General features: G+C 36.9%; 66 protein-coding genes and 1 pseudogene (2 of these 67 only partly in view). 16 read left to right on the top strand and 51 right to left on the bottom strand.

What is annotated here, in order from left to right; translation table 11 throughout:
* The 9 genes and pseudogenes from ftsL to F7731_RS07265 all read right to left on the bottom strand — a co-directional run.
* On the bottom strand, positions 1 to 319 hold the 5' portion of the coding sequence (gene ftsL / locus F7731_RS07305; RefSeq protein WP_151534103.1) for a cell division protein FtsL. 47 nt of this gene lie to the left of the window's left edge; 319 of the gene's 366 nt are visible here — the first part of the coding sequence; its start codon is at positions 317 to 319; its stop codon lies off the left edge, out of view.
* Between the two features lie 231 nt (positions 320 to 550).
* A complete protein-coding gene (gene rsmH / locus F7731_RS07300; RefSeq protein WP_151534102.1) occupies positions 551 to 1,483 on the bottom strand; it encodes a 16S rRNA (cytosine(1402)-N(4))-methyltransferase RsmH in 933 nt (310 codons plus the stop codon).
* A 124-nt stretch (positions 1,484 to 1,607) separates the two neighbouring features.
* Entirely contained in the window at positions 1,608 to 2,039 is a 432-nt protein-coding gene (gene mraZ, locus F7731_RS07295) for a division/cell wall cluster transcriptional repressor MraZ (RefSeq protein WP_151534424.1), read from the bottom strand.
* Between the two features lie 232 nt (positions 2,040 to 2,271).
* A complete protein-coding gene (gene bshC / locus F7731_RS07290) occupies positions 2,272 to 3,897 on the bottom strand; it encodes a bacillithiol biosynthesis cysteine-adding enzyme BshC (RefSeq protein ID WP_151534101.1) in 1,626 nt (541 codons plus the stop codon).
* A 292-nt stretch (positions 3,898 to 4,189) separates the two neighbouring features.
* Positions 4,190 to 4,588: a DUF3397 domain-containing protein gene (locus F7731_RS07285; protein WP_151534100.1), complete on the bottom strand. Its 399-nt coding sequence runs from the start codon at positions 4,586 to 4,588 to the stop codon at positions 4,190 to 4,192.
* Positions 4,589 to 5,497, bottom strand: a complete 909-nt coding sequence (locus F7731_RS07280; RefSeq protein ID WP_151534099.1) for a 2-dehydropantoate 2-reductase — start codon at positions 5,495 to 5,497, stop codon at positions 4,589 to 4,591. It lies immediately after the preceding gene.
* 317 nt (positions 5,498 to 5,814) lie between these two features.
* Positions 5,815 to 7,356: an acyl-CoA carboxylase subunit beta gene (locus tag F7731_RS07275; RefSeq protein ID WP_151534098.1), complete on the bottom strand. Its 1,542-nt coding sequence runs from the start codon at positions 7,354 to 7,356 to the stop codon at positions 5,815 to 5,817.
* Between the two features lie 41 nt (positions 7,357 to 7,397).
* Positions 7,398 to 7,610: pseudogene (locus F7731_RS07270) on the bottom strand (biotin/lipoyl-containing protein).
* A 64-nt stretch (positions 7,611 to 7,674) separates the two neighbouring features.
* Complete coding sequence (locus F7731_RS07265) at positions 7,675 to 9,000, bottom strand: acetyl-CoA carboxylase biotin carboxylase subunit (RefSeq protein WP_151534097.1); 1,326 nt, start codon at positions 8,998 to 9,000, stop codon at positions 7,675 to 7,677.
* Positions 9,001 to 9,291: 291 nt separating this feature from the next.
* On the opposite strand from F7731_RS07265, the gene F7731_RS07260 reads away from it, so the two are divergent.
* Positions 9,292 to 9,765 (top strand): N-acetyltransferase, encoded by a 474-nt coding sequence (locus tag F7731_RS07260; protein ID WP_151534096.1) that lies wholly within the window; start codon positions 9,292 to 9,294, stop codon positions 9,763 to 9,765.
* Between the two features lie 37 nt (positions 9,766 to 9,802).
* Here the strand turns inward: F7731_RS07260 and F7731_RS07255 are convergent, their stop codons facing one another.
* The 4 genes from F7731_RS07255 to F7731_RS07240 all read right to left on the bottom strand — a co-directional run bounded on the left by F7731_RS07255 (position 9,803) and on the right by F7731_RS07240 (position 12,329).
* The gene (locus F7731_RS07255) at positions 9,803 to 10,393 is read right to left on the bottom strand and encodes an RsfA family transcriptional regulator (protein WP_151534095.1); all 591 of its coding nucleotides are present in this window, start codon (positions 10,391 to 10,393) and stop codon (positions 9,803 to 9,805) included.
* A gap of 318 nt (positions 10,394 to 10,711) precedes the next feature.
* Complete coding sequence (locus tag F7731_RS07250; protein ID WP_151534094.1) at positions 10,712 to 11,470, bottom strand: enoyl-CoA hydratase/isomerase family protein; 759 nt, start codon at positions 11,468 to 11,470, stop codon at positions 10,712 to 10,714.
* Between the two features lie 112 nt (positions 11,471 to 11,582).
* A complete protein-coding gene (gene rpmF / locus F7731_RS07245) occupies positions 11,583 to 11,756 on the bottom strand; it encodes a 50S ribosomal protein L32 (protein ID WP_041965520.1) in 174 nt (57 codons plus the stop codon).
* 48 nt (positions 11,757 to 11,804) lie between these two features.
* Positions 11,805 to 12,329, bottom strand: a complete 525-nt coding sequence (locus F7731_RS07240) for a YceD family protein (RefSeq protein ID WP_151534093.1) — start codon at positions 12,327 to 12,329, stop codon at positions 11,805 to 11,807.
* A 176-nt stretch (positions 12,330 to 12,505) separates the two neighbouring features.
* On the opposite strand from F7731_RS07240, the gene F7731_RS07235 reads away from it, so the two are divergent.
* On the top strand, positions 12,506 to 13,720 hold the full coding sequence (locus tag F7731_RS07235; protein WP_151534092.1) for a nucleotidyltransferase: 1,215 nt from the start codon (positions 12,506 to 12,508) through the stop codon (positions 13,718 to 13,720).
* 19 nt (positions 13,721 to 13,739) lie between these two features.
* Here F7731_RS07235 and F7731_RS07230 read toward each other — a convergent pair whose 3' ends face one another.
* Complete coding sequence (locus F7731_RS07230) at positions 13,740 to 14,756, bottom strand: SepM family pheromone-processing serine protease (RefSeq protein WP_151534091.1); 1,017 nt, start codon at positions 14,754 to 14,756, stop codon at positions 13,740 to 13,742.
* Positions 14,756 to 15,544, bottom strand: coding sequence for a patatin-like phospholipase family protein (locus F7731_RS07225; protein WP_151534090.1), 789 nt, complete (start codon positions 15,542 to 15,544; stop codon positions 14,756 to 14,758). The genes F7731_RS07230 and F7731_RS07225 overlap by 1 nt, the downstream gene beginning before the upstream one ends.
* Positions 15,545 to 15,796: 252 nt before the next feature.
* On the opposite strand from F7731_RS07225, the gene ylbJ reads away from it, so the two are divergent.
* Positions 15,797 to 17,008 carry a sporulation integral membrane protein YlbJ gene (gene ylbJ / locus F7731_RS07220; protein WP_151534089.1) on the top strand — a complete coding sequence of 404 codons (1,212 nt, stop codon included), beginning with the start codon at positions 15,797 to 15,799 and terminating at the stop codon, positions 17,006 to 17,008.
* 42 nt (positions 17,009 to 17,050) lie between these two features.
* Here ylbJ and coaD read toward each other — a convergent pair whose 3' ends face one another.
* From coaD to F7731_RS07180, 8 genes are all read right to left on the bottom strand, one after another.
* Positions 17,051 to 17,533, bottom strand: a complete 483-nt coding sequence (gene coaD, locus F7731_RS07215) for a pantetheine-phosphate adenylyltransferase (RefSeq protein WP_151534088.1) — start codon at positions 17,531 to 17,533, stop codon at positions 17,051 to 17,053.
* Between the two features lie 10 nt (positions 17,534 to 17,543).
* Positions 17,544 to 18,098 carry a 16S rRNA (guanine(966)-N(2))-methyltransferase RsmD gene (gene rsmD, locus F7731_RS07210; RefSeq protein WP_151534087.1) on the bottom strand — a complete coding sequence of 185 codons (555 nt, stop codon included), beginning with the start codon at positions 18,096 to 18,098 and terminating at the stop codon, positions 17,544 to 17,546.
* Positions 18,099 to 18,453: 355 nt separating this feature from the next.
* Positions 18,454 to 19,863 carry a stalk domain-containing protein gene (locus F7731_RS07205; RefSeq protein WP_170289651.1) on the bottom strand — a complete coding sequence of 470 codons (1,410 nt, stop codon included), beginning with the start codon at positions 19,861 to 19,863 and terminating at the stop codon, positions 18,454 to 18,456.
* Between the two features lie 110 nt (positions 19,864 to 19,973).
* A complete protein-coding gene (locus tag F7731_RS07200; protein WP_151534085.1) occupies positions 19,974 to 20,249 on the bottom strand; it encodes a YlbG family protein in 276 nt (91 codons plus the stop codon).
* Positions 20,250 to 20,388: 139 nt separating this feature from the next.
* Complete coding sequence (locus F7731_RS07195; protein WP_151534084.1) at positions 20,389 to 20,832, bottom strand: YlbF/YmcA family competence regulator; 444 nt, start codon at positions 20,830 to 20,832, stop codon at positions 20,389 to 20,391.
* A 52-nt stretch (positions 20,833 to 20,884) separates the two neighbouring features.
* Positions 20,885 to 21,307: a hypothetical protein gene (locus F7731_RS07190; protein WP_151534083.1), complete on the bottom strand. Its 423-nt coding sequence runs from the start codon at positions 21,305 to 21,307 to the stop codon at positions 20,885 to 20,887.
* 136 nt (positions 21,308 to 21,443) lie between these two features.
* Positions 21,444 to 21,683, bottom strand: a complete 240-nt coding sequence (locus F7731_RS07185; RefSeq protein WP_151534082.1) for a YlbE-like family protein — start codon at positions 21,681 to 21,683, stop codon at positions 21,444 to 21,446.
* 16 nt (positions 21,684 to 21,699) lie between these two features.
* The gene (locus tag F7731_RS07180) at positions 21,700 to 22,113 is read right to left on the bottom strand and encodes a YlbD family protein (protein ID WP_151534081.1); all 414 of its coding nucleotides are present in this window, start codon (positions 22,111 to 22,113) and stop codon (positions 21,700 to 21,702) included.
* Between the two features lie 159 nt (positions 22,114 to 22,272).
* Between F7731_RS07180 and F7731_RS07175 the strand changes: the two genes are divergently transcribed.
* Both F7731_RS07175 and F7731_RS07170 read left to right on the top strand, forming a co-directional pair.
* Positions 22,273 to 22,758, top strand: coding sequence for a PaaI family thioesterase (locus tag F7731_RS07175; protein WP_151534080.1), 486 nt, complete (start codon positions 22,273 to 22,275; stop codon positions 22,756 to 22,758).
* A 19-nt stretch (positions 22,759 to 22,777) separates the two neighbouring features.
* A complete protein-coding gene (locus tag F7731_RS07170) occupies positions 22,778 to 23,131 on the top strand; it encodes a hypothetical protein (RefSeq protein WP_246197163.1) in 354 nt (117 codons plus the stop codon).
* A 306-nt stretch (positions 23,132 to 23,437) separates the two neighbouring features.
* Here F7731_RS07170 and F7731_RS07165 read toward each other — a convergent pair whose 3' ends face one another.
* From F7731_RS07165 to F7731_RS07155, 3 genes are all read right to left on the bottom strand, one after another.
* Positions 23,438 to 24,304: a CAP domain-containing protein gene (locus F7731_RS07165; protein WP_246197152.1), complete on the bottom strand. Its 867-nt coding sequence runs from the start codon at positions 24,302 to 24,304 to the stop codon at positions 23,438 to 23,440.
* Positions 24,305 to 24,690: 386 nt separating this feature from the next.
* Positions 24,691 to 25,122 (bottom strand): CBS domain-containing protein, encoded by a 432-nt coding sequence (locus F7731_RS07160; protein WP_151534077.1) that lies wholly within the window; start codon positions 25,120 to 25,122, stop codon positions 24,691 to 24,693.
* The gene (locus F7731_RS07155; RefSeq protein WP_151534076.1) at positions 25,123 to 25,767 is read right to left on the bottom strand and encodes a CAP domain-containing protein; all 645 of its coding nucleotides are present in this window, start codon (positions 25,765 to 25,767) and stop codon (positions 25,123 to 25,125) included.
* Between the two features lie 233 nt (positions 25,768 to 26,000).
* Between F7731_RS07155 and F7731_RS07150 the strand changes: the two genes are divergently transcribed.
* Entirely contained in the window at positions 26,001 to 26,363 is a 363-nt protein-coding gene (locus tag F7731_RS07150) for a YugN family protein (RefSeq protein WP_151534075.1), read from the top strand.
* Between the two features lie 171 nt (positions 26,364 to 26,534).
* Here the strand turns inward: F7731_RS07150 and F7731_RS07145 are convergent, their stop codons facing one another.
* The 7 genes from F7731_RS07145 to cyoE form a co-directional block, all read right to left on the bottom strand.
* The gene (locus F7731_RS07145; protein ID WP_151534074.1) at positions 26,535 to 27,002 is read right to left on the bottom strand and encodes a DUF420 domain-containing protein; all 468 of its coding nucleotides are present in this window, start codon (positions 27,000 to 27,002) and stop codon (positions 26,535 to 26,537) included.
* Between the two features lie 108 nt (positions 27,003 to 27,110).
* On the bottom strand, positions 27,111 to 28,013 hold the full coding sequence (gene ctaG / locus F7731_RS07140) for a cytochrome c oxidase assembly factor CtaG (RefSeq protein ID WP_151534073.1): 903 nt from the start codon (positions 28,011 to 28,013) through the stop codon (positions 27,111 to 27,113).
* 174 nt (positions 28,014 to 28,187) lie between these two features.
* Positions 28,188 to 28,523: a cytochrome c oxidase subunit IVB gene (gene ctaF, locus F7731_RS07135; protein ID WP_151534072.1), complete on the bottom strand. Its 336-nt coding sequence runs from the start codon at positions 28,521 to 28,523 to the stop codon at positions 28,188 to 28,190.
* 4 nt (positions 28,524 to 28,527) lie between these two features.
* Positions 28,528 to 29,157, bottom strand: coding sequence for a cytochrome (ubi)quinol oxidase subunit III (locus tag F7731_RS07130; RefSeq protein ID WP_151534071.1), 630 nt, complete (start codon positions 29,155 to 29,157; stop codon positions 28,528 to 28,530).
* On the bottom strand, positions 29,157 to 31,037 hold the full coding sequence (gene ctaD / locus F7731_RS07125; protein ID WP_151534070.1) for a cytochrome c oxidase subunit I: 1,881 nt from the start codon (positions 31,035 to 31,037) through the stop codon (positions 29,157 to 29,159). The genes F7731_RS07130 and ctaD overlap by 1 nt, the downstream gene beginning before the upstream one ends.
* Before the next feature lie 26 nt (positions 31,038 to 31,063).
* Positions 31,064 to 32,143, bottom strand: coding sequence for a cytochrome c oxidase subunit II (coxB, locus tag F7731_RS07120; protein WP_151534069.1), 1,080 nt, complete (start codon positions 32,141 to 32,143; stop codon positions 31,064 to 31,066).
* A 225-nt stretch (positions 32,144 to 32,368) separates the two neighbouring features.
* A complete protein-coding gene (gene cyoE, locus F7731_RS07115) occupies positions 32,369 to 33,307 on the bottom strand; it encodes a heme o synthase (protein ID WP_151534068.1) in 939 nt (312 codons plus the stop codon).
* Between the two features lie 590 nt (positions 33,308 to 33,897).
* Here cyoE and F7731_RS07110 point away from each other — a divergent pair.
* Positions 33,898 to 34,866 (top strand): COX15/CtaA family protein, encoded by a 969-nt coding sequence (locus F7731_RS07110; protein WP_151534067.1) that lies wholly within the window; start codon positions 33,898 to 33,900, stop codon positions 34,864 to 34,866.
* Between the two features lie 48 nt (positions 34,867 to 34,914).
* Here the strand turns inward: F7731_RS07110 and pyc are convergent, their stop codons facing one another.
* From pyc to glsA, 4 genes are all read right to left on the bottom strand, one after another.
* Positions 34,915 to 38,355: a pyruvate carboxylase gene (gene pyc, locus F7731_RS07105; protein WP_151534066.1), complete on the bottom strand. Its 3,441-nt coding sequence runs from the start codon at positions 38,353 to 38,355 to the stop codon at positions 34,915 to 34,917.
* Between the two features lie 111 nt (positions 38,356 to 38,466).
* Positions 38,467 to 39,669: an FtsW/RodA/SpoVE family cell cycle protein gene (locus F7731_RS07100; RefSeq protein WP_151534065.1), complete on the bottom strand. Its 1,203-nt coding sequence runs from the start codon at positions 39,667 to 39,669 to the stop codon at positions 38,467 to 38,469.
* A gap of 370 nt (positions 39,670 to 40,039) precedes the next feature.
* Complete coding sequence (locus F7731_RS07095; RefSeq protein WP_151534064.1) at positions 40,040 to 40,321, bottom strand: Fpa/YlaN family protein; 282 nt, start codon at positions 40,319 to 40,321, stop codon at positions 40,040 to 40,042.
* 91 nt (positions 40,322 to 40,412) lie between these two features.
* On the bottom strand, positions 40,413 to 41,339 hold the full coding sequence (gene glsA / locus F7731_RS07090; protein ID WP_151534063.1) for a glutaminase A: 927 nt from the start codon (positions 41,337 to 41,339) through the stop codon (positions 40,413 to 40,415).
* Positions 41,340 to 41,484: 145 nt separating this feature from the next.
* On the opposite strand from glsA, the gene F7731_RS07085 reads away from it, so the two are divergent.
* On the top strand, positions 41,485 to 41,985 hold the full coding sequence (locus F7731_RS07085; protein ID WP_151534062.1) for a peptidyl-prolyl cis-trans isomerase: 501 nt from the start codon (positions 41,485 to 41,487) through the stop codon (positions 41,983 to 41,985).
* Positions 41,986 to 42,024: 39 nt separating this feature from the next.
* Here F7731_RS07085 and F7731_RS07080 read toward each other — a convergent pair whose 3' ends face one another.
* Positions 42,025 to 43,353 (bottom strand): PhoH family protein, encoded by a 1,329-nt coding sequence (locus F7731_RS07080; protein WP_151534061.1) that lies wholly within the window; start codon positions 43,351 to 43,353, stop codon positions 42,025 to 42,027.
* A 251-nt stretch (positions 43,354 to 43,604) separates the two neighbouring features.
* On the opposite strand from F7731_RS07080, the gene F7731_RS07075 reads away from it, so the two are divergent.
* Entirely contained in the window at positions 43,605 to 44,159 is a 555-nt protein-coding gene (locus F7731_RS07075) for a YhcN/YlaJ family sporulation lipoprotein (protein WP_425481991.1), read from the top strand.
* A gap of 26 nt (positions 44,160 to 44,185) precedes the next feature.
* On the opposite strand, the gene F7731_RS07070 is transcribed toward F7731_RS07075, so the two are convergent.
* A complete protein-coding gene (locus tag F7731_RS07070; RefSeq protein WP_151534059.1) occupies positions 44,186 to 44,641 on the bottom strand; it encodes a pyridoxamine 5'-phosphate oxidase family protein in 456 nt (151 codons plus the stop codon).
* A 159-nt stretch (positions 44,642 to 44,800) separates the two neighbouring features.
* Between F7731_RS07070 and F7731_RS07065 the strand changes: the two genes are divergently transcribed.
* Positions 44,801 to 45,001: a YlaI family protein gene (locus F7731_RS07065; protein WP_151534058.1), complete on the top strand. Its 201-nt coding sequence runs from the start codon at positions 44,801 to 44,803 to the stop codon at positions 44,999 to 45,001.
* Between the two features lie 34 nt (positions 45,002 to 45,035).
* On the opposite strand, the gene F7731_RS07060 is transcribed toward F7731_RS07065, so the two are convergent.
* Genes F7731_RS07060 through typA form a run of 3 tightly spaced genes read right to left on the bottom strand, consistent with a single transcriptional unit; the run spans position 45,036 to position 47,534 of the window.
* Positions 45,036 to 45,326, bottom strand: a complete 291-nt coding sequence (locus F7731_RS07060; RefSeq protein WP_151534057.1) for a hypothetical protein — start codon at positions 45,324 to 45,326, stop codon at positions 45,036 to 45,038.
* Positions 45,327 to 45,341: 15 nt separating this feature from the next.
* Positions 45,342 to 45,659 carry a YlaH-like family protein gene (locus F7731_RS07055; RefSeq protein WP_151534056.1) on the bottom strand — a complete coding sequence of 106 codons (318 nt, stop codon included), beginning with the start codon at positions 45,657 to 45,659 and terminating at the stop codon, positions 45,342 to 45,344.
* A gap of 36 nt (positions 45,660 to 45,695) precedes the next feature.
* Positions 45,696 to 47,534, bottom strand: a complete 1,839-nt coding sequence (gene typA / locus F7731_RS07050) for a translational GTPase TypA (protein ID WP_151534055.1) — start codon at positions 47,532 to 47,534, stop codon at positions 45,696 to 45,698.
* A 183-nt stretch (positions 47,535 to 47,717) separates the two neighbouring features.
* On the opposite strand from typA, the gene F7731_RS07045 reads away from it, so the two are divergent.
* Positions 47,718 to 47,903, top strand: a complete 186-nt coding sequence (locus F7731_RS07045) for a YlaF family protein (RefSeq protein ID WP_151534054.1) — start codon at positions 47,718 to 47,720, stop codon at positions 47,901 to 47,903.
* A gap of 41 nt (positions 47,904 to 47,944) precedes the next feature.
* Here F7731_RS07045 and F7731_RS07040 read toward each other — a convergent pair whose 3' ends face one another.
* Together F7731_RS07040 and F7731_RS07035 are read right to left on the bottom strand one after the other, a co-directional pair.
* Positions 47,945 to 48,742: an inositol monophosphatase family protein gene (locus F7731_RS07040; RefSeq protein ID WP_281352234.1), complete on the bottom strand. Its 798-nt coding sequence runs from the start codon at positions 48,740 to 48,742 to the stop codon at positions 47,945 to 47,947.
* Positions 48,743 to 49,163: 421 nt separating this feature from the next.
* Positions 49,164 to 49,358 (bottom strand): hypothetical protein, encoded by a 195-nt coding sequence (locus tag F7731_RS07035; protein ID WP_151534053.1) that lies wholly within the window; start codon positions 49,356 to 49,358, stop codon positions 49,164 to 49,166.
* Between the two features lie 192 nt (positions 49,359 to 49,550).
* Here F7731_RS07035 and F7731_RS07030 point away from each other — a divergent pair, with 192 nt between their 5' ends.
* The gene (locus F7731_RS07030) at positions 49,551 to 50,171 is read left to right on the top strand and encodes a YktB family protein (protein WP_151534052.1); all 621 of its coding nucleotides are present in this window, start codon (positions 49,551 to 49,553) and stop codon (positions 50,169 to 50,171) included.
* Between the two features lie 83 nt (positions 50,172 to 50,254).
* Here F7731_RS07030 and F7731_RS07025 read toward each other — a convergent pair whose 3' ends face one another.
* Entirely contained in the window at positions 50,255 to 50,530 is a 276-nt protein-coding gene (locus F7731_RS07025) for a UPF0223 family protein (protein ID WP_151534051.1), read from the bottom strand.
* Between the two features lie 29 nt (positions 50,531 to 50,559).
* Positions 50,560 to 51,519, bottom strand: a complete 960-nt coding sequence (locus F7731_RS07020; protein ID WP_151534050.1) for an NAD(P)H-dependent flavin oxidoreductase — start codon at positions 51,517 to 51,519, stop codon at positions 50,560 to 50,562.
* A gap of 380 nt (positions 51,520 to 51,899) precedes the next feature.
* On the opposite strand from F7731_RS07020, the gene F7731_RS07015 reads away from it, so the two are divergent.
* A complete protein-coding gene (locus F7731_RS07015; RefSeq protein ID WP_151534049.1) occupies positions 51,900 to 53,369 on the top strand; it encodes an aminotransferase class I/II-fold pyridoxal phosphate-dependent enzyme in 1,470 nt (489 codons plus the stop codon).
* A 127-nt stretch (positions 53,370 to 53,496) separates the two neighbouring features.
* Here F7731_RS07015 and F7731_RS07010 read toward each other — a convergent pair whose 3' ends face one another.
* Positions 53,497 to 53,628, bottom strand: coding sequence for a GapA-binding peptide SR1P (locus F7731_RS07010; protein WP_151534048.1), 132 nt, complete (start codon positions 53,626 to 53,628; stop codon positions 53,497 to 53,499).
* A gap of 189 nt (positions 53,629 to 53,817) precedes the next feature.
* The gene (locus tag F7731_RS07005) at positions 53,818 to 54,117 is read right to left on the bottom strand and encodes a DUF3055 domain-containing protein (RefSeq protein ID WP_151534047.1); all 300 of its coding nucleotides are present in this window, start codon (positions 54,115 to 54,117) and stop codon (positions 53,818 to 53,820) included.
* Positions 54,118 to 54,459: 342 nt separating this feature from the next.
* Between F7731_RS07005 and F7731_RS06995 the strand changes: the two genes are divergently transcribed.
* Both F7731_RS06995 and F7731_RS06990 read left to right on the top strand, forming a co-directional pair.
* Positions 54,460 to 54,894, top strand: a complete 435-nt coding sequence (locus tag F7731_RS06995) for a DUF1885 family protein (RefSeq protein ID WP_246197151.1) — start codon at positions 54,460 to 54,462, stop codon at positions 54,892 to 54,894.
* 67 nt (positions 54,895 to 54,961) lie between these two features.
* Positions 54,962 to 55,303 (top strand): hypothetical protein, encoded by a 342-nt coding sequence (locus F7731_RS06990; RefSeq protein ID WP_151534044.1) that lies wholly within the window; start codon positions 54,962 to 54,964, stop codon positions 55,301 to 55,303.
* 32 nt (positions 55,304 to 55,335) lie between these two features.
* Here F7731_RS06990 and F7731_RS06985 read toward each other — a convergent pair whose 3' ends face one another.
* Positions 55,336 to 55,578, bottom strand: a complete 243-nt coding sequence (locus tag F7731_RS06985; RefSeq protein WP_151534043.1) for a hypothetical protein — start codon at positions 55,576 to 55,578, stop codon at positions 55,336 to 55,338.
* A gap of 220 nt (positions 55,579 to 55,798) precedes the next feature.
* Here F7731_RS06985 and F7731_RS06980 point away from each other — a divergent pair, with 220 nt between their 5' ends.
* Positions 55,799 to 56,170: a small peptidoglycan-associated lipoprotein gene (locus F7731_RS06980; protein ID WP_151534042.1), complete on the top strand. Its 372-nt coding sequence runs from the start codon at positions 55,799 to 55,801 to the stop codon at positions 56,168 to 56,170.
* Positions 56,171 to 56,255: 85 nt separating this feature from the next.
* On the opposite strand, the gene lpdA is transcribed toward F7731_RS06980, so the two are convergent.
* Both lpdA and F7731_RS06970 read right to left on the bottom strand, forming a co-directional pair.
* Entirely contained in the window at positions 56,256 to 57,665 is a 1,410-nt protein-coding gene (lpdA, locus tag F7731_RS06975; protein ID WP_151534041.1) for a dihydrolipoyl dehydrogenase, read from the bottom strand.
* Between the two features lie 3 nt (positions 57,666 to 57,668).
* On the bottom strand, positions 57,669 to 57,671 hold the final stretch of the coding sequence (locus F7731_RS06970; protein ID WP_151534040.1) for a dihydrolipoamide acetyltransferase family protein. Its footprint extends 1,308 nt past the window's final position; only the last 3 of its 1,311 coding nucleotides appear in the window; its start codon lies off the right edge, out of view; its stop codon occupies positions 57,669 to 57,671.

The following is a 57,671-nucleotide window of genomic DNA, read 5'->3' as shown; positions in this document are numbered from 1 at the left end:
GCTCCTTTGCTTTTTCCCAAATCCGCTCATATGTACTTAGTTCACTTACCTGCATCTCAAGGTCTCCATTTACTTTCGTTTGTTCTTGTATCGCGATTTTTGTGTCTTGAATTTCTTTGTTGATTTCATAGATGGCCGATTGATTCGATACCATGTTTACAGCCCCGAAGCAGATAACACCCGTAAACAAAAGGCCTAATAATTTCTCTCCTGGCGAAAGCCATGCACTTCTGATTTTTACTTTTTTTGGTGCTTGGACTGTCTGTTTTGGCTGCTCATATCTTTGCTCATGCTGAAGCTTCCTCGCTAAGTTCCCCATTTTTACCCCTCCTATTTAGTGGCCTCGCCTTTTTCTATTTTATACGTTAAGAAATGATAAATTGACAGCGAAGAAGTTGATTCGATGCAGATACCAATTTTAGGAATTAAGTACGACGGACAGGATGTCCTAGTCGGGCGAATGCCACAGGACGTGGCTTTCATAAGCGTGATAAATGCAATTACGCCTCTGTCTTCGCCTTTCCAAGGCTCGCCAATCGGCGAGTTTTCTTTATAACTTTTCCGCTATTCGAAGCTTTGCTGACCGTGCTCGATTATTTGCCTCAAGTTCATTTTCCGATGGAACGATCGGCTTTCTCGTAATTAGTTTAATCACCGGTTTGTATTCATCTGGAATAATCGGTAATCCCGGAGGTAAATTTGGGGTTTCACTAGCATTTTTGAATGTCACCTTACAAATTCTATCCTCAAGTGAATGGAATGTAATTACACTAATCCTTCCGCCAGACTTTAATATATCTATTGCCTGCTGAAGTGATCTTTCAAATACTCCTAACTCATCATTCACCGCAATTCGGATTGCTTGAAATATCCTCTTTGCCGGGTGTCCACCCTTTCTTCTTGCCGGAGCCGGGATTGTATCTTTAATGATTTCAACGAGCTCGCCAGTTGTATTAATTGGCGCTGTTTCTCTCGCCGCCTCAATTTTTCGGGCTATTTGTTTTGAAAACTTCTCTTCACCATATTTAAAGAAAATCTTTACTAATTCGTTAAAACTCCACTGATTTACTACATCATAAGCAGAAAGATTCGCATCCATATCCATTCTCATATCTAATGGAGCATCATGGTGATAACTAAAGCCTCGTTCTGGAGTATCTAATTGAGGAGATGAAACACCTAAGTCATAAAGGACTCCATCCACTTTTTCTACTCCCAATTTCTCTAATTCCTCTTGTAGATGTTCAAAATTGCTTTTAATAAATGTAATTCTGTCACCATATTTCTTCAGCTTCTCTTTTGCATGCAGAATGGCTGTATCATCTTGATCAAAAGCATATAATTTTCCGTTTTCCGATAGCTTGGACAAAATTAATTCGCTATGCCCTGCTCCACCTAACGTACAATCGACATATACTCCGTCTGGATGAATATTCAAGCCTTCTACTGTTTCTTGCAGTAATACTGTCGTATGTTCAAACATGCTGTTCACCTTCCTAGATATGGGAGTAAGGGTTTAGATTTGAGGTAATTGGTCAAATCGCCCATTTCTTTCATTCCTGCCATGTTTCTCCCTAAAGTTTGCTCTCCATATTTTTAATATCTCATTAGATGTCAAACCCAATCATATTTTCTGCAATTTCAGCAAAAGATTCCTCTGAATCTGAGAAATAATCTTCCCATAGGTTTTTACTCCATATTTCAATCCGTCCTGAAACACCTATGACTACACATTCTTTTTCTAATTTTGCATATGACATTAGCGGGGAAGTGATATTAATTCTTCCTTGCTTATCGATTTCACATTCTGTAGCACCTGAAAAGAAAAAACGGGTAAATGCGCGAGCATCTTTTTTCGTGAGCGGCAAGCCTTTCAGCTTCTCTTCAAGCTGTTTCCACTCATCCATTGGGTAGCCAAACAAACATTGATCCAAACCGCGAGTCAATACGAAAGTTTCTCCTAAGCCTTCACGGAATTTGGCGGGAACAATGAGACGGCCCTTATTATCAATGTTATGATGGTACTCCCCCATGAACATACCCACTGACCCCACTTTCTTACTCCAATGTACCACATCCCCCCACTTTCCTCCACTATTTTTTAATTTCTACCACTCGTGAAAAAACCCTTTAGAAAATTTAATTTCTTACCCATTTTTCGTTCGTCTTTTCCTTACAATAGTTTGCATCTTTTTAACTCCATTCCTTTTCTTCAACAAAAAAAGACTATATCCTGGAAGATAAAGTCTTTTTTTGACATTCAGATTGAGCCTAAATTTTGATAAGTTTATGGGTACCATCAAATGTATAGGTGCAATCCAATAAGTTATTGGCGAAGTTTAATCCATATTGATTTAAATAAAATAGTACGTTTAAAACTCTTTCCTGTGGGGACTCTAACGGCCTCAATGCATTCTCAATTCTTGTATATTTACTAATAACCGTTTCATATTTTAATTGTTGAGCTTGTTCAAGCTTTATTTCCATAAATTCTAACTGCTTCAGCAGCAAGCCTTCATTCTTTTTGAGCAATGGGACTAAGCCTTTGTCATTCACTCGCAAATGTTCCTCAAGCTCCTCATAATTTTTCAGAAGATCCTGCTTAGATTTCACAAAAAGCTCTGTAAGCTGTTTGTCACGAATGGAATGAAGAAATTCATCCTTCTTCTTATTACTGCCGGATATTAATACTTCTTCCAAACTGAGATTCAGCTCTTTCATATCTGATTCCACAGTACGATCAAGGAATGTTATATTAAGCCGCGGAACAATTGGTGGCATTTTCAGTCCAAACTGTTCGAATGCTTGCTTAAGTTCAGCCCAATAAGCAATTTCTCCAGGTCCTGCGATAAAAGCGAGAGTTGGGAAAAGCCATTCTTGCATCATCGGCCTCGTTACTACATTATTACTTAGTTTTTCCGGAAATTCTTTAGCGAGCTCAAGCAAGTTTTGTTTAGAGAATTGAAAGTAACCATCTTTTCCACTGAATTTTCCATCATACTCAAGGAGAACTCTTTCATAATTCTCTTCATCATAATAAAACAAATTAGCTGCAAGGCTGCTCATGTCAATTGTTTTCGAATAGCCATCTTTTGTTAGTTCCATTTGCTGGCGAAGGACAGCATTTGTAATCTCTTCACAGCTGTCAATTTGCTTTGCAAAAAACTCTTTTTCTAGCCTGCGAAGATTCTTATCTCCGGAATCAACAATGAGAAGCCCTGTATCCTTAAATAGATTCATAATTAAATGAGCAAAGAAATCAACAAATGTATCTGATTTTTGGATCGAAATTTCCATCATGGAAAGCAAATCCTTCGTATATTCCGTTTCGCCTAATGATTGGATTACATCTTCTACCCATGTTAAACACTGATCTCGATTTAATTTAATATCAGAAACCATTCGTTTGTCATGGATTTTTTCAGGATAAACTCTTTTCTCAAGCTTTTTGTCGTTTTCAATAAATACATGATTCACTTCCGGATAATCATGATCTTCCCCCGCGATCCAAAATACAGGGATAACAGGAATGTGTAAATCCTTTTCCTTCTCCTTAGCTAGTTGAATGATCGAAATAATTTTATGAATTGAATAGAGCGGCCCTGTTAATATTCCAGCCTGCTGGCCTCCAATAATGACTGAACTGTTTTCTTGTCTTAATTTTTCCAGAGAGGCTTGAATCATATCAGAACTTGGATATTTAGACATATATTGTTCGATATGAGCAGCAAGCTCTTGTCTCATAAAGGAACGGCTTATTAATTCATCATATCGTCTTTCATATTCTAATTTTTCATTATATCGATAATGAAAGAATGCTTGAATTTCAGGTGTTTGGGCAATATATTCCGTAGCAAACCGGTTAGTAGCCGGTAAGGAGAGATTGACAACCTCCATTTATGTACTTCCTTTCTTCTTACAGTTTTCAAAAGTTATGATACGAGTATAGCATTGTATCATTTGAAAAGAAAAAGACTTTGCTTAAGCTTTCAAAGTTTGCCCATTGATCTCCGCTGCGGCACTTGCTTTCCGCGGGGAGGGACAGTGATTAAATATCCGTGAATGGACAACGCACGACAAATTGCATATGCATTTTGGAAGAGTCAACTGCCCACCGCTCCAATCAACTCAGATTGTTAATTTAATTTCACACTAATAAAGCAACAAACTTTACGAAAAAAGACTGCAGCTACAGCCCTCCTGCAACAAAAGCATTCACACTTTGAATTAATCCGAACATCATTAATACGACGTACGCCGTAAAAAATAAAAGAAAATTAAAACGCCAATACCCTTTGATAACAAGGGCAAAATTAATTTCATTTTTGATTTTCCAGTGGAGCAAAACAAAAATAATAGCAATAATAAGTAAGGATAAAAATATAATCCATAAAAAGGATTGCTTCCAAATGGCTAGAATTAAATAATGTACAGAAACGATAAATAATAATGTACTCACATCAAGTGCCATATGAACAGCTTTCTTATGCTGCTTCGTTACTTGTTTACAAATGATGAAAACAAGTACATACCCTAATAACGGGATCATAACAAATGCAGCAATGATAGAAGAAAAAAATGTACTCACTCACATTTCCCTCCTTCCTTTGTACTCCTTGCCTTTAATTGCTTCATAAAAACTTGCAGCTAGAGGAATATGCATTCCCAGTTCATCTGCCTTTTCTAATATATAGCCAAGAATCGCATCTACTTCAGTCGGCCGATTACCATCTAGATCCTGAAGCATCGACGAGCGATTTGTGGCTGTCTTTTTACATACGTTTTCAATATGTGAGAGTGTCTCTGCTTTCTCGTTAAGCTTTAATGTTAAGCTAATTTCCGCAAATAATTGCTTAAAGATTTTGTAAAAGTGCGGATTAGACACAAGCTCCCCGTTTTGGGCATTAAGAACTGCCGTCAATGGATTAATAACCGCATTTACCACTAGTTTTTTAACGAGCATTTCTTCATAGTCCTGTTCAATCATAAAGGGAAAATCTTCTGCAGTGAATTGAACTAACTCTTTCAAAATAAATTGAGAATTACTCTTATAATTCGCTAGTTTCGTTATTCCTTTACCGGTATGGATCACATGATTGTTATGTATTTTATTTGCTCCATGCTCAACAGACCCTATATAAATATTTGCCGTTTGCATTATATCAAGCCATTTCAAATGACCCATGCCATTTTGAATGAATAATAAGGAGCCATGATAAAAAGGAGCGCTTTGTACCATTTGCTTTAATACATTTTGCAGATGATATTGCTTTACAGCGATTATTGTTAAGTCTTCACTCCCCTTCCATTCAGTAAACAGGGAAGATTGAATAAAATTGTGCATGATTTGTCCGTTTTTTTCAAAAAGGAGTCCTTCAGTTAATAATTTATTTTTTTGCTCGTTTGTGCGCACATATAAATGGACATCATTCAATTTACTTAAGTAATGAGCAAAAAGCAGACCTAATGAACCGCCGCCAATGATTGCAATTTTCATAATATCCTCTTTCTAAATATGTAATTAGTCATATTTTAACAGAAAAATGAAATGAGGGGGTAAGAATGATGGGTAAATTATAAAGAAAACTCGCCGATTGGCGAGCCTCGGAAAGGCGAAGACAGAGGCGTAGTTGCACTTATCTCGCTCATGAAAGCCACGTCCTGTGGCATTCGCCAGACTAGGACATCCTGTCCGTCGTACTTAATTCCTGAAATTGGCGATTACATCGAATCAACTTCTTCGCTGACAATTTATCCTTTCTTATCGTGTAAAAAGAAACCCTCTTTCGGACTTCGAAAAAGGGAAGAAAGGATTTAAACTGGATAGACTGGATGTTTACGGACACTAAAGATGATCTCTTTTGTTTCATATAAATCAAATCTTTCAATAAGTACATCTCTTAAGTCATAAGGAGAGACGATATCATCGACAATTAGTTCAGAAGCAAGCTTATAAATATCAATATGCTCACTATATTCACGCTGCTTTTCCTGAACAAATGCTATTTTTTCTTTTGGGTCTGAAATTTCATTAATTTTATTTGAATAGACGGCATTCACTGCCGCTTCTGGCCCCATAACAGCAATTTGCGCAGTAGGAAGCGCTATACAGCAATCCGGTTCAAAAGCTGGGCCAGCCATGGCGTAAAGGCCCGCACCATATGCTTTTCTGACAACGACAGAGATTTTTGGCACGGTCGCTGAACTCATGGCGGCAATCAATTTTGCACCGTGGCGAATGATTCCGGCTCTTTCAACCTTCGTTCCGATCATAAATCCAGGTACATCTGCAAGGAATAGTAACGGAATATGGAAGGCATCACAAAGCTGGATGAATTTTGCCGCTTTATCTGCTGAATCAACGAAAAGTACTCCACCTTTCACTTTCGGCTGATTAGCAATGATTCCAATAGTTCTGCCGCCAATTCTAGCTAGTCCCGTAATGATTTCAGCGGCAAATAACTTTTTAATCTCAAAAAAGCTGCCCTCATCAATTAAGGCGTCAATACATTCGTACATATCGAAAGGAGCATTTTGGTTTTTTGGAATGATTTCTTCTAGATCTCGGCCAGCTTTTGGTTGAATCGCTTCAAGCTGCTTCGGTTTTTCCTTGAAGCTTGTTGGGAAATAAGCAAGATAGTTTTTTGCTAAATCAATGGCTTCCTCTTCACTGAAAGCAAGAATATCGCCGCAGCCGCTAATTGTACAATGCATGCGGGCGCCACCCATTTCTTCCAATGTTACTTTTTCTCCAATTACCTTTTCAGCCATTCGAGGCGACCCTAAATACATGGAGGCATTTTTATCAACCATTATGACGATGTCGCAAAAAGCTGGTATATAAGCTCCGCCTGCCGCCGATGGTCCAAATAATAAACAAATTTGCGGAATCATCCCTGATAATTTCACTTGATTGTAGAAGATTTTCCCTGCCCCTCTTCTATTAGGGAACATTTCCAGCTGATCAGTAATTCGAGCGCCTGCAGAATCAACCAAGTACAATAAAGGAACTTTTAATTTTTCGGCCGTTTCTTGAATACGAATAATTTTCTCGACAGTTCTAGCACCCCAGGAGCCTGCTTTTACTGTTGAATCATTCGCCATAACACAGACAGTTTGGCCATTTACTTTTCCAATGGCGGTGACGACTCCGTCTGCAGGTAAATCTTTTTCATGGCAATTAGCGAACTTGCCATCTTCTTCAAATGTTCCATGATCAAAGAGTAATTCTAATCTCTTTCTAACGAATAATTTATTTTGACTTTGCAGCTTTTCATGATATTTTGGATGTCCACCTGCTTCAATTTCCGCGCTTTTTTCTTTTAATTTTTCAACTAAAGAATTAACGGTCGTCATTCTTCTCCCCCTAAAAGTAAATTCGTATTATCGCTAACTTTTTATTCAATTACTATAAGAACATCGCCTTCGTTTACAAAATCACCAATATGGACCTCAATTTCCATTGCCCTCCCTGAAAATTGGCTATCAACCGGGATTTCCATTTTCATAGATTCTAATATGATTACTTCCTAGCATGCGGTGATTTCATCGCCAGTCCCAATCAAAACATTCAAAACTGTTCCAGCCATTGAAGATGTAATTTCTTTCATGATCATAACTGCTACAAAAAATAAATTATTCTTAGTATTATTCATCCATTAAACAGTGAATGTTTTATTTAGATAGAAAGCCAGTGGTGTAAGTACCATTTTTAAACCGTTCATCCATTAATATTTCTTTAAATAGAGGGGCATTTGTTTTAATCCCTTCAATTTTTAATTCATTAAAAAATTGATCAGACCTCTTTATCGACTCATCTCTCGTCTCACCGAAAATGATACACTTAGCAATCATTGGATCATAATAAGGGGTGACAGTGGAATTGGATTCATATCCAGAGTCAACACGGACACCTTCAAAGTTGCTCCAATTAAAAACTTCTATTTTTCCTGGTGAAGGGAGAAAGCTTTTTGGATCTTCTGCATACAGCCTAAATTCAATCGAGTGGCCTGAACTGTTAATATCCGGCTGAAGTTTCGGGAGCTTCTCACCGCGGGAGACAAGAATTTGCCATTCTACAAGATCAAGACCAGTAATTTGTTCAGTTACTGGATGCTCCACTTGAAGCCTAGTGTTCATTTCTAAAAAATAAAAGTTCTCCTGCTCATCTACAATAAATTCAATCGTTCCCGCGTTTTTATAGTTAACGGCAGCGGCTGCTTTTAAGGCCGTTTCATACATTTTTCTTTTCCCATCCTCTGATAAGAACGGGGATGGCGACTCTTCAATCACTTTTTGGTGTCTTCTTTGAATAGAACAGTCCCTTTCAAATAAATGGACAATATTTCCATGATGATCACCAAAAACTTGAATTTCTATATGACGTGCATTTTCGATATATTTTTCAACAAAGACTTCTTCAGAACCGAAATAAGCTTTTGCACGTGCTTTTGTTGAACCGTAGGATTTGGCGAGCGCTTGCTCATTTTCACAGCGGACCATGCCAATACCTCCTCCGCCACCACTCGCTTTAAGCATGACCGGATAACCCATTGATTCCGCAAGCCGAATTGCTTCTTCAAGAGTAGACGTGCCTTCCTCACTGCCAGGAACTACCGGCACCCCTGCTTCCATCATCGTTCGCCTTGAAACGATTTTATCTCCCATTAATTCAATCGTTTCTGGGTCTGGAGCAATAAAGGCAATTCCTGCCTCTTGAACAGATTTTGCAAAGGCCGCATTCTCTGACAAAAATCCATATCCTGGGTGAATTCCATCTACTCCTTCACTTTTAGCTATTTCAAGAATGATTTCAGCTCTTAAATAAGATTTAAAAACTTGCGCTTCTCCAATATTAAATGCATAATCAGCCTGTTTGACGAATGGCATATCTTTATCTGCATCAGAATATACGGCAACAGTCTCGATGCCTAAACGCTTGCATGTTTTTATTATTCTTAAAGCAATTTCTCCCCTGTTAGCAATTAATATTTTCCTCACTTTCTCGCTCCCTTTCAAAATAAGATCATACTTCTCTATAAGCTTTGGAAGCTTTGCTATACGTTCTGTTGATTTCCGCTCCAATCAACATCAAAAAATTGTCCCATAATTTATTATATTTCTACAATCCTCTGTCGTTTTCCTTCTTATTTTGTAAACGCTTTCGATATTTTCGTGAAAAAGGCTCAGTTAATTACAATTTTCTGTTTATTGTTATATAATAATTTTAGTAGTAGAAAGCGCCTACAATTTTATTTATTAATATAGAGGAAGTTTCGAGGAGGAATCGGCATGGACTATAAAGTTGAAAAGTTAATTGTTAATTACAAAACGCTTGAAGAATTTAAAAAATTCAAAGAGTATGGCTTGCAGGAGCTCTCAATGTTAGAAGATCTCGAAGCCAATATCATTGAAAATGATAGCAAATCTCCATTTTTCGGCATTTACTTTGGAGATAAATTAGTGGCAAGAATGAGTCTTTATCAAGTCGAAGAGAAATTTGACCGCTACTTTGAGCCAGCTCAAGATTATTTGGAGCTATGGAAGCTTGAAGTAATTCCTGATTATCAAAATAAAGGCTTTGGCACAGCGCTTGTGAATTATGCGAAAAGCTTTGGCCTTCCAATTAAAACAAATCCAAGAGTCAAATCTGCTGAGTTTTGGCAAAAAATAGGCTTCTCATCTGTACACTATGATATGGACAGAGACCGTGGTGAAAACCCTCTAGTTTGGTTTCCTGAAGGTGTCAAAGAGAAAAATCATTAAAAATGTAAAGCGGACAATCAAATTGTCCGCTTCTCATTTATACCTTTTGCTGGCTGCCCTCACTTTTTCCCCCAACCATTTTCCTAGCTCGTTCCATTATTTCTATTAATGACTTATAATCCTTCTCAATGGTGTTTAATTCTTTTATTAATCTTTCGTTTTCGGAAGCCAAATAATACAATTGCTTCTCAAGCTCCTGAATTCTTATTTCATTTATTTTAATATCTTCACTTTGTAAACTTGACTGTTTCGCATTGTCATATAAAACTTTCAAAAAGTTTACTAAGTCTTCAAATTCCAACATCATTTTGTCATTCCTACTTATAGAGGAAATTTCGATATTTGAAGACACTTGATCGGTATCTTCCTGATTTTCTGTTTCAGCTATCTCAGGATTTTGCTTTCTTTCCTTTCGTTGCTTCTTTGCAAGTTCTATCCCTGATTTATATTGTTTTCTCACATAGGAATTCCAGCGAAACCCGCACGCAGCTGCAGTACGAGACAGCTTCTTTCCTACCTTTTCAAAAGCTTGCAGCTGTGTTCCTCCCTCTCTAATATAGCGAAGAACTAATTCAGCAAGAAGTAAATCTTCATCATGGGACCAAGCATCTTGACGGGTTGAAGACATCAGATTATCCCTCCTAGTGTTTTTTATTTATACATATGCGTATGCTAGAAAAGATAGACTGATATATGTAAGAATCTCAATAAAGAAAAGCATGTTTTTTATAAAGTTCAAAGCGCCACGTCCTCCCAAAAGCTCTGCTTTTGGTCGTGCGATGTATAGCTGTCGCAGTATTCCTTGTCTTGTGACTTTCGCCTGACCAGGACATCGTGTCCGTCGTGGGGCCTTTACGGGCAGTTGATCTCATACTTAAACTTCTCCGATTCATCATAGTTTTGAGGTGGGGGTTATACTGCCCGTTAATCTGCGACAAACAGTAATTTAGCCTTTTTCTAAAAACTTAGCTACTTGCTCATGATGCGCTTCCCTTTCCCATAGCTTGGCACATTGGCGAACCTCTGCATTTACCCGCTCTTGAAGTCTAGATTCATTCCATTTATGTAAATATATTTGCTTATATGCCTTTAAAACATCTCCATTTAATTTAAGAATATGCTGTAAATATTTTCGACCGCCTTCAATGAGATTTCCATCAATTATTGCTTGAATGAAGCCGAGCTCCTTTAATTGCTCTGCATTATATAAAGCCGCTTCCATGAGCATTTTCATTGCATTAGCAGGGAGCAGCCTTTCGGTAAGAAAGGTTCCTCCTCCCCAGCCAGTTGTAATCGCAAGCGTGCCTTGAATAAATCCAGCCTTCACATGTTTGCCAGCAATGCGAAAGTCACATGCAGCCGCGAGCTCACATCCTCCTCCAACTGCAGTTCCATTCATGAAGGCGACAGTTGGCTTAGGAAGCAAACTTAGCTTGACTAGTATTTTGGACATTCTAGCAAGCATTTCATAGGCTTCCTCTTCCGTTCTTAATTGATGAAATACCGAGAGATCACCGCCAGAACAAAAAGCCCTATCACCCTCGCCCGTTATGGCTAAGACTTTAATATGTTCTTGATTAGCTATTGACAGCGCTTCTTCTAACCCATCCATTATTTCATAATTAATAGCGTTCCGTTTTTCTGGCCGGTTGATGGTAAATAGTAATAATCCGTCGTCATACTCTTTAATTAAATAAGGATTCATCATTTCCTCCGTCATTGATTAATATTTGAAAAAATCTCCTTCTTAAAATAAACCGCAAAAAGCACAAAAGCACAAGAACATAATGTTCTTGTGCTTTTGTGCTTTTTGGAAATTAGTTGTTAACAACTTCTTTTCCTTTGTATGTTCCGCAAGCCTTGCAAACGCGGTGAGCAAGTTTCATTTCGCCACAGTTTGGGCATGCTACCATACCAGGTACCTGTAATTTAAAGTGGGTACGACGCTTTCTTTTTGCAGTTTTAGAAGTTCTTCTAAAAGGTACAGCCATGTAAAGCACCTCCTTACAGAGATTTAGAGAGTGTAGTTTTTCCTCCGATTATGAATCGGAAGAAGGATCATTTCGATCAAAAAAATGAGCAAGTCCAGCAAGACGAGGATCGATTTTTTCCTTTTTATCTTGCTCTTGAATGACCTCCCAATCATGTCCTGATTGAGGAGCCCCTTCTTCACTGCTGTCTTCGCAGAATACTTGCATTGGAACCTCTAGTAGAAGGATCTCATGAATAACCGGTATTAGGTCAATCACATCACCTTTTACTTGGTGAACTTCCTCATCGGTTTCATAGTTTAAACCTTTTATGAGAAAAGTTTCTGTAGTTTCTACATTAATTGGAAAGTTTACGTCAACTAACGTTCGTGAGCAAGGAAGGATTAAATGACCTTCAATTTTTAAATGAAAAGTCACTTTTGCGGAGTCAATATCCACTCGTCCGGTAATACTCATTGGCGATACAGCCCTAATAGATGGATCAAGCTTTTTAATCTCATCCATTTGCACCATTTCATCAATGAGCAGATCCTTGCTTCGATACTTTTGTAACTGACTTAAAGTCCATTTCATATCAATCACCCCAAGGCAACAAAGGTAATTATAGCTTTCAAATAATTATTTGTCAATATTATTTCTTTACAGTATAATGTGATCATTATCAGATTATTTAATTCCTTATCTTCTATAATTTTTTTTATTCATCATACACTCGCCCCGTTTTAAACTTTTACAAGGAGATCATATCAATGAATGCAGTTGGCGTAATCGTAGAATATAATCCATTTCATAATGGACATGCCTTTCATCTTGAGCAAGCAAAAATACTTGCGGATGCAGAGGTCGTTATTGCCGTAATGAGCGGCAATTTTCTTCAGCGCGGAGAACCAGCCCTCGTTTCAAAATGGAAGCGAACGGAGATGGCATTAAAGGCTGGAGCTGATATTGTATTTGAGCTGCCATATGCATTTGCCACACAGCAGGCAACTACATTTGCTAGCGGAGCAGTATCTATATTAGAAGCTGCCAGATGTCGGTTCCTTTGTTTTGGAAGTGAATCTGGAAGCATTGACAGTTTTAAAAGGACTCTTGCCTTCCTTAACAACAATAATGAATTATATCAAAATCGAGTGAAATATTATATCGATCTCGGCAATAGCTATCCAAAGGCTTCATCTTTAGCCTATACGGATCTTTCTCCCGATGAACAGTTACTTGATTTAACAAAACCAAATAATATTTTAGGTTATCAATATGTTAAAGCTGTCAAACGGCAAAATGCTTCTATGAAGCTACTGACAGTATCACGAAAAAATGCAGACTATCATGATCCGCATTTTTCCTCCGAGACAATTGCTAGTGCAACAAGTATAAGAAAGGCATTATTTGCTGAGAAGGAGAAAATAACGTCTGTTCAGCAATACATGCCTAAAACGTCTTATCAGGCCCTTCTTGAGTACAAAGCCGAATTTGGGCTATTTCATGATTGGGAGAATTACTGGCCATATTTAAAATATCGAATTATTCAATCTAACCCTGAAGAGCTTAGAAACATGTATGAAATTGAGGAAGGCCTAGAGAACCGCATATTAGCAAGCGCATTAGTATCTAATGATTTCAATCAGTTTATGAATAAAATAAAAACGAAACGCTATACTTGGACTAGACTGCAAAGAGCATGTGTACATATTTTAACTAATACGAAAAAAGCTGAAATGGATGCACAGATGACACAAGCAGCCTATTTACGGCTTTTAGGAATGACAATGAAAGGAAGACAATATTTAAATAAATATAAATCAAGCTTAGAATTACCTCTAATTTCGAAGCTCCCTTCAGAGCCTCATTCACAGCTGTCCTTAGATATTAAAGCATCACGCATATATGCTATTGGTACAAATAAGGATAGCCAACAACGTCTGCTTGAAATGGAATTTAAGCAGCCTCCAATTATAATAAATTAAAAATAGCGGCATATTGCCGCTATTTTGCTTTTAATTTGGATAAATATTTTATTCCATCATCAAATGTGTCAACAGGGACGATTTTCATTTTCGTTCTGATATCTTTAGCTGTTTTTACAGCCGCATTATAATTGGAATCTTTCGCTCCATTATCATTAGGGGCAAAAAAGATTTCAGCACCTGCTCGATCGGCAGCAACAATTTTTTGTTCAATGCCGCCGATTCTTCCAATATTGCCTTCTGAATCAATCGTTCCCGTGCCAGCTATTTCATATCCACGGGTCAAATCTTCTTCCACTAATTGATTATATATTTCTAGAGAGAACATAAAACCGGCAGATGGTCCGCCAATATCCTCACTGTTAATAGTAACCTTTGGCTTGACTTCAATTTCTTTATCATCCACTAAAGTAATCCCTACGCCAACTTTCCCAGTCTCTTCAATTCTCTGCAGGGAAACCTCGACATCACTAATTTTTTTCCCACGCTCAATCGAAAATTCAACTTTATCTCCTTCATTTTTCCCAGCAACATACTTTATAAATTGTTCAGACGATTCAAATTCCCGTCCATCCACTTTAAAAATCCGGTCGCCTGCTTTTAATTTTCCTGCGGCAGGCATATTCGGTTTTACATTTAATACAAATATCCCCTTATAATGATATTTAAGTGGAATGTTTGCTTTTTTATATGCTGTTTCAATAGCAGCTTGCTTAGAAGAAGACATTAAATACAGTTGGCGGACATTGTATTCTTCCTCGGTTTCATCCTGCCTTCTTATTTCATTAATTTTATAAAGTTCATGGTAAGGATTTAATTTTGCGAGAGCATATGAGTATATATTTGCCTTCCCCATCCTTACTGTCGTTAACATGAAATTGCCTTCTTCTTTATAACCATTTTCAACTTGAATAATCGGCTTAAGTTCTTTCGCTAAACCCGGTTTTGATACATAATAGGGTAAATTATAAAAGGAGCTTAATATTAGGATCGTTGCTGCGATTATGAAGGAACGTAAATAATATTTTTTTTTCATCAGCTTATAGGCTCCTCCCAGTTGTTGATTAATTCTTTTATTTGTGCCACATATTTCTTAGTTTCCGCTTCTCCAATTTGAATGATTTCCTCAATATTCGTAAAGGCTCTCGAACTAAACATTTCTACCCTAGGCTTAATCATAAAATTGGAAACAATTTCCCTATGGGAAACTAATTCCATTTGCATAATATCAAGACTTTGCATAATAACATCATAAATGGATGTGATCTCCGAATTTGTTTTTACGTGTGAGACATCGATAGCAATAACAATATCTGCACCCATTTCTTTCACTACAGAAACCGGTACTCGATCAACGACACCACCATCTACTAAAATCCGGCCGTTAAGTTTTTCTGGAACAAAAATCCCAGGAATTGCAATGCTCGCACGGACCGCATCAGCAATCGATCCTTTTTCAAAAACGACCTTTTCTCCAGTAACTAAATCCGTTGCGACCACCCTTACCGGCAAATCTAATTCCTCAATATTTTTTCCATGTGTAAGAATTCGAATAAGCTCTTTCACTTTTTTTCCTGCAATAAAACCCATTTTTGGAACAGTAAAGTCCAAATAATATTTACGTTTAAAAGCTTTTGCCAATTTATAAAGCCGATCAATATCAAGTCCTGCCCCATAAAAGCATCCAACCATCGCACCCATACTGCTGCCAGCGATTAAATCTATAGGGATTCCCTCATCCTTAAATACTTTAATGGCACCTAAATGGGCAAACCCGCGTGCACCTCCTGAACCGAGCGCCAAACCTACTTTCGGCCTTTCCAAAAAGAACTCCTCCTTCGAGGCAATTTTCCTCAAGTTTAGTATACTGGAATTTTATCTGGCTTAATAAACTGTATTTCTATTAGATCGGCAAAGTAAACAATTCATGTTCAATCTTATGGTCTATTTTATTGTTCTATGAGCATATTGATTTATAGAGGACAAGTTTGAATGGCTTCATTAATTGTAAAAAATGCGATTTGGCAACTTCATAGAAAGCTTGGTCCGTTCATCTTCCTAAGGGAGGCACTGCCCGTGTTACGTTCCAAATTTAAAACAATTATTCTCGCTTTATCCGTAATGATGATGGCTATATCACTTATAGCTTTTCCGCAAGAATCTGTAGATGCTTCTATTAGAGGGCTGAACATGTGGTGGGAAATCGTCTTTCCTTCCCTGTTACCATTTTTTATCGTTTCAGAAATGCTTATTGGTTTTGGGGTCGTTCGGTTTATCGGTGTCTTGCTTGAACCGCTCATGCGCCCATTGTTCAATGTGCCGGGTGTTGGCGGATTTGTATGGGCAATGGGCATGGCATCAGGATTTCCAGCCGGTGCAAAATTAACAGCGAGACTTCGGCAGGAAGGGCAAATTACAAAAACTGAAGCTGAACGTTTAGTATCCTTTACGAATTGCTCCAATCCTTTATTTATTTTCGGTGCTGTTTCTGTCGGCTTTTTCCATAATGCAAAACTTGGCTTAATTCTAGCATTGGCCCACTATTTAGGTAATTTGACAGTAGGTATAATGATGAGATTTCACGGCCGAAATTATGAAACGACAAAACGTGAAAAACGTGGAAAGCCCTCCTTAAGATATGCTCTCTCTGTCCTTCACCGTACAAGAATTAATGATAATCGGCCACTTGGAAAACTACTTGGTGATGCAGTTATGTCCTCCATCCGAACTTTATTGATGATTGGCGGATTTATCATACTCTTTTCGGTTATTAATAAATTGCTTTACCATATAGGCATTACTTCTTTTCTAGCCGTGGGACTGGAAATATTATTAGGTGTCTTCGGATTGCCAACTGAATTAAGCACCCCGTTTATTTCAGGTATATTTGAAATCACACTTGGCAGTCAATTAACAAGCCAAGTACAAGAGGCTACACTTATGCAGCAAGCTGTAATTACAAGTTTCATTTTAGCTTTTAGCGGCTTTAGTGTTCAGGCACAAGTGGCCAGTATTTTGGCGCAAACAGATATAAATTTTAAACCTTTCTTTATAGGGAGAATTTTTCAAGGTTTTTTTGCCGCACTATATGCAGCTCTTCTTTGGAAGCCGCTTTATGAACGCTTTTACAATACAGAACAGCCATCAAATGCAATACCAGTTGCATTCTTTGGTGAAGGATCTTGGCTGCTGGAAACTTTTATGATCATGACAAAGGCTGGTCCATTAATCACGATTTTCGCCTTGCTTAGCTATACAATTTTACTTGCGAAAAGACTTGAAAAATAACTGGAATGTATGAACGAGCACAAATGGTTTGTGCTCGTTATTTCATCCTAAAAATTTATTTATTAATGCTTTTTCTACCGATGGGGGCACAAGCTCTGAAATTTTCCCATTATATTTCGCAACTTCTTTAACAATACTTGAGCTTAAAAAAGAGTATTGATTATTTGTCATAATGAAAAAGGTTTCAATTTTATCGTTTAAGACTCTATTCATAGAAGTAATTTGCATTTCATATTCAAAATCTGAAACCGCCCGAAGACCCCGAATAATAGCGCTTGCATTTACTTGATTTGCGTAGTCAACTAAGAGCCCTTGAAAGGATGCAACTGTCACATTCGGTATTTCCTTTGTTACATCCTTAATTAAGGCCAATCGTTCCTCAACCGTAAACAATGGTTTTTTCGAAGAATTATTTAATACTACTACATGAATTTGTTCAAAAACCTTTGCTCCCCTTTTAATTATATCTAAATGACCATTAGTAATTGGATCAAAACTTCCAGGGCAAACAGCTATACCTCCCATAATTATCCCCCTATACTTGCATCTGATAAATGCTAATTGAAATAATGCCGTATTTTTCTGATTTTCTTTTCACAAGCTTTCCTACACTGTCAGGTAACTGAAATTCAGAGCCATGCTCGCAAACAATCGTTCCTCCTGAGGCAAGAACATTGGCTGAATTTATTATTTCAAGAAGCTTTAAGAGCTGTTGTTTTTTATAGGGAGGATCTAAGAAAATAATGTCAACTGCGATTCCCCTTTTAATAACTGCTTTCAACGCTCTTTCAGCTTCATTTCGGTAGATTTCTGCCCGATCCGCCAGTTCGCATATTTTTACATTATCATGAATAGTCTGAATAGCCTTCCCGTCTTTATCGACAAAGATCGCTTGATCAACTCCACGACTTAAAGCCTCTATTCCAAGCCCTCCACTGCCAGCAAATAGATCTAGAACCATGCCACCTTCAAAATATGGACCAATAATATTAAAGATTGCTTCCTTAACTTTATCTGTCGTTGGCCGAGTTGAGCTCCCTGGGACAGCCTTAAGACTTATTCCTTTTTTATTTCCTGAAACGACTCTCATATTAATCACCACTAACTATGCTGTTTATCATTTTTTCCTTCCTATCCTACCATAATTAAATATCTACCGCCAACTGTTTTCCTTCTGCCTTCATGTTCTTCTATATAGACGTTTCAGGAAATATTGATACTGGAAAAAAATATCCGATATAGTGTATATCAAAAGTTATTGTGGAAATAATGTTATTAACAGCATCTATTCGAGGATGTTGTTGCCAACCGCGGAGAAGACTTACGTTTCCCCATAAGTTCTTCCTCCGGTTTCTCCTCTCCCTTTGCCTTCTATCCTTCTTGAGGATATAGAAGGACCCTGCAGTTATCTGCAGGGTTTTTTATTTTAGCCAAAAGCCCTTTAATTATCCTGAAATGGAAATTTTATGATCATTATCGATTGTGATGTTAAAAAGCTTTTCAAGCCATTGCTTGTTCATATAAACTTGTCCGTTTATGTTTGTTAACGGTTTTTCAAATAATCCATAATCATCCTCATTATAAATAAAAATATTACGGTTAAGGAAAAAACGGTATGTGTTTTTTCCTTTTGTAACTAAAATCTTTTCCCCATCTTCAAGCTTGCTAGCTTCATAGCCAAGCGCTTTCATTGTTTCGATAAAAGGAAATAAACTCTTTCCTTCATCATAGAGAATTTCTAATTCTTTATGATGAATCCCATTTACAATGACTTTTCTAGTATCATAAAACATAAGTGGAACAGATATTTGGGTATTCTTAGCATTTATTGTAAAAAAACGGGTGTTTAATCCTTTTACTTTTGTAACGAATTGATCTAATCGTTGAAAGGTAATTTCTTCAGAGCTGCCACTTACTAACTTAATAAAGCTTAATAATTCCTCTTCTGTTAGCTTCTTTTTCATTTCCTCCAAGACTTCTTTTCCTTTGTCTGTCTCGGCTTGTAATTGAGCCGAAATCGAAGTCAACACATCGGTAATCCATTTCTGTTTATTTGAAGGATTTAGTTTCTGTTCATAATAATAAGTAAGTAATTTACGGATAAAAGCATCCCCAGCTATATTCGGATTAGAAATTATAATCCCATTCCCGCTTTGTTCGGCAATCAGATCGGTAAAAACAATCGAAACATATGGAAATTCTGTTAGATCTGGTATTTTATTTATGTTTATTTCGGGTTTTTTTAAGCTGTTGTATAAATGAATCTTGCTGAGCTCATCTCCTACTAGAAGAGGTTCAAGTTGCCAATACAATGAAGGAGCCGCTCCAACGCCTTCAAAATAATAATAGTCAATAATATCCATTTCTTTAAAGCCTTTAATTTTAGTCCCAGCTACCCATGTGCCACCTCTACGATAGGAATCAACAATGATTATGGAGGTGCTCGAAATTTTCACATTTGGTATGACTGTCGTCCATTCATTTAATAAAAAGGCTTGTTCTTTCGCTTCAATAGGAATGATATATTCAAAAATTAATTCGTTTTCAATTGGCAAAAAAGTTTCCGGATTTTCATCCTTTGAATCACAAGGCTCATTATGTATATTTTTACATGACCAGCCATAAAGACTGTCAGGTTTTATCACCGTGTATTCCATATCCTTCGTTAATCCATGTATCCTCTGTGTAACATGCAGTTTATTTTCTTTTGATTTAACAGTAATTTCTTGAACAGCTTTTTCGAAAACTTCATTGATAGGATCGTTTTGCTTTGAATATGCCTTCCATTGCCAAAACAACATACCGCTAATAACCGTTGTAAATACGATTGTCATAAGAACAAACGTTTTCCACATACAAATCCCCTTTACTTTCTTTCCTATTATAACCATAGCAAATCATGGAGCTTCCGTACATGAATTTCGATGAAAAATGACGAAAAAAGAGAGAGCTATGCCCTCTCCCTTTAAATACCCATTTTATAATCGTATTCCTTTGCTTTGTCTGGCTTTGAATTTTCGAACTCCATTTTTAAAAATGGTTTGTAAGATGGCTCCACTTGTTTAACAAAAGAAAAAGCACTTATTTTGGCCATGATTTCTTCTGTATCTACGAGATCACAATAAATGACGACATACTTTAGTTTTTTAGAAATATAATGCACATTTCCGAATTTTCTTAACATTTTTACTTGCTTTAATGAATAAAGCCAGACAATAATCCCTTGCCTTTGCCCAAGCATATAATATCCCCTTTAAAAACAACTATTTTTCCTAGTCTAGCATAAAAAAACAATGTCTTTCAATGGGCATATACGAAGTTTTGCCCATCATTTGCAAAAAGATAACGGCATGGATTACATCATCCAATGCCGTTTACCATTAGGAACAGCCACAGCTTCCTCCAGTTCCACAGCCACTGCCGCAGCTTGACAAACTGTCAAAAAACGGATTTCCAGTTGGAACTTTTATATGTTCAGATACTGTGCGTCCAATTATTACACTAACTTCATCTAATATAGATTGCAGATCATTTTCTGCTTTTCTAAACTCAGCAACATAAACATCCATATCCATCTCTCTTTTTAATTCTCGGATCGACATCATAACTGTTTTATAATCAGGATGATATTTCCCAAAACGCTGGACTTCTTCATATAACTCCTTCATTTTGACAAATTGACTGATTTTCCTCTGAGTTTCTTTGTTATTTCTTAATCTATATAAACATTGACGATAATTATCTGCCTCAACTGAATTGATAATCATTAATGCAAGTGTGTCAGCTAGCTCTAGAATCTCTACACCTTCTATTGTAGCAAGCAAAATAAGCTCACCTCCGTTTCATATTTTACCATGAAACAGTGGAAATCAAAAGTTATGGAATGCTCACGTAAAATTCCTTTTGCATAATGGGAGCTCGATTATTTTTTTTCATTACTTCTAATTTGATTCGATGTGTCCCAGCAGATAAGCCTTTAACAATAAAGGCTGCTGATGAAATTTCCTCTTTCTTTTTTCCATCGACATATAAAATAATTTTGCCTTTATTGGAGGAATTCGTGTCTCTGAAAGTTACACCATGGACCATACATTCAATAAGTACATTTTTCCCTTGTACTTGATGGTTGACATAAAATAAATCTTTATTATCCATTTTAGTTGTAACAGGAACTGCATTTTCCTCTTGAGAAATATTTACTGGCTTTATAAGCATTTTCGTTTCCGGCTTTGGCTTATTCGTTTGGCAGCCTGCAGCAAATAATAAAAAGACAATATATAAATAAACAATTCGTTTCATTAGCTTTCACTCCTTGAGAGAAACTGCAATCATGTAATTATTGTTTGCTGTCCTAATCTTTTTTACTCTCATTCGAATGAAGCTTTTATTTAAGTGTAAAATATAAAAAGCTCTCTCTGTTTAGGAGAAAGCCTTATCATGTTTGCGATTTCATCGCTTGAAACATACTCATCATCATAGAGGCCATTTGGACGCTATTAGTAAACTTTTCAACTTGATGTGGGATCGTTTTGCGATAATGATGCAATGAAGCAATTTCTAATGCCTGAAGATCTTGAGGGTTACGTGATAAACGCCTATACCAAACTGGCTGCTCTCTAATAAATCTTTGCAACTCTTTATTTTGACCTACATAATCAATGATTTCTTTTCTCATTTTTTTCTCCTTTTTGCTAATCTTTTTTAAACATAAAAGGATTTGAAGGCGGATTATTTATACTTTTCGTCTGACTGACTTGATTGCCACCTTGGAATTGCGCTATTACTCCTTGAACAGCAGTCAACGCCTGATTAAGATTATTAATATACCCTTGCACTTGATTTGTATCCATCTTTTTTAAAGAATTCATGACGTTTGTCATCCAATCGGATTTCGTATCCTCTGAAACGCTTTTTTCTTTCACTGGCGTTTGCCCTTCCGCTCGAAATGAATCCCACCTGGAATCATCTTCACCGAATAAATACCATTCCTCATACAATGCCTGCCATGTTGTTTTTTCTGCCCGAACCTCTTGAATAATTTTTGGGTTTTTTTTCACAAACCCCTTAAACTGTTCAACGCTCGGGTGGAGCTTTTTTTTAGTCATTTGCCTCATTCACCTCGGTTTGTTACAAATGCCTAGAATATTTTATGATCATTTTATAAAAAGGTGAATAATAACCACATTTGAAATAAATCAAAATATTATTGTTATCCGAAAAATGATAAAATGAAAGTAGAATTAAAGTTTGAAAGGTGACTTAGAATGAACAATCAAGTGAAAGAGCTTTTCGAAGAATGCTTAGCTTCATCCTCCCCAGAAGAATTAGCCATACTCGAAACCGTTTTACGCGGGTTTCAAAAGAAACAAAAAAATATAAACAGTTCATATATTGGCGGTTTACTCCATATGGAAAGAAAGATCAAAGAAGAATATTGTGAATTAACGGTGCCTATTAGCCCTCTGCTGCATAATTCCTTAGGGATTGTTCATGGAGGCATTACTGCGACGATCATCGATTCTGCTATGGGCACATTAGCTAATTCTATTTTGCCTGATGGCTTCGGCGCTGTTACATCTCAACTTAACATTCATTATTTATCAGTAGGAAAAGGTGACTACCTACAATGCAAAGCACATATTGATCATAAAGGAACAAAAACAATGGTTATTTCCGCAGATGTACATCGATCAGATGGGAAGAAAATAGCTAAAGCTTCAGGCAGCTTTTTTATTATACGGAAAAAATAGTCAGGTGGTGCTTAATTTGGTGACGGCCATTGTGATTCCAATCATTTGCATTTATTTTTTCTGGGTAACAAAAAAGGAATTGCGGGAAAGCCATGAAAAATGGCTGCAGTTAAAAAATGTCCCTGAAGAAGCTATAATATCAGGAACAATCATGCAATTAAGCGGGAATAAACAGAGGTTTTCATACAATCGGTTCGTATATGTGCTAGAAATGAAAGTTCAAAGTGATTATTCATTTGTAAATATAAAAAAAGTAATTCCTATAGAACATGAAGTTGAAATTCCGCAAATAAAAACAGGGGAAACGATACGCGCCTTTGGTAACTGGAAACAAGATTATTTTCTTGTCAATCGTATCGAAAAAAAATTTTGAGCTTGTAACTTTCACATGCTCTCCTTGAAATAATTTTTATCGCAGATTAACGGGCTGTAAGACTACCACATCAAGAAGACGAGAAAACAAAAATTTTTAAGTGGGAGATCCAACAGCCCGTAAAGGCCCGACAACGGACAGGATGTCCTAGTCAGGCGAAAGCTACAGGACAAGGAATACTGAGGTAGAGCTCTACATCGCACGACCAAAAGCAGAGCTTTTGGGAGGACGTGGCTTTCTGAGTGTGATAAGTTCAACTAACATTCAGTGGACCCCCCCACATTGAAGTTTCACTTTATGATTGCTTTATTCTTGCCATTTTTCAATAAAATTTTGTGTGTAATGTTTTTTATATACTCCGACACCAAGGTGAGTAAACTGTTCATTCAATAAGCTTTCCCGGTGACCCTTACTATTGAGCCAACCTTCCATGACTGCTGGAGCATCCATATAATTAGCTGCAATATTCTCGCCAGCAATCTGATAAAATACATTTCCTGTTTCTAGCCGATCCGCTAGATCCCCAAATTCATTTGAAACATGAGAAAACTGTTCACTTTCAAACATGTCCTTACTATGTGCCCAAGCAACTTGGGCCGTTTGTTCATCCCACTCCAGCGGCTCTAAATGGCTGCGCACTCGAAATACATTTGTAATATCGAAAATCTGCCTTTCCTTTCCTCTCTCCACTTCCTCTTCATTTATTAAGGCTTCATCAACAACTTCAAGAAGCGTACCCTTATAAACCATTTCATAAGGATGCTGCTTTATTAAAGTCTCTGCGTCAATTAGCCTAATACTAGAAAGAGTGCCAGAAAATTTATCTATGTAGAGTTGCGCAAAAACATTACCGATCATCATAAGCGGACGAGTGTTTAAATCATCTTCTGAAAGCTCAAATTTATATGAACTATCATTGAGATCTAAACTAATATTTGTTTCAAAAACCATCTTAGAATATATTTCTGACGCCGATTGTCCTATTTTTAATGGTGGAATATGCACTTCCGATCCTGCTGCGTAGAGTGTAACAACTTTATTATCTTTTATTCCGGCTTGAAAATATTGATCGTAATTAATTGCGTAAATCCACCACTCATAGCCGTATAATGAGGGATCAATTCGTACAGGCTTTCCAAATTGGTTCACTAAATCGGCAGACGTTTTGCCCATTAAACTAACGATGCCATCCTCTGGCATATTTAGATGTGAGGCACTTTCAGGGTTGCCCTCTAAATCCTGATCTACCTTTGGCTTCGTACTTACTTCCTGTAATAAATGCTCTTCTGTATCATCTGTGCCAAAATTAAAATAAAGTCCTATTACAAGTATTATTGAAATAATAATTAAAATTCGAATAAGGGTACGCAGAGGGTTGCCTCCTTTCTATTATATTATTAAATATATATGATAACTTCTACAAATAGTATATCACCAAATACATTCTTTTTAATAGAAGGGGCAGAAGATTCTAATTAATTTTAACTAGGTCTTTCCGAGGATGGAGTTCATTTCTTTAATTGAAAAGGAAAAAGAACACCTCAATAGGTGTTCTGCAATTAATGTTGTACATGGCTATTTGTTTCGGATATTTCAGAAAGAGCTTCACCGGCTTTTTGATCTGTTAAGTGATGAACTGCAAAATCTCCTAATGAAACAATGCCAATTAATTTATCTCCATCCACAACAGGCAGGCGTCTAACTTGGTGATTAGCCATAAGGGTTGCTGCTTCATGGGCATCCATATCTTTCGTTATTGTCACTATATCCTTGCTCATAATCTTTTCAACTTTTGAAGAAGGCGGATTTTTCTCTGCTACACAGCGCAGCACAATGTCTCTGTCTGTAATCATCCCAACGAGCTTTTCATTATCAACGATTGGGATTGCTCCTACATTTAAATCCTTCATCTTGACGGCAACCTCAAATACATTGTCTAACAACGAACAGCTATCTACACTGTCAGTCATAATATCGCGAACTTTATCCATTTAATTTCCTCCTTTTGCTTTTTGATTAATATAGACTGTCCAATAATGGCCGTGAAGCCCGCCTTTTGCATAACCAATACCTATTTGATTAGATTCTTTATCCAAAATATTGGCTTTGTTAACAGAAGAGCTCAGCCATGTTTGCAATATCTCCTCAGCTGAATTCGTTCCAGCCCCAATGCATTCTCGGACATTTTCAAACGGTATCTGCAATGCCTTTAACATAGTTTTATAATCTCCATAGCGCGGAGATATATGTGAGACATATTCATTTTTCATCATATCTAGTGATTTTTGTCTGGCTGCTGATAATAATGTTTGATCTAATAAGAGAGGCCTTAAGCCTATTTGCTTTCTTTTTGCGTTAGTCAAATCAAATAATGTTTTTTCTAGAGGTGATAATGGAACAATATTAACAATCCTTTTCCCACCCGGAATAAATATTTTTTGGCCTGGAAAAATGATGTCCGGATTGGAAACTTGGGAATTCATTTGAATAAGTATGTCAAGTTCAACCTTGTTGCTTAAAGCTATTTCCCAAAAAGTGTCCCCTTTTTGAACAATGTATTCCGTTTTTGCAGCTGCCCTTCCTGTTATAGAAAAAGTAAGTAAAACACAAACGATATAAAGTGAAAGCCTTTTCATCGATAACCTCCTACTTTTGCAATCATAACTATTTTCCCCAATACAACAGAAATAATTGGCGGTATCGAATATTTTAACAAATTATGAAAAACAAGAATTTTAAGAGCTTTCTTTGCATCTATACATTGCATCTTCTTGCTATTTCAACTATTATTAGACATGGATAGTATTTGTAAGATTTGATCTTAATACATAATAAAGCTAACGATAGATCGTTTTTAGGAGGGGCAATTATGAAATTTGCAAATACGGGAATTGAAAAAAACAAAGCGGCTGTTACACGCTTAGATGAAGTTATGCTTTCGAAAGGATTAGTACGTGAAGGTCAATGGGACTATGAAAGGGTTACATATGATCGTCGTTTTGATTTAAAAGAAGGAACATATTACTTACGTGTTTTTGGTTATTCAGTTGAGGGTGATGTTGATACTAGAAAAGCTGTTATCCAATTACTGACACCAGTACTAGGTAAGTACTATTATCCACACGGTGTGGAATACGGGGAAGATGAAGTATTCCCGAAATCACTAGTAAGCCAATGTGAAAAAATCCTTACTGAAATTAACGCAGAAATTGAAAAATTTGCAGTGAAATAAGAAAAGCGGAAGCGCCTTGATCACCCCCAACAAGCACAAGACGAGCCTCTCGGAAAGGTTGTTCTTTATCTTTCTGAAGGGATTGGCTTGTGACCTCGAGGGGATAGGCGCTGGCGCTAGACAATAATAATAGAAAAGGACGCATGTCAATATGCGTCCTTTTTCATTCGTTTATAGCCCTAAAATCGCTTTAATAACCGATGTCGTTTCTCCGCCATGATAAAATACATAAAGTAATAAATAAACAGCAACTCCTGTAATGGCAGTGAAAAACCAGATGATGCTTGTAATTGGACCAAGCTTGCGATGTTTAGATAAATTGTTCTTAAATCCAGTAATTAAAGTCACAATTCCAAATATCGCACCAATCGTTGCTAATGTGATATGAAATATGAGAAAAATGGTGTAATAAATTTTAATTGAATCTGGCCCGCCAAAGGCAGTATTTCCAATAAACACTGTTCTACTTGCATAAATAATAAAAAATATTACCGCAAATACAGCAGCTAACATCATCGATTTTTTATGTGCTTCAATATTCCTTTGACGTATTTGCGACCATCCAATTGCTACAGTTATTGCACTCAAAACAATAAATGTCGTGCTAATTGTAGGTAAAATCGGCAACGAATAACTCATAATAATTCCCTCTCTATTCTCGCTTTACTAATCATAAATTCAAAGGCCATGGACGCCGTAAGCTCTGATCCAGAGCATTGGGAGTTATCCAATTTTATATACTTGAATTTATTCAATCGGCTGAGGATTCAAAGTATGATGTTCATCAATTTCAGTTACTTGTTGTTCTTTACGATACCACTGATAGAAAATTTGGGCTAATGTCACCCCATAAACGACTTCCTGAATCATTTTCATAATGATTCCACCAAGCTGCTGATCATTTATAAGGGTTAGTGAACTAAACATTTCTGGACCGCTTAATGTTAATCCAGCAAGTGTTGAAGCTGGAACACAAAGCTCTAATGATTTAGCCCATGCCTTTGGATCAGAAAACGAAGCATACATTGGAGTCTCTGCAAAAATTATTAATGCACAAGCAGGTAATAGCAAGGCGCTTGCTGCAAAAATATATCCTACCTTCTTAAGACCGCTTAATAATTGATATTCTTCTAATTGATTAATTAGTGGCCACCAAAAAATTATAGCCATCAAAAATAATAAGCTCGTAAAGGCTGCATGAAGAATAATACTTGTTTTGACAATATCAAACACTAAAGGAATATGATAGATGGATAACATCCCATTAAATAATAGTAAAGCAATGACTGGATTAGTCATTAGATTAAAAGCTTTTTTAAACATTGATTTACTAAGGAGTGAACGCCAAATCCAGGGAGGAATTCCAACAATAAAAAACTGAGGAATAACTAAACAAAGGAATGCCATCTGAATCATATGTGCATAGAACATAAGATGCCCCATCAAATCAATTGGGGACCCCTTAATAATGTATAACAGGAGAATGGCAATTGAAAAATTGATTGCTTGGCTAACTTTTAACGGTTCGCTATTTGAGAACTTTTTTCTATATTTAATAGTTATTAAAAAATAACTAAACAATACAAGCGCTAAAAATATAAAAAAGTATGGGCTCCATAATGCTTGAAAACCAAAAATTTGAATCGCCACTGCATACCCACCCCTTCAAATTAGACAAAATATATATAACTGTTAGTAGTTAAACGTACTTGCGGATTAATACATATTATACACAAAGATACAACCACAATAAAGAAATTCCAATATTACCACTATTTCGTCTACATAAAAAGAAAACCGGCCAAATAGCCGATTTTCCTTTTATTACCACCAAATAATTGTTGTATATGTCAGAATTGTTACGAAAGCTATGAGCATTCCAGTGTACATAAACAATTTAGGCCCTTCATGTCCGTCATTACTCATATGCATGAAATAATATAGCTGAAAAATCACTTGAACCCCTGCAAGGATTAAAATGAACGGAATAATAAACCATCCGGAAAATCCTTCATATCCAACTGCAATGAAAGCAACTAGTGTTAAGAAAATCATCAATGCAAAAGAAATAATATGGTGTTTCATTTCTTCAGCATTTTTTCTACGACGATATTCAATGTCGACTCGAGGGTTACCTGAGTTTAACTGTTCATTTGTCATCAGTTTATCCCACCATTCCCATTAAATATACAACTGTAAAAATAAATACCCATACTACGTCAATAAAGTGCCAGTAAAGACTTGCAACATAAAATTTCGGAGCATTGTATAAGCTTAACCCACGTCTGCCATTACGGATCATTAATGAAATAATCCAGCCTAAACCGAAAGCAACGTGAGCCCCGTGGAACCCGACTAACGTGTAGAAGGCAGATCCAAACGCGCTGCTTGTAAATGTATGATTAAATTCATGGACATAATGATTAAACTCGTAAATCTCTAATCCTAAGAACGCCAAGCCAAGCGCGACTGTAATTCCAAGCCATAATTGCATTTTCTTAAAATTAAAGTTCTTCATATGGTACATAGCATAAACACTTGTTAAAGAACTTGTCAAAAGAATCATTGTCATTGCAAAAACAAGTGGAATCTCAAATAGATCCTTTGCTAATTTCATATCACTGCTAGGTACTGAATCCTTTAAAGCTAGATAAGTTGCAAAAAGGGAGGCAAAGAGAACAGTCTCTCCACCTAGGAATAACCAGAAACCTAAAAACTTATTTTTTCCCTCGAGGGTTTGTACTTCAGGCGAAGCAGGCCATTTTTCTAAAGTCATTTTTTCCTCTGCGTGCATTATGCCTTAGCCCCCTTATCAATATCATTATCATCCATTAACTCTTCTTTATGAATATGATATCCATGATCGTCTTTAATAGAACGAGTAAGCATCGAACCAAAGGTAATTACTAATCCAAGAATTAATACTGGAATGCCCCAAGTATTGCCTTGATCCGCATGATGCATAGCACCGAATGCAGCAACGAACAGTCCTAAAGAAATGACAAATGGAACAAAGGAATTGTTAGGCATATGAATGTCACCAAGTGGTTCTGCAGGCACCATACCCTTTTTCCCTTCCATTTTTTCAATCCAGTAAGGATCAAGACCGCGAACTAACGGAAGTTGCTTAAAGTTATAGTATGGAGGCGGTGAAGCAATAGCCCACTCAAGTGTACGTCCATCTCCCCATGGATCATTCCCGACTTTTTCGTTTTTCACACTTGTTATAACAATATTGACTAATAGAATAATTGTTCCTGCAGCCATAAAGAATGCACCAATAGAACTTATGAAGTTACCAGTTTCCAGTCCTTGACCTGGAAGGAATGTGAATATACGTCGTGGCATTCCCCATAGTCCTAAGAAATGCTGGATAAAGAATGTTAAATGGAATCCGATGAAAAATAGCACGAATGTAATTTTTCCAAGTACTTCATTTAACATTGTACCGAACATTTTCGGCCAGTAGAAATGTGTGCCCGCTAGTAAAGCAAACACAACCCCACCAACAATTACATAGTGGAAGTGTGCAACAACGAAATACGTATCATGATATTGATAGTCCGCTGCTGCTGCTCCAAGCATAACCCCAGTTACTCCACCCATTAAGAAGGAAGGAATAAATGCGATCGCATAAAGCATTGGCGTTGTAAATTTAATACTTCCACCCCAAAGTGTAAATAACCAGTTGAAAATTTTAATTCCAGTCGGTACAGCAATCGCCATTGTTGCTACAGCAAAGATGGCGTTAGCAATTGGGCCTAATCCAGTTGTAAACATATGGTGAGCCCAAACCATGAATCCTAAAAATCCGATTAATACGGTAGCAAATACCATCGATGAATAACCAAACAGACGCTTTCGTGCAAACACTGCGAAAATTTCAGAGAAAATACCGAAAGCAGGTAGAATTAAAATGTATACTTCTGGGTGCCCGAAGATCCAGAAAAAGTGTTCCCAAATAATTGTATTTCCACCCATTGATGCATCAAAGAAGTTAGCTCCGAACATACGGTCAAACATCATTAGGAAGATACTCACAGTTAATGGTGGGAATGCGAAAAGGATGAGAGATGAAGCAACAAACGTTGTCCATGTAAACATCGGCATACGCATATAAGTCATCCCTGGTGCTCGCATGTTAATAATCGTTACTAGGAAGTTAATTCCCCCCATTAACGTTCCAAAACCGGAGATCTGTAATCCTAATAAGTAAAAGTCAATTCCATGACCTTGAGAGTGTAATGATAGAGATGCATAAGAAGTCCATCCAGCATCAGGCGCTCCGCCTAAAAACCATGAAAGGTTAAGGAAAACTCCGCCAAAGAAAAATAACCAGAATCCTAAAGAGTTAATGAAAGGGAATGCAACGTCACGAGCCCCAATTTGAAGCGGCATGACAGCATTCATAAATCCTAATAACAATGGCATGGCTGCCAGGAATATCATTGTTGTTCCGTGCATCGTTAACATTTCATTAAATAATCCAGCACTAACAAAATCATTATTTGGCTTAATTAGCTGAATACGGATAACCATAGCCTCAATTCCACCAAGTAGAAAGAAGAATCCGCCAGCAAAAAGATAAAGGTGTGCAATTTTTTTATGGTCTACTGTTGTAAGATAATCCCAAAGTACTGCACCAAAACCTTGTTTTTGAGCAATGCTACTCACAATTTTACCTCCTTTTAGCAACTACACTATTTCCCTTGAACTTTTAATCCCATTAAATATTCAGTTAAGGCATCAAGCTGATCTGGTGTAAGGTCACCATAAGTGTTCGTCATTTTATTGCCTGGCTTATATTTTTCAGGATCAGATAACCAATTCTTTAAATCCTGTTCTGTATGTTCTAAAAAACCAGCAATCTTTTCACGTTCACCAAAGTTCGTTAAGTTTGGTGCTAATCTTGCTGCTTCAGGTGTCGTATTTGCAGGTGTAACTGCATGACAGCCGATGCAGCTTTGATTAAAGATATCTTGACCTTGTTGTGCTAATGGAGTGTCAGGCTTCATTGGCTCTTTCACACTTTGCATATCACTTACCCAACGGTCAAACTCGGCACGTGAAACCGCTTTTACTTTAAAGTCCATTAAGGCATGGGATGGACCACAAAGCTCGGCACATTTACCGTAGAATATGTTATTAACATCCTTTGCATTTGCTTTGTCGTTATCAAACTGTAGCCAAAATTTATTTACGTTATCTACGTTCGTATCTAACTTACCACCTGCAGCAGGAATCCAGAATGAGTGTTTAACATCTGAAGCGATTAAATTGAAATAAACTCTCTCATTTGTCGGAACGACTAAATCCTGACTAGTAATAATTTCTTCGTTCGGATATTCAAACTCCCACCAATATAAATTGGCACGCACATTAACAACAAGTGCATCAGTTTTTCCATCCTCGTTCTTCTTATCCATTGCTGAAACGTCAGCTAATTTAAATGTTAATGAAACAGTTGGAATAGCAAGAACAAAAACTAATAATATTGGAATTACTGTCCAAATAATTTCTAATGCGTGACTTCCCTCTACTTGCTTTGGTATTTTATCGTCCTTCCGACGGAATTTTACCAAAACAATAACGAAAATCACTGCTACTATTGCAATTACCCCTACCATGATAGCAGTGCTTAGCACCATTAAATCGTATTGTTTTTGCGCTACTTCACCTGCAGGCTGTAAAGCCGATAAATTCGCATTACCGCATGCAGAAAGAATGAGCGCAACAATCGCAAATAACGAAGCAAGACGCCATTTTGCAAGCCTTTTCATAGCTTAATCAAACCCCTCTTTCGTATGATTTGTTTGAAATGTTTGATCGAAAAAATTATAAATAAATTCTTTCTAACATTTAGGAAAAGAAAGAATTTCCTAACAAAGGTAAGTATGTATTATACCTTAATATTGAAACATCCAATATTAAGGCAGCCAAAATATTATTATGGGATTAGGGCATAGTGGATTTCCACTGCCCTTCCCTTTTATAACCTAAGAAGTTTAGATTAATGTGATAATAACCATAGCTACAAACATAATAGTCAGATATTGTAGTGAATATACAAACATTAATGTGGCCCATTTAATATCATCTTTAAACTTTCTTGCATATATTCCGGTAGCAATCCAGCCAATATTTAATAGTGTTGCAAGAATCATAAATGGCATCCCTAATTCCGGAAGTAAAAATGGAAGCGGCAACAATGCAGCAACCCATAAATAAATGGAAAGTTTTGTTCTTTTAAATCCTTTTACAACCGGTAGCATTGGAACATTTGCAGCACGATATTCTTCACACCTTCTCATAGCAAGTGCGTAAAAATGCGGGGGCTGCCAAATAAACATAATTAAGAATAATGCCCAAGCCATAACATCAAGATTTGCATCAACAGCGGCCCAGCCAATAAGGGGAGGGACTGCACCGGAAATACTTCCAATAATCGTGTTTGATACATATCTTCGTTTTGACCAAATGGTATAGAGAACAATATAACTAAAGACACCAACTACACCAATTAATGCTGCAGTTACTGTCGTAAGCAGAAGAAATATTGTACCAACACCGATAAATAAAAAGCTTATTGCCGCAACGAATGCTGGTGAAATTCTCCCAGTTACAGTCGGCCTGCTCTTCGTTCTTTCCATAAAAGGATCAATATCTCGGTCAATATAATTATTTAGGGCACAAGAGCCGGCGATAATTAAGGAAGAACCAATTATTGTATAAAGAATGATATCCAAATGATTCAAAAAGCCTTTTCCTGTAAAATGAAGCGCTAGCCATAGACCGGTAAAGGTTGTAATTAGATTAGAATTAACAATTCCAATCTTAATTAATGATAAAAACTCCTTCCAAGCAGTAGTCCTTGGCACTTCTTTTTCCAGGCTTCCTTCGCTGTTTTTTAAACCAGCATTAACGAAAGCCCTTGAGTTAGACATATTTTTTTCCTCCTTTATCCCCTATCACAAATACGACAATGACACTACAACTATAAAGCATACTAGCTTACAATGCTATATTTGCAATAAAAAACGAAGAGCATTCCAAATAAACGTGAAGTTCAATAGTTTTCTACTATTATAATTGTAATAATACTGTTAACCATTTACCATGGAAAAGTCATCCTTCACTGTCTATTAAATCACACTTTTTAGTTTTTTTGTGAACTTTTTTCGAATAAAATATGAATAATTTGTGTCGGCGTATTATTTTTGTTAAAGAATTGTTGTTTTTCTGCCATAATATAAGGGATGACTTCTATAATTTAACCAAAATATTTAATTAGGATTTTTACACTGTTTTGTCCATTTTTAATAGAAAGACATGAAAACTACATATTATTATCAATGATAAGACCGTAATACTGGATTAATAATTGTAAAACTAGCTTTTATAAGGTACTATCGAGAAGGCAGTCATTGGAATTACTTTTGTAAAATGGAATTTTTATCTATTTCAGACACATCAATTTTAAATAGTTAATCTGAAAATTTCAATCATTGATTTATTAAGAAAAGGGTGACGCAATTTGCAACGATCATTAAAATGGTTTGCCGTTTTTACAACCATTGGAATGCTGCTTGTTTTATTAGGGGGAGCTCTTGTCACAAAAACAGATTCCGGTATGGGATGTGGCAGGTCTTGGCCACTTTGTCATGGTGAGCTTTTGCCAAAAAATATTACACCTGAATTAATTATTGAACTTGCCCATCGGGTCGTTTCGGGTGGAGTAGGAATTATGGTGCTTATTCTATCGATATGGACTTGGCGTTCTATCGGACATATAAGAGAAACTAAGTTTTTATCGCTTACTTCCTTCTTATTTCTTGTCCTTCAAGGCTTAATTGGTGCGGCTGCAGTAAAATGGGGACAATCTGACTTTGTTCTTGCTTTACATTTTGGAATTTCTTTAATTTCTTTTGCTACAGTTCTGCTTCTTACGCTTTTAGTTTTTGAAGTTGATAAGAAATTTGAAGCTGAAAGAATTGTTCTTGATGATAGAATGAAGAAGCATATTATCGGCGTTTCAATTTACAGCTATTTAGTTGTTTATACTGGTGCACTAGTAAGACATGTCAATGCAAGTTTAGTTTGCAGGGATTGGCCGCTTTGTATTAACAATAATTTCGCGTTGCCAACGAATATGTATGAATGGGTGCAAATGGGCCATCGAGCTGCAGCTGGCATTATTTTCTTGTGGATTGCTTATATTACTTTCATTGCTATTAAACATTACAAATATCAAAAAGTTATTTACTGGGGATGGATTATTTCTTTTGTTCTTGTTGCTTTACAAGTAATCGCAGGTGCTTTAGTTGTAATATCAAAATTAAATTTATATATCGCCCTTGCTCACGCCTTCTTTATTTCTTGCCTATTTGGAGTATTAAGTTATTTCATACTTTTATCTTCCAGAAGCAAGAAAAATGCACTTGCATTAGAGGGATCAAAGGAAGAAAAGCAATTGACTTCCCCACCGCCGGTAACCGTACAATAATCAAAAAAAGAGCCGCAGTTCGAATCTGCAGCTCTTTTTTCTTGTCTATTATTTTGTAATTTCAATTAGTAAATCACCAGTTTGGATGGCATCGCCATTTGCAACATAAATGTCTTCAATCGTACCGGCAAAAGGAGCTTGGACTGTTGTTTCCATTTTCATTGCTTCAGTAATCATTAAATGATCACCTTTCACTACCTTTTCTCCCTTTTTAACTAAAACCTTGATAACTGTTCCAGGCATAGAAGCACCGATATGACTTTCATTATGCGGATCAGCCATTATTTTAGACACAACTGTCGCTTTAATACTTTCATCTTTAATAATGACTTCACGTGGTTGACCATTTAACTCAAAATAAACGACTCGATTGCCATCTTCTTGCGGCTGGCCAATCGAAACGAGCTTCACAATTAATGTTTTACCAGTCTCAATTTCAATTTCAATTTCTTCGCCTAGACGCATTCCAAACAGGAAGGTAGGAGTGTTAAGAACTGACACATCTCCAAAGCTTTCTACGGTTTTAATATAGTCCATAAATACTTTTGGATAAAGGGCATATGCAAGTTTATCAAAGCTAGTTACTTGTCTTCCAAGCTCTTTAAATAGCTTTTCACTCATTGCATCAAAATCAACATCTTCCAATAGTTCTCCTGGGCGTACAGTAATTGGCTCTCTATTCTTTAGGATTACATTTTGCAGCTCTTTTGGGAAGCCTCCATATGGCTGACCTAAATATCCCTCAAAAAGCTCAACAACAGAATCTGGGAAATCAAGAGTCATACCTTTAGCAATGACATCTTCCTCTGTTAATTGATTTTGAACCATGTATAATGCCATATCTCCAACAACTTTAGATGATGGGGTTACTTTCACAATATCACCAAACATTTGGTTTACTCGGGAATACATTTCCTTCACTTCATCCCATTTCTCACCTAACCCGACACCTTTAGCTTGTTGTTGCAGATTGCTATATTGTCCGCCAGGCATCTCATGCTGATATATTTCAGAATGAGGAGCATTCATGCCGCTTTCAAAATCATGATAATATTTTCTAACGTCTTCCCAATAATATGATAGCTGTTCTAAAGCTTGAATATCGATATTTGGTTTGCGATCTGTTCCTTCTAATGCATAATAGAGGGAGTTAGCGCTTGGCTGTGATGTTAACCCCGCCATTGAACTGACTGCCACATCAACAATATCCACTCCCGCTTCAATGGCCTTCGCATACGTAAAGATGCCATTTCCGCTCGTATCATGTGTATGAAGGTGAATTGGAATATTAACCGTTTCTTTTAGCTCCGAAATTAAGCGATAAGCAGCTTGTGGCTTTAACAATCCTGCCATATCTTTAAGTCCTAAAATATGTGCACCTTGATTTTCTAATTCCTTTGCCAATTCTTTATAATAGTTAATATTATATTTAGTTCTCGTTGGATCCATTATATCTCCGGTATAACAAATGGCCGCCTCAGCAATTTTCCCCGTTTGGCGTACAGCGTCAATGGCCACTTCCATCCCTTTAACCCAGTTTAGGCTATCAAAAATTCGGTAAACATCAATGCCTGCATGTGCAGATTTTTCTACGAATTCTCGAATAACATTATCAGGATAGTTCGCATAGCCAACTGCATTGGAACCCCTTAATAGCATTTGGAATAAAACATTCGGCATTTTCTCTCTAAGCGTAAGCAATCTTTCCCAAGGATCCTCTTTCAGGAAGCGATAGGCAACATCGAAGGTTGCTCCTCCCCACATTTCTGATGAAAACAAGCCAGGAAGCAGCTTTGCTGTTGGCTCAGCAATTTTCGTAATATCACTTGTTCTTACACGTGTAGCTAATAGTGATTGGTGAGCATCTCGGAATGTCGTATCAGTTAGAAGCACTTCTTTTTGATCCTTTATCCATTTAACAAGTCCTTCTGCACCATATTGATCTAAAATTTGTTTAGTTCCATTTTTGTATGGCATATCATTGCTTAATTGTGGAATTCTTGGCTCATCAAAAACAGGCTTCTTTACTTTTTCAATTCCTGGGAATCCATTGACTGTAACGTTAGCAATGTAAGAAAGCATTTTTGTTCCACGGTCTTTTCGTTTCGCGAATAAAAATAACTCAGGTGTTTTATCAATAAAGGAAGTATCGTATTCTCCTTTAATAAATTTCTCATGTTTAACGACATTTTCTAAAAACGGAATATTTGTTTTAATGCCGCGAATTCTAAATTCTTGAAGGTTCCGAACCATTTTTGCGGCAGCTTGTTCAAATGTCATCGCCTGTGTTGATAATTTTACGAGTAGCGAATCATAGTATGGTGTAATCACCGCGCCTTGGAAACCGTTTCCAGCATCAAGACGAACGCCAAACCCTCCACCTGAGCGATAAGCCATAATTTTGCCTGTGTCAGGCATGAAATTATTTAATGGATCCTCTGTTGTTACACGTGACTGAATGGCATATCCATTCACATGGATATTCTCTTGGGTTGGAACACCGACTGTATTACTATGAAGAGTATGCCCTTCTGCTACAAGAATTTGCGTATGGACAATATCAATTCCTGTAACCATTTCAGTGATCGTATGCTCTACTTGCACTCGTGGGTTAACTTCGATAAAGTAGAACTCTTCTCCTGAAACTAAAAATTCAACTGTTCCCGCATTAATGTAATTTACTTTTTTCATCAGTCTTACGGCCGCATTACAAATTTCATCTCTGAGTGCAGGTGATAAAGATACACAAGGAGCTACTTCTACTACCTTTTGGTGACGGCGTTGGACGGAGCAATCTCGTTCATAAAGATGTACAATATTCCCATGCTTATCACCAATAATTTGCACTTCAATATGCTTTGGATTTTCGATGAATTTCTCAACATAAACTTCATCATTGCCAAATGCGGCCTTTGCTTCTGATTTTGCCCGTTCATAAGATTCTTTAACTTCGTCAAGGCTATTGACAATCCTCATACCTCTTCCGCCGCCGCCAAGAGAAGCTTTAATAATAATCGGGAACCCATAATTTTTACCAAAGCTAATGACTTCTTCCAAGCCATTTATAGGCCCATCACTCCCAGGAATAATAGGAATATCAGCTAGCTGTGCCTGTGTTCTTGCTTTCACCTTGTCCCCAAACATATCTAAGTGAGTAGATTTCGGGCCAATAAAGATGATCCCCTCTTCTTCACAGCGTTTAGCAAAGTGAATATTCTCTGATAAAAAGCCATATCCGGGATGAATGGCATCTACATCGCTGTTTTTAGCAATTTCAATAATGCCATCGATATCTAAGTAGGCATCAATAGGCTTTTTTCCTTCTCCTACTAAATATGCCTCATCAGCTTTATAACGGTGAAAGGATCCTGAATCCTCTTTTGAATAAATGGCTACTGTACGAATGTTTAATTCAGTACATGCTCTAAATACTCTAATGGCAATCTCGCCTCTGTTTGCTACTAACACTTTCTCGATGCGTTGGTTCAACAAAAACACCTCATCTTCACTTTATTGATTTTTCTGGAAATTACCAATCTGCAATGGCTAATGTTAGCCGATTGCAATTGAATATATTGTAAGTGCAGAAATGACTGACACTTATTTACGGAAGTTAAGAACTCGATTTGTATCATTATGAATAGGCTCCTGCTTTACCTTATTAGAGGTACCTTTATATTTCTTTTCATACGTGACGAACATTGACACATTAACAAGAATTCCCATTGCAAGGGAAAGCTGCAGGAGTGATGATCCCCCATAGCTAATAAAAGGCAACGGTACTCCAGTTAATGGTATAACCCCAGAAATTCCCGCTAGATTAATAAAGGATTGAATGCCTATCATACTAGAAATCCCTATCGCTAGTAAACTGCCAAAAGGATCTTTACATTTTAATCCAATGTATAATCCCCGCAGAACGATATAACCGAGAAGCAGTAAGACGAAACATACACCAAAAGCACCTAATTCTTCGGCAATTACAGCCATAATGAAATCAGTATGTGCCTCAGGTAAGTATCCTAGCTTTTGAATGCTATGACCTAAACCTAACCCTTTAAGCCCGCCTGCTCCTAATGCCAAATATGAATTAACTAAATGGTAGCCAAATTCGGTTTCAAATGGATCTTGAAATGCCACAAGCCGCCCAATACGAACATTCGTGAATATTTTATCTTTCATAATAAGTGCTATGGGCAAAACAATCAATACTCCAGTAAAACCTAACTTAAAAATATTTTTATAACTCATGCCAGAAGCGAAAATAATCATCACTGCAATGACAAAAATAATCCCTGCTGTTCCAAAGTCAGGCTGGATTGCTACAAACAAGCAAGCAAGAAATAAATAAACGAGCGGTGGAACGACCCCTTTGTTGAATTCATTAATATACGATTGTTTCTTTGCATAAACAGCTGACAAATAAATAATTACAGTCAGCTTGACGAATTCAGATGGCTGAAGGTTTCGAGCCCCCAATTTAAACCAGCTTTGCGCATTTCCCGCAGCATGTCCAAAAATAAATAAAGCAAACAAGCCGATTAATGAAAGAAATACCATTGGCACAAGAATTTTATTGCTTAGCATCGCTTTATATGGGAATAATGCCATAATAACAAAGGCTATTCCAGCAATTATTAAATTAAGCTTTTGCTTATCATAAAAATGATCGCTTTCATACCCATAGCGCTGTACAGCCCAAACCATGCTTGCACTGTAAACCATAATTAAGCCAAAAATAGATAAAAGTACTACAGCAATAATTAAAGAATAATCATATGATTTTAAGATTTTTTTGAACATCCATCCTCTTCCCTTATCTTCAATGTAAAGTTTTTTATTCGACTAAAGCGTTAAAATACCTGCATGGAAGAAAAGTTGTTTTAAATGTAACACACTATTTATGAAAAATCTATAATTATGTTATACTATTTAATAAATTTATTAAACAACTTCTATTTTTCACATACATTTTTAGCCGCTTAATGTAATTATAAAAAAACTCAAACAATCAATAAAGATTGTTTGAGTTTTTTTATTTAATGATGTCTAGCTACACGTACAGGACGTACTAGTGTCGACAATGCAGAAGGACAATGAAAGCTTCTTAGAATAGTCACCGCAGGAACAATTTGTTCCGTAATTGTTCCGAAGGCGCTTACGCTTTTCAATTTTATTTTCTTACAGAAGCATCATGAAGAATTGAAAGTTCCTTTTCTAATTCTGCCAAGATTGCTTTTCCTTCCTTTTGTTCAATTAAGCCGAGACGAACGGCAAAATCTATTTCCCGAGACAACCCAAACATTTGCGTATCAAGTACCTCTTCGTATAAAGGGCATTGCGGCATAGTAAGATTGTCCATCTGGACTTTAATAAGTTTTAATATTTTAGCAGCATCAGCCTTTAATAAGGCATTAGCTCTTTCCTTGTGATCGATAATCATTTCTGAAGCCAACTTCAATCCCCCATTTCCGAGCGATCATCCTATCTATAAATTTTAAACTCAAGATAAGAAAAAAGCAAGAAATAATGAGGGTTGCATACGTTTAAAATATACTAAAATCAAATCGTTTTGCGAGTTCCTCTAGCAATTTAATACCGGCTATGCTGTTACCCTTCTCATCTAGAGACGGGCCAAATACACCAATTCCGTATTGATCTGGTACAACGGCAAGAATTCCGCCTGATACACCGCTCTTCGCCGGTATCCCTACTTTAATTGCAAATTCACCTGATGCGTTATACATTCCGCAAGTGACCATAAAGGTTTTGCAAATCCTTGCAATTTGTATTGGCAAAAGCCTCTCTCCAGTTTCAGGATCCATTCCATTTAATGCGAATACCGCCCCGATCCTTGCTAAATCAAAGCAATCCATTTCAATTGCGCATTGCTTCGTGTAAAGCATCATTAGTTCCTCTACATCACCAGTGATCACTTGATGCTGTTTCATAAAATAGCAGAGTGACCGATTTAGCCATGCTGTTTCAAGCTCTGAATTTGCAACTTCTATGTCATATGTAAGATTCTTTTTTGATAAACATTGCACGAAATTAAGGATTCTCGCCCATTTCTCATGCAAACTTTCTCCTTTAATCATATTTGTAACCGCAAGTGCTCCGGCATTAATCATTGGATTTAATGGTTTTGACGGGATAGACGTTTCAAGTTTGGAAATCGAATTAAATGGGTCCCCGGTTGGCTCCATACCTACTCTTTTAAATACGTAATCAATTCCACGATCTTGCAGGGCAAGTGCTAAAACGAGCACTTTTGAGATACTTTGCAAAGTGAATTTTTTTGTATAAGAACCTGCATAGAGACACTCATTATTGCTTTTGTAAATGGTAACAGCGAGGTCCTGCTTATTTGCTTTTGCTAGAGCTGGAATATAATCAGCCACTTTCCCCTCTTCTGCTAAAGAATGAACTTCATTTATAATAGACTGCAATTCATCACTGGTTTGACATGTCAAGAGAACTTCCCCCAAACATTTTCTTAATATTTTGGTTTAAAATTAGAATTTAATTCTAACATTTGGGTGTATGTATGACAATTCAATTAATAATCTGTATACTTACCTTTGAAGTGAAGTTTTTTGCCCTTTTGGAGGAATTCATATGGAAAATATTATTTTATTAAGTGGAAATGTAAAATATGCAATTACGCTCGATCCTGGAGTATGGATTTTTGATGACAGACGAGTCGATTTATTATCATATTTTGAATCAGAAAAAAATTCAAGTGATGGATTGGAGGAATATACGAGGTCAATTTCTAAGCATTGGGATAGAGAAATTATGGAGGGGGCTGTTTTTCCTCCAACATTAAAAACAGAAAAGAAATTCGAAAAAGAAAAAGTGCTGAATGGAACTTTCGGTATCCCCTTGGCGCCATTTATCAAAAATGCTGAGCCGAATGAGAACGCTACTACCCTTATTATATATTGCGAAGATGAGGGAGAAATCAGCTTGCCACTACGTGATGCTACAAAAATTATCCTTGGTTTCTCGATTAACGGAAAACCTTTAAAAGAAGATGGGCCTGTCCATGTATATTTTGGAGACGGAAGTAATAAGCATCAACCGATTAAAAAAGTAAAGGCATTTAAAATTCAGTAAGTCCCGGAAAGGGGCGAGCACTTTCGCCCCTTTTGCCCTCTAAAGAAGATCAGCCGCCAATTGAGCAAGTCCGGACCTTTCCCCTTTAATCAGCTTCACATGACCGGCAATCATTTGGTCTTTAAACCTCTCAACCACGTATGTCAATCCATTGTTATAAGCATCTAAATAAGGATGGTCTATTTGTTCAGGGTCTCCCATTAAGACAATTTTGCTTCCTTCCCCTACACGTGTAAGAATTGTTTTGACCTCATGTTTTGTTAAGTTTTGTGCTTCGTCAATAATGATATATTGATCTGGAATACTTCTGCCTCGAATATAAGTTAATGCTTCCACTTCAATCGAACCCATTCCTGCCAAAATAGCATCCAATTCTCCAGGCTTTTTTACGTTAAATAAATATTCTAAGTTGTCATAGATGGGCTGCATCCACGGTCTGAGCTTTTCCTCTTTTTCTCCAGGAAGAAATCCTATATCTTTTCCTACCGGTACAATCGGACGTGCTACAAGAAGTTTTTTGTATGCTCCATGATCTTCTGTCTGTAATAGACCCGATGCCAAAGCAAGAAGCGTTTTTCCTGTTCCTGCCTTTCCTGTTAACGTGACAAGCGGAAGGTCCTTTCTTAATAAAAGCTCGAAAGCGGCTGTTTGCTGTACATTTCTCGGTTTGATCCCCCATATATGGTCGTAATCAAATATGAGCTTCTTTAATTTTTTCCGGGATTTATCTACAATTCCAATCGCTGAAGCTGAAGATCCTAAGGCATCCTTCATAACAAGAAATTGATTTGGAAACAATGGAAAGGTAACGATTTCCGAAGCCTGGATTTCACCCTTTTCATAATAACGATCGATCGTTTCCTTCGCCGTATACACTTCTAAAAATCCTGTGTAAACATGATCATTCTCAATCACTCGATCACTTAGATAATCTTCACTTAATAGTCCGATTGCATCAGCCTTAACCCTTACGAGTGCATCTTTACTAACTAAAATGACTGTTTTTCCATCTTCTTTCGTTTCTTCTTCTAAAGAAAGATTTTTTGCTACTGCCAATATTCGATTATCGTTCGTTTTTTCAATAAAAATATCCTGTAGTTGCTGAAATGAGCGATGGTTTAATTCAATTCGCAAGCTTCCGCCATTTTCAAGAGGAATTCGTTCATGAAGTTTTCCATTACCTCTAAAGCTGTCAATCAGTCTTGATACATGTCTTGCATTCCTGCCGATTTCATCCATATATCTTTTCTTTGAATCCACTTCCTCTAGCACAACGGCTGGAATAACTACTTCATTTTCTTCAAAAGAAAAAATCGAATGAGGGTCTTGTAACAAGACGTTTGTATCTAACACATATATTTTACTCAATCTTATGCCTCCTGCTCCTCTTAAGTATCAAAACAGTGGAACGAATGGAACTTTGCTTAAATATATGTTTTTCAGAATAAAGATAGACGAAAAATTGCACAATAATCGATAATGAATCCTTTAAAAAACCTGTGTTTCTCTGGAATTCATCACCCACATTCAGAAAATCAGCCTTTACATAGGAGATGATAACGTTGAAGAAATGGTGCCCATTTGTACTAGCAATAATTTTTATGACAGGTTGTACTGGAATGAACAATCAAAGTCAGGAAAAGCCTAGCCAAAAACAAAACTTAGTTAATGTAAAAAATAGTGCGATTCAGGAGGTGAATCGAACAACTGGGCAGCAAATTGCTGCACGCTTAGTCAATCTTGCAACGAGCATTCCTAATGTAAATGACGCAACAGCAGTCGTGTTAGGAAGATATGCCATTGTAGGTATCGATGTAAATGATAAATTAGAAAGATCAGAGGTTGGGGCAATTAAATATTCAGTCGCGGAAAGTTTGAAGCATGACCCTGATGGTGCAAGAGCAATTATTGTTGCTGATCCGGATATGAATGCACGCTTAAGAGAAATTGCGGGCGACATACGGGATGGTAAGCCAATTCGAGGCATAATGGATGAATTAGCAGATATAGCAGGCCGGCTCATGCCAGAAGTACCAGCCGACATTATTGAACCAACTCCTAGAAATGCGCCAGAAGTACCAAAAAAGAAGCTCAATCCATCTGAACAGCAAAAGCTCGAAAATCAACAGGAAGAGCAATCAAACCATTTAAAAGATAGAAATAAGTTTGATTAGCAATGAAAAAAGCTTAGTCGAGTGGACTAAGCTTTTTTCATTGCATCCATTACTTGTTTATCTAAGCGCGTAGCCGCATTTTTATCATACGTTTTATCATATTGTGGTTCAGCAACAATTTTTGAACCGTAAAACATCACATCTCGTACTTCGTTAATAACAACTTCTATTAGGGCAAGCTTTAGTGGAACACCCTCTAATTTTTCTTCCTTTACTGAGGCATTCCCACTTATGGAATATGTAGATTCATTGGCAATTAAATTAATAACAGCCTGTTTGTTATTATTAATGTTTTGAACAATTCTTGACCGATTATCAACGGCAAAATAAATAGTTTCGTCATTTTTAGCCAGCACCCATGAAATGGCACTAACATTCGGTCCACCTGTTTCATGATCAATCGTAGCCAATGTTACAAACCGTTCTTGCTGCAAAGCATCCATAAGTGGTTTAATTAGCTTAGGCTCTACTTGATTTGCCATAATTATCACTCCTTTATCCTTCATCATAGTATGCTTATCCTTAACTTTCAACTATTACAAATTAACCTTAATAAAAAGAAAGTCGAAAGGAAGCTACCTATCATATATAATTATATATAGTCATGAAAATAATCATGTTTTTTATATGAGGTGTCGAAAATGAAAGTAAAATGTGTTTTATGTGATAAAATTGAAGCGATTGAAGATCAATCATTTCAAGCAAAAAGGCTAAGAAACCGTCCGATTCATACTTATATGTGCAAAGAGTGTTCATCAAGAATTACAGAAAAAACCCAAAAGAGAATCGAGACAGGGAACTTTAAATTATATCAAAGTAAGGTAGAAGAAGATGAATGGTGAAAAGTAAAGAGGGAGACAATCGTCTCCCTCTTTTTTAGTCTTCTGGGTAATTCACATATTTTTCAGGCTCAGAATTTATTTGATTCAACATTACTTCAATAAGCTCTCTCGGAAAGCGGGATTTTTTTCTTTCACCGTTTTGATCATAATGAACGTAATACATTACGTCATCTTTCTCTATTTCAATATTTGAAAGCTCGTGTTCATCCCTCAGCATAGCAGCAAACATTTCTTCTGTTTCAACTGCTGCCGTATCATCCGGTCGCTCCAAACTGACAATTTTAATCGTTAGCCAATTATACAACGTATCCTGCAATGATTTCATTTTGTCATCCCCAACCTACATTTGTTTTCCTTCCTGCTTTTTGGACTGATGAAGCCGGATTTTATAAATAATTAATATTAACGCGGCGACAACTAGTCCTTCAGTAATCGGAAGGAACACGGCGAAAAAGGTTAACACTGTACATCCTAAAATAAGAAAGAGATAAATAATCATTGATTTTGCAATTGGCAACTTTTTAGCAAACCCAAGTTTAAACACGATAATGCAAAGCGCAATAATCGTCAAATATAAGAGCCACATGCCGAGATCAGAGTTTTCTTGTACTTTAAATAATGCAGCAAAAAAAGATAAGCGTTCATTTACATCAACCAATTCCCAACTACTCCCCCTTCCCTTCGAGGAAACCTCTTAGCTCATTTCCGCATATTTTTTCTTCTTCGCCATTCTTTCACGTTCGTTTTTATCAAGAATCTTTTTACGGAGACGGATCGACTCAGGTGTCACTTCGCAATATTCATCTTCATTTAAATATTCTAATGCTTCTTCAAGTGTCATAATACGCGGCTTTTTCATCGTCGTCGTTTGATCTTTCGTTGCTGAACGAACATTAGTTGCTTGTTTAACTTTCGTAATATTTACAGTAAGATCATTTTCACGATTATGCTCCCCAACGATCATACCTTCGTAAATTTCAATTCCTGGTTCAACAAAAATCGTTCCTCGGTCTTCTACTTGCATAATACCATAAGTAGACGTCTTTCCGCTCTCCATTGAGACAAGAACACCTTGACGTCTTCCGCCAACCTGACCTTGTGCCATTGGCTGATAGCTATCGAAAGTATGATTGATAATCCCATAACCGCGTGTCATCGTAAGAAACTCTGTTGAGTAACCGATAAGACCACGGGCTGGCACATTAAAAATTAACCGTACTTGCCCACTACCATTATTAATCATATCAAGCATTTCGCCTTTTCTTGCACCAATTGACTCCATAATGGCTCCTGTATGTTCTTCAGGCACATCAATTTGTACCCGTTCAACTGGCTCACAACGAACACCATCAATTTCTCTTACAATAACTTCTGGCTTTGAAACCTGCAGTTCATAACCTTCACGACGCATATTCTCAATGAGAATAGATAAATGCAGTTCCCCACGTCCGGATACGATCCATGCATCAGGAGAGTCTGTATTATCAACACGAAGACTTACATCTGTTTGCAACTGTGCACGCAATCTTTCCTCTACTTTTCTTGCAGTGAGATATTTTCCTTCTCTCCCTGCAAATGGGCTATTATTAACAAGGAAAGTCATTTGTAAAGTTGGCTCATCAATATGAAGAACAGGTAATGCCTCTTGATGCTCAATAGGGCATACTGTCTCACCAACGTTAATATCTTCCATTCCCGATAACGCAATTAAATCTCCTGCAAAAGCTTCTTCAATTTCCTGACGCTTTAAGCCAAAGAACCCAAATATTTTCGTTACACGAAATTGTTTCACGGAGCCATCTAATTTCATTAAAGCCACTTGCTGGCCAACTTTAATCGTTCCTCGGAAAACACGTCCAATACCAATTCTACCGACATAATCATTATAATCAAGTAATGATACTTGGAATTGTAAAGCTTCATCGCGATTATCTACTGGCGCTGGAATATGATTGACGATTGCATCATAAAGTGCCTGCATATTCTCATCTTGTTTAGACGGATCTGTGCTCGCTGTACCATTAATGCCTGATGCATAGATGACTGGGAACTCTAGCTGTTCTTCATTCGCTTCAAGCTCAATAAATAAATCTAACACTTCATCAATAACTTCTTCAGGACGAGCAAAATCGCGGTCAATTTTATTAACCACCACAATTGGAGTTAAATTTTGTTCCAAAGCTTTCTTTAAAACGAAGCGTGTTTGTGGCATGCACCCTTCATAAGCATCCACAATAAGCAGAACGCCATCAACCATTTTCATGATTCGCTCTACTTCCCCACCAAAGTCTGCGTGCCCTGGAGTATCTAGGATGTTAATTCTTGTATCTTTATATTGAATAGCCGTATTTTTGGCTAAAATAGTAATTCCGCGCTCTCTTTCAATGTCATTTGAATCCATCGCACGTTCTTCAACATGTTCATTAGATCTGAAAGTTCCAGCCTGTTTTAAAAGCTGGTCAACCATAGTTGTTTTTCCATGGTCTACGTGTGCAATGATCGCAATATTACGTATGTCTTCTCTAAGTTTCAAGTAAGTTCCTCCTACCTGTATTTAACAGATTAATATCATCAATTTTTTTGTCCTTATCTACAACTGAAACATTATATCACAAATAAAGTGGAAACTTAAAACGTTTTTGTGTAAAATAAATATTAGAATAGAAAATATTTATTCAAAAATGGAATAGACACCCAAAATGGGAGGTTAGCTTTCATGAAACAAATTAAATGGCCGTTATTAGCTTTTGCCTTTGCCGCTGCACTATGCATGATGGGAATTGGAGTAGCTATAGCAGAAAGAAGTTTATTAGGGATATTGAGTGCAATTATTTTATTAGTTCTCGTAATGGGATTCGGATTTAAAACGAAAAAGAAAATGAGGGAAAATAATTTATTATAAGCAATAAAAATGACCGCCAGAATGATTGACGGTCATTTTTTTTACCATTTTCCATTTTTCAAATATTTTGCCAAGATTTCTTTGTGAAGCCCTGGCTTTGATATAAAGATCGTATTTTTCTCAAGGAGATTTAAAGGCTCTCCCCGCAAATTTGTCGCCACGCCTCCAAGCTCTTCCACGATGATTATTCCTGCAGCAATGTCCCATGGGGCTAATCTCAGCGTAATATATGCATCCAGTCTACCTGCAGCTATATAGGCCATTTCTAATGCTGCTGAACCGTAAGAACGCGTTCCTCTAGCATCGCTCACTAAAGGTGATAATATGGACGGATCAATGCGTTTATTTTTCGTTACCCATGTTGCATTCATTCCGATTATCGCTTCCGATACAGCTACTTCTGCAAGTGGAAGGAGCTGTAGATCATTTAAATATACACCGTTTCCCTTTAACGAATGATATAGCTCATTATGCACGACATCATAAATGAGTCCAATTTTTCCAATTCCATCTTCGTATATTCCAATGGAAATGGCGAAATTTCTTTGCTGATGAATAAAGTTCGTCGTCCCATCAATTGGATCAATGATCCAAACAATACCATTCATATTATCTACATCGTCGCCAAATCCTTCTTCGCCAAGAATTTTGTGATGTGGGTATTTTGCTTTAATTTTTTTAATAAAAAATTGCTCCGTTCCTTTATCAATATCTGTGACTAAATCATTGGCATTTGTTTTTGTTTGGATGACTAGTGTTTTGTTGAAGCTCCTTTTAATATTTTCGCCCGCTTCTTTTATCCATGCCTTCGCCTGTTCATTTAATTCTGTCCAATTCATTATTTGAACCCTCCGCATGATCCCGGCTTTTTCAACTTTTACGCCAACAGGAATATTTTAATAATAGCTTAATGGAAAAAGAATGGCACTTCAAGCTTTAGCCTTTCACAACAGAGAGAAACCTATTTATTTTAATAAATAATGCTCTGCGTTACTGTTAAATTCCGCTACAGGCACTCGATTTCCGCGGGCGGTCCGGAAGCCCCCTCGACGAAGATCGCTCCTGCGAGGTCTCCCGTTGACTTGCTCTCCTGTAGAAGTCTCGTGCCTTCCGCTCCAATCAAAATTTCAACATTTTCTGTTAACATACAAAAAAACAAAACGAACTCCCTATATTTTTTGATGGAGTTCGTTCTTATTGGCTCAGTCTTATTTCAATATACATTTTCTAATTTCTTTCTCCTTTAACTCGTCAGTCAATTTATAGTGCTTTCAGTCGCAGAAGTTCTTGCCTTATTTTTTCTAATCTTTGTTTGCTTTTTAATTTTAAGTCCTCATTATTTTCATTCATAGCATCAAATAAAGTCGCAAGTTCATAATCTAACTCCAACCTCAGCACGGCCGTTCTTTCCTTTTCAACTACTTGATTTTTAACTGTATTAACCAGTTTTTTCATCAAAAATCACCCCTTTCAAATTTTCCGTTTAACTATTCTGATTATTTTTATTAATATAATATGAGGATTTTGAGTTAGATGCAACAAATTTGTGTGTATACCTAATTGATATATTTCTAATCCGGAGCTTGACAGTTCAGGTTTAGTTTCCCGTATGCTAAAATATTTGAAAAGCTTTGTAGGAGGAAACTAATGTCATTTTCAGGTTTTACACATACAGATTTTGATGTCTTTAAAATTGAAGGGCTCGAAAGTCGGATGGATGCCTTAATTACTCATATTCGTCCAAAACTAGAGGACTTAGGAAAACACTTTGCCCCGATGCTAACTGTTGAGACAGGGGATGAAATCTATCCACATGTAGCTAAACATGCCCGGCGTACAGTAAACCCTCCAAAAGATACTTGGGTAGCATTTGCAAGTAATTCTAGAGGTTATAAGATGCTTCCTCATTTTCAAATAGGACTTTGGGACACACATGTATTTATTTGGTTTGCCCTCATATATGAAGCTCCTAATAAAGAGGATTTTGGCAAGAAATTAGAAAAAAACTTAGGTTATATTTATAAGCAAATTCCAACAAACTTTGTTTGGTCTGGTGATCATATGAAGCCATCTGCAAAAGCACACGGTGAAATGACGGAAGAAGAATTGCAATCGTTGTTTATTCGGCTGCAGCAGGTAAAGAAGGCGGAGATTTTATGCGGATTACATATTCCTAGAAATGAAGCTATTGAAATGACTTCTGAAAGCTTTCTCGAAAAAGCAGAATCTGTTTTTAAAACATTATTACCCCTTTATAAATTATATTAAACGAGAATAGCAGCCCATTTTAGCTAGACCATACAGATCAGCAAATAGTTCTGTATGGTCTAAAACTTCTTGCCTAAAATAGATTATTTCCGCATCTTTACGACTAAACCTGTTTCTAATTCCTTTACCATTTTTAACGTCCGATAGGCTGAAAAGCCGCTCACTTCTTCAAATTCATTACAAATATTTCGCTCTTGAGCTTTCCCTGGCACGATTTCCTTAAATCTTCTATAAGCATTCAAAAATTGCTCACGATTGACTCCTTTGCCATATGCCTCTTCTACTTGCTGAAAGTAATGAATCACATCTATGATTTCTTCTGTTGACCAATCTGGGTCAATTGGATACTGGTATTCCATTTCTGTCACCTCATCATGCTGTCATTTAATTATATGGACCATTTTTTGCGAATGGCTTCGCTTTCCGAAATTATCCTATCAAATAATTCTTGAACGGTCGGAACATCTTTTATGAGTCCCATAACTTGACCCGCCCAAGCAAATCCCTCTTCCTCTCTCCCTTCGTTAGCAAATCTTTTGTTAGCCTGCCCGCTTATTAAGTCCTTTAGTTGCTCATAGCCTCCATGGTTCTTTTCAATTTCTAAAATTTTATCTGTCCATGAATTCGCTATGACCCTAGCAGGTGCTCCAATCGATTTTTTTATGATAACCGTATCTTTTTCACTTCCCTCTGTCAATCTCCTCTTATAAACTTCTGAGGCATGAACACACTCCTTTGTAGCGATAAATCTTGTCCCCATTTCAATTCCTTCCGCACCGAGACCTAGTGCTGCCATTAAGCCTCTGCCATCGCCTATTCCGCCAGATGCAATGACAGGTATTGAAACAGCATCAACAACTTGAGGTGTTAAAACAAAGGTTCCTACATCGTCTTTTCCTAGATGTCCACCGCCTTCCTGCCCAACGACCATGACTGCATCTGCACCTAACTCTTCTGCTTTCACAGCCTGTCTTTTTGCAGCTACAAGAACGAGCTTCTTCACATTGACACCCTTTAATTGTTCAAAAATCGGAGCAGGATTGCCGCCTGTCATCGTAATAACAGGAACCTCCTCTTCAATTGCGATATCTAAATAGTGAGAGAACAGTCTTCCGTGCTGACCAATGGCAAAATTCACGCCGAATGGACGACTTGTCAATTTCTTTACCTTACGAATTTCTTTCTTTAACGCATCCGGACTTTCTAATGACATCGCTGTTACTTGTCCTAACCCCCCTGCATTTGATACTGCTGCAGCTAAATCTGAATATGCCAGGTGAGCTAATCCTCCTTGAATAATTGGGTATTTAATATTTAATAATTCTGTCACTCTCGTATTCCAATTCAAATCATTTTCCTCCCTCACAATGCCATCACTATCTTTACTTCTATTTTGCTGTCATATTTTCCTGTATACATCTCAAACTAAATAAACATGAGAATTTAATCTAAAAAATATTTGCCGAATTGCCTAGAAATTTTCTATGCAAAGAAAACGAATAGTGCTATAATTCAAATGTTTTATGACTTTTTTATATTATTGGCTATGTTAAACGTAGCTGTTGATTTCCGCTGCAGGCGCTCGCTTTCCGCGGGCGGGCGGGGAGCCTCATCTAGACACGCTTTTCCCGCAGGAGGCTCGCGCCTTCCGCTACAATCAACAAGTACAAATATTAACATTAAGCTTTAAAACAGTCTTATTATTAATTAAAGAGGTGTGGAAATAAATTGTCACAATTAGAAACACCGTTATTTAGCGGCTTATTGGCACATGCAAAAAAAAATCCAATCCAATTTCATATACCTGGTCATAAAAAGGGAGCAGGAATTGATCCTGAATTTAGAGAATTCATTGGTGATAATGCTCTTTCAATCGATCTTATTAATATCGGTCCCCTTGATGACCTTCATCAGCCAAAAGGAATGATTAAAGAAGCTCAAGACTTGGCAGCTGAGGCATTCGGTGCTGACAAAACCTTCTTCTCTGTTCAGGGAACGAGCGGAGCAATAATGACAATGGTTATGGCTGTATGCGGCCCTGGGGAAAAGATTATCGTTCCAAGAAATGTTCATAAATCTGTTATGTCAGCGATTGTTTTTTCAGGTGCAACCCCGATTTTTATTCATCCTGAAATTGATGAAAATCTTGGTATATCTCATGGGATTACAACTGAATCCGTTTCAAGGGCTCTTGAACAGCATCCAGATGCGAAAGGCGTCTTAGTTATCAATCCAACTTATTTCGGCATCGCTGCAGATTTAAAAAACATAGTTGAAATTGCTCATTCCTATAATGTACCTGTTCTCGTTGATGAAGCCCATGGTGTGCATATTCATTTTCATGATGAACTCCCTTTATCTGCGATGCAAGCTGGTGCTGATTTAGCAGCTACAAGTGTTCATAAACTTGGAGGCTCAATGACTCAAAGCTCCATTTTAAATCTGAAAGGCAATCTTGTTTCCGCAAAAAGAGTGCAATCCATCTTAAGTATGTTGACGACCACGTCTACTTCCTATTTATTACTTGCATCTTTAGATGTCGCAAGAAAGCGTCTTGCTACAGAAGGAAAAGAGCTAATTGATTATGCTATTTCCTTAGCACAATCGATTCGCAGTCGCATTAATGAAATTGAACATATTCATTGTATTGGAGAAGAGATTATCGGCACAGATGCAGCACATGGATTTGATCCGACAAAATTGATCATTTCTGTTAAAGATTTAGGCTTGAGTGGATTCGATGTAGAAAAATGGCTTCGGGAAAAATATAATATTGAAGTGGAAATGTCAGATCTTTATAACATCCTCTGTATCGTTACTCCTGGTGATACAAAGTACGAAGCTGATATGTTAGTTATGGCGCTTCAAGAATTATCAAATGAAAGACACGGGATGACGGAGAAACGTGAAACACAGGTACTTTTGCCAGATATCCCTGTTTTGGCTCTATCTCCACGTGATGCTTTTTACTCAGAGACGGAACTAGTTCCTTTTGACAAATCGGAAGGAAGAATTATTGCAGAATTTATTATGGTCTACCCGCCTGGAATCCCTATATTTATTCCTGGTGAAATCATTACAAAAGAAAATTTAACCTATATAAAAACAAATATGGAAGCTGGACTCCCTGTTCAAGGACCAGAGGATTATGATTTTAAATATCTTCGCGTCATTAAAGAATATAAAGCGATCAGATAAAACGCGAAATAAAGTTGCCCAGTAAAAAACTATGCAGTCCAGATGGCTGCATAGTTTTTTTATAAAGTATTCTTTAGCTAAAGAAAAATCCTTTCTGAAGGGAAAGGATTTAGTGTATAAAAAATGATTAATTTAATTCTTCTAGTTGGTGCTTCTCTTCGCAACAGCCGCACTCACCTTTAGAGTATAAAACTGTTACTTTTTCATCTTCAAAATAATCAATTGTAGAATTACATGTTTGGCATACTATTGTACCCATCCTTCATTCCCCTTTATCACTTAGATAAATGATTTGTAAACGCTTTATCATCATTAACTACATAATAATATAACACTATTGTTTTATCAAGGGTCAATTGTATAGCTTAATTAAAAAGTGAACACTTTAGTATGACACATTTTTTCGTATAAAAATGAAATAAAACAGGCTAAAATTAGCCTGCTCCATTCATTCGTATTGAGTGTGAAAAGTAGTACTTGGTAAAGTGATTTTTAAGAATTCACATAAATCTTCTGCTTGTAGGTGATTTTCAATTTTGAAAGCATGCTGTAAATGTTCAGGATCTTCGAGGTCCTTAGGGTCGAGGAGGGTTGAGCGGCCAGTTTGCATGCAAACAACGAGAGGCTTTCCGAAAAATAAATTTGTGTATACGATTCCAAAATCATACCTTGTGTGCTCTGTTGTAAATCCAACGAATCGTACCTTAACATTCTCATGCTCATCATAGAGCCTTTCAAATTGATTCATATAACTCCTCCTTTAATATTATTAATATTTAGAATATTATTATAAAACATTTTTTCATATTTTACAATGACTTTGTGAAAATTCTTTTTTTAAGCTGTCATTCGTTTTTATTCAATGCTAGAATGAGAATAGAATATAAGAAAAGTGGAAGTGGCTTGATCACCCCCGACAAGCATAAGTCAAGCAGACAGGAAGGTTGTTCTTTAACCTTCTTGGCTGATTGGCTTATGACCTCGAGGTCGACAAAAACGCGACGTCCTGTCGCATTGTCGACACTAGTACATCCTGTACGTCGGGGGTAGCCGCTGGAACTAGACAAATAAGTAAAGCGGGGGATGGATGTTGGCGAGCCATGCGTACATAAAACTTGTGCCTTCATCAGAAAAAGAAATAATATCAACAGATGAAGTAAAAGAGTTATTTCATTATTTTAAAGAAATCACTTTAAAAACAGGTACACAAGTCGATTGGAAGTACAACGAAGCTGCTTTCCCGTATGAAATTAAAGAAAAGCCTGAGGGCAAGGGAAAGTGGTTTTACCTTCACTCCGATCATGACCGTTATCATGCGATTTTACTTGGGGTTGATAAAGAAACAGTTCGCGAAGAAGATGGGTCAGAACGGAATCAAACATATATTCAAATAACATTACCAGACTCAGCTACATTTGGGGATAAGGGAAAAGCAAATGAGTTTTGCCGATTTTTGGCTAAGAAACTTAAAGGTGAATTGCATTTGTTTAATGGTAGAATCATGTATTTTTATCCAAGAAAGTAACCAAATTAATATGTAGAAGAACAGCTCAGGCTGTTCTTCTATTTTGCTATTTTATGAGGTGAATATTTTGTTAAGAAATAGGTTGATCGTATTTGGAATTTTAGCTTTAACTATTACGGTGGTATCTCCATTTATTTTTTATTCTTATTTTGAAGAAAAGCCTGCAGACTTACATCAAAGTTTAGTTTTCGGCGGACCTTTCCCTTTTGCCGTACAAAAAGCTACCCTTCCACAGGATGAAGAGCAATATCCTTTAGAAGTAAAATTTATGTCCCCATTTGAGACAGAAACAAATTTTAAAGTTACCCCATTTCTTTTTTCTTTTATTTGTTTCTTTCTGCTCTTATTCGCATTTTACAGTATTATTATAAGATTATTCATTGGAAGGAAGGAAAAAGAGCCTAATTAATGGCTCTTTTCACTCCCCATCCTAATTTCTCCTCATACCCCCATTAATGACATCGTTAAGTGCAATGAACCATATAAGGACAAGCTTAAGGCTGTTACAAAACATGTCTTTCTTATAGATTTCATAATATAATTTCCAATGATGATGGCTAAATAAAAAAATACGAAGAACATCAGCACTTTAAAAAGAAGCTGATCGTATTTCGATAACCATTCAATAAAGGTGTAGCCACTCCAAATCATTAGCTGGAGAAGCATTGCGATATATACCTTCATTTTCTCACCACCAGATTGATCAATTTTTCATACTCTTATTTATGAATTAATTTATTGATAATAATCATCCTTAAGATAAAATGTATGTCTTACATATATATGTAGGACCAGCCAATCTTATTTTTCATTTTTGTAACATTTAAGTAACAAGTCAAATTATTCAAATTTTTATGATAAAATCCTGTTAAATACAAGAAATGGTAAAGTGAGGGAATGGAATGTGAAAAGATTGCCATGTTTATTCATAGCATCTCTCTTGTTTATTACCTCATGTCAAAAAATTAAACATAATGAAGAGCTAATTTTTGATAAAAACAGCAAACAAATCGTCTTTTTCTCGAATGAAAAGGATTATAAACAGGAAGCATCTTATTATGATGCTATTATAGAGTTAAAGAGGGATTTTCCAGCCGAAATTAAAAACATGAAAATAATTACGGCTGAAAACGCTAAAAAATATTACGATGTATTTGATGTTCAAAGCTGTCCCGCGATCTTATTAATTTATAAAGACAAAGTACTCGTAAATATTAACGGGAATACTTCAACAGAGAAAATAATAAAACCGTTAGCTGAGGCATTAAAAAATTAGTACATAATAGAAAAGCCGAGGCGTTCCTTGTGGAGCTAGACAAACAAAAACCCTTTCCAATGAGAAAGGGTTTTTGTTTAGGCATTTATTTAATAATATGGATTGGACTGCCAAGTGCAACCTCTGCAGCTTCCATTGTGATTTCCCCTAATGTTGGGTGCGCATGAATAGTCATCGCTAAGTCTTCGGCAGTCATCCCTGCTTCGATAGCTAAGCCTAATTCAGCAATCATATCTGATGCACTCGCACCAGCAATTTGAGCACCAATAACTAAACCGTCTTCTTTGCGAGTAATAAGCTTAACAAACCCGTCAGTTGCATCCAATGCTAGCGCACGGCCATTTGCTGCAAATGGGAACTTAGCCGCATTTACTTCAATGCCCTCTTCCTTCGCTTGCTGTTCAGTATACCCTACTGAAGCGAGTTCAGGATCTGAGAATACAACCGCAGGAATGCCTAAATAGTCAATTTCTGAGCTATGTCCTGAAATGGCCTCAGCGGCAATTTTCCCTTCATATGAGGCTTTATGAGCTAATTGAGGACCAGGAACAATGTCACCCATTGCATAAATATTACTGATATTAGTACGGCATTGCTTATCAATTTCTATAACGCCACGGTCACTCATTTTAATGCCCACTTGCTCTAAGCCTAATTCGTCAGTATTTGGACGTCTTCCTACCATGACAAAGAGATAATCAGCTTCAAGAGTTTTCTCTTCACCTTTAACCTCATACTTCAAAGTGACACCATTTTCAGTTTCTTCAACACCTTTTGCAAGTGCTTTCGTAATGATTTCGGCACCTTTTTTCTTAAGATTACGTTTTACAAGTGCCGTCATTTGCTTTTCAAAACCTAGGAGGATATCATCTGCGCCTTCAAGGATTGTTACCTGTGTTCCGAAATTCGCATATGCACCGCCAAGTTCAATTCCAATTACCCCGCCGCCAATAACAGCGATTTTTTCAGGAATTTCCTGAAGAGAAAGTGCCCCTGTAGAATCTAGAACACGCTTTGAATATTTAAAAGTTGGAAGCTCAATTGGACGTGAACCTGTTGCAATGATCGCATTTTTAAAAGTATATGTTTGCGCTGAGTTTTCATCCATAACACGTAAAGTGTTGGCATCAACAAAATATGCTTCGCCACGGACAATATCAATTTTATTTCCTTTTAAAAGACCTTCCACTCCGCCAGTAAGTTTTTTCACGACGCCGGCTTTAAATTCCTGTACTTTTGAAAAATCAACTTTGACATTCTCAGCTGTAATCCCAATTGAATCAGAATGCTTAGCTGTTTCATAACGGTGCCCTGCGGCAATCAATGCTTTTGATGGGATACACCCAACATTTAAGCAAACTCCGCCTAAAGTTGCTTTCTCTACGATAGTCACTTTTTGACCAAGCTGTGCTGCACGAATAGCAGCAACATACCCGCCAGGACCTGAGCCAATGACAATTGTATCTGTTTCGATTGGGAAATCTCCTACTACCATTTTTTA

Source organism: Cytobacillus depressus, assembly GCF_008923245.1.
In the GTDB taxonomy this organism is placed as follows: Bacteria; Bacillota; Bacilli; order Bacillales; family Cytobacillaceae; genus Cytobacillus; species Cytobacillus depressus.
This window is presented reverse-complemented; position numbering and strand designations above follow the sequence as displayed.

Coding starts and splice junctions, on each gene's coding strand:
- lpdA (WP_151534041.1), bottom strand. CDS start 57,665: ATGGTAGTAGGAGATTTCCCAATCGAAACAGATACAATTGTCATTGGC.
- F7731_RS07010 (WP_151534048.1), bottom strand. CDS start 53,628: ATGGGTACAATAGTATGCCAAACATGTAATTCTACAATTGATTATTTT.
- F7731_RS07040 (WP_281352234.1), bottom strand. CDS start 48,742: ATGAATTGGACAGAATTAAATGAACAGGCGAAGGCATGGATAAAAGAA.
- cyoE (WP_151534068.1), bottom strand. CDS start 33,307: ATGTCTAACTCAAGGGCTTTCGTTAATGCTGGTTTAAAAAACAGCGAA.
- rsmH (WP_151534102.1), bottom strand. CDS start 1,483: ATGTTTGAACATACGACAGTATTACTGCAAGAAACAGTAGAAGGCTTG.
- F7731_RS07005 (WP_151534047.1), bottom strand. CDS start 54,117: ATGAATCAATTTGAAAGGCTCTATGATGAGCATGAGAATGTTAAGGTA.
- ctaF (WP_151534072.1), bottom strand. CDS start 28,523: ATGACAAATGAACAGTTAAACTCAGGTAACCCTCGAGTCGACATTGAA.
- F7731_RS07035 (WP_151534053.1), bottom strand. CDS start 49,358: ATGAAAAAACTGGTTAATACAGTTAAAAATCAAGTAGTTGAAAAGGAA.
- coxB (WP_151534069.1), bottom strand. CDS start 32,143: ATGAAAAGGCTTGCAAAATGGCGTCTTGCTTCGTTATTTGCGATTGTT.
- coaD (WP_151534088.1), bottom strand. CDS start 17,533: ATGGGAGGTATAGCTGTTTGCCCTGGAAGTTTTGATCCAATTACTAAT.
- F7731_RS07280 (WP_151534099.1), bottom strand. CDS start 5,497: ATGAAAATTGCAATCATTGGCGGCGGTTCATTAGGTCTGCTTTTTGCT.
- F7731_RS07230 (WP_151534091.1), bottom strand. CDS start 14,756: ATGAAAAAAAAATATTATTTACGTTCCTTCATAATCGCAGCAACGATC.
- F7731_RS07190 (WP_151534083.1), bottom strand. CDS start 21,307: ATGAAACGAATTGTTTATTTATATATTGTCTTTTTATTATTTGCTGCA.
- F7731_RS07275 (WP_151534098.1), bottom strand. CDS start 7,356: ATGACGACCGTTAATTCTTTAGTTGAAAAATTAAAAGAAAAAAGCGCG.
- F7731_RS07205 (WP_170289651.1), bottom strand. CDS start 19,863: ATGTGGAAAACGTTTGTTCTTATGACAATCGTATTTACAACGGTTATT.
- F7731_RS07130 (WP_151534071.1), bottom strand. CDS start 29,157: ATGCACGCAGAGGAAAAAATGACTTTAGAAAAATGGCCTGCTTCGCCT.
- rpmF (WP_041965520.1), bottom strand. CDS start 11,756: ATGGCTGTACCTTTTAGAAGAACTTCTAAAACTGCAAAAAGAAAGCGT.
- bshC (WP_151534101.1), bottom strand. CDS start 3,897: ATGGAGGTTGTCAATCTCTCCTTACCGGCTACTAACCGGTTTGCTACG.
- F7731_RS07180 (WP_151534081.1), bottom strand. CDS start 22,113: ATGACTAAAAAAAAGCTCCACCCGAGCGTTGAACAGTTTAAGGGGTTT.
- F7731_RS07100 (WP_151534065.1), bottom strand. CDS start 39,669: ATGTTCAAAAAAATCTTAAAATCATATGATTATTCTTTAATTATTGCT.
- F7731_RS07045 (WP_151534054.1), top strand. CDS start 47,718: ATGAAACAAATTAAATGGCCGTTATTAGCTTTTGCCTTTGCCGCTGCA.
- F7731_RS07185 (WP_151534082.1), bottom strand. CDS start 21,683: ATGAGAAAAGAAATCATTGATTATGTAGGTCAAAATAAAGAGTTGCAA.
- F7731_RS07175 (WP_151534080.1), top strand. CDS start 22,273: ATGAACAATCAAGTGAAAGAGCTTTTCGAAGAATGCTTAGCTTCATCC.
- F7731_RS07145 (WP_151534074.1), bottom strand. CDS start 27,002: ATGAGTTATTCGTTGCCGATTTTACCTACAATTAGCACGACATTTATT.
- F7731_RS07070 (WP_151534059.1), bottom strand. CDS start 44,641: ATGGCAAATCAAGTAGAGCCTAAGCTAATTAAACCACTTATGGATGCT.
- F7731_RS07075 (WP_425481991.1), top strand. CDS start 43,605: ATGAACAATCAAAGTCAGGAAAAGCCTAGCCAAAAACAAAACTTAGTT.
- F7731_RS07200 (WP_151534085.1), bottom strand. CDS start 20,249: ATGCTTGGGCAAAGGCAAGGGATTATTGTCTGGCTTTATTCATTAAAG.
- F7731_RS07255 (WP_151534095.1), bottom strand. CDS start 10,393: ATGTCTTCAACCCGTCAAGATGCTTGGTCCCATGATGAAGATTTACTT.
- F7731_RS07240 (WP_151534093.1), bottom strand. CDS start 12,329: ATGAAATGGACTTTAAGTCAGTTACAAAAGTATCGAAGCAAGGATCTG.
- F7731_RS07030 (WP_151534052.1), top strand. CDS start 49,551: ATGTCATTTTCAGGTTTTACACATACAGATTTTGATGTCTTTAAAATT.
- F7731_RS07060 (WP_151534057.1), bottom strand. CDS start 45,326: ATGAAATCATTGCAGGATACGTTGTATAATTGGCTAACGATTAAAATT.
- F7731_RS07165 (WP_246197152.1), bottom strand. CDS start 24,304: ATGGGCAAAACGTCTGCCGATTTAGTGAACCAATTTGGAAAGCCTGTA.
- F7731_RS07150 (WP_151534075.1), top strand. CDS start 26,001: ATGAAATTTGCAAATACGGGAATTGAAAAAAACAAAGCGGCTGTTACA.
- F7731_RS07250 (WP_151534094.1), bottom strand. CDS start 11,470: ATGAATCCTTATTTAATTAAAGAGTATGACGACGGATTATTACTATTT.
- F7731_RS07065 (WP_151534058.1), top strand. CDS start 44,801: ATGAAAGTAAAATGTGTTTTATGTGATAAAATTGAAGCGATTGAAGAT.
- rsmD (WP_151534087.1), bottom strand. CDS start 18,098: ATGAGAGTCGTTTCAGGAAATAAAAAAGGAATAAGTCTTAAGGCTGTC.
- F7731_RS07155 (WP_151534076.1), bottom strand. CDS start 25,767: ATGAAAAGGCTTTCACTTTATATCGTTTGTGTTTTACTTACTTTTTCT.
- F7731_RS07260 (WP_151534096.1), top strand. CDS start 9,292: ATGGACTATAAAGTTGAAAAGTTAATTGTTAATTACAAAACGCTTGAA.
- F7731_RS07025 (WP_151534051.1), bottom strand. CDS start 50,530: ATGGAATACCAGTATCCAATTGACCCAGATTGGTCAACAGAAGAAATC.
- F7731_RS07160 (WP_151534077.1), bottom strand. CDS start 25,122: ATGGATAAAGTTCGCGATATTATGACTGACAGTGTAGATAGCTGTTCG.
- F7731_RS07235 (WP_151534092.1), top strand. CDS start 12,506: ATGAATGCAGTTGGCGTAATCGTAGAATATAATCCATTTCATAATGGA.
- F7731_RS07085 (WP_151534062.1), top strand. CDS start 41,485: ATGGAAAATATTATTTTATTAAGTGGAAATGTAAAATATGCAATTACG.
- mraZ (WP_151534424.1), bottom strand. CDS start 2,039: ATGTTCATGGGGGAGTACCATCATAACATTGATAATAAGGGCCGTCTC.
- F7731_RS06985 (WP_151534043.1), bottom strand. CDS start 55,578: ATGAAGGTATATATCGCAATGCTTCTCCAGCTAATGATTTGGAGTGGC.